Source organism: Limnoglobus sp. (genome assembly GCF_059499385.1).
This window is the reverse complement of record NZ_JCABYM010000063.1, coordinates 1-43,501: the sequence shown is the minus strand read 5'-3', so window position 1 is coordinate 43,501 and position 43,501 is coordinate 1. Positions and strand designations below refer to the sequence as shown.

Annotated in this window: 32 protein-coding genes; 21 read left to right on the top strand and 11 right to left on the bottom strand. The window is 70.0% G+C overall.

All coding sequences use genetic code 11. The features are described from left to right. The first annotated feature begins 265 nt into the window (after positions 1–265). From AC5JJ2_RS11675 to AC5JJ2_RS11665, 3 genes are read left to right on the top strand one after another with little or no spacing between them, the layout of a single operon-like run. Positions 266–1,558 carry a Gfo/Idh/MocA family protein gene (locus tag AC5JJ2_RS11675; protein ID WP_495858164.1) on the top strand — a complete coding sequence of 431 codons (1,293 nt, stop codon included), beginning with the start codon at positions 266–268 and terminating at the stop codon, positions 1,556–1,558. A 47-nt stretch (positions 1,559–1,605) separates the two neighbouring features. Next, positions 1,606–2,343, top strand: coding sequence for a DUF4058 family protein (locus tag AC5JJ2_RS11670; protein WP_495858163.1), 738 nt, complete (start codon positions 1,606–1,608; stop codon positions 2,341–2,343). A 40-nt stretch (positions 2,344–2,383) separates the two neighbouring features. Further along, positions 2,384–2,863 carry a hypothetical protein gene (locus AC5JJ2_RS11665; RefSeq protein ID WP_495858162.1) on the top strand — a complete coding sequence of 160 codons (480 nt, stop codon included), beginning with the start codon at positions 2,384–2,386 and terminating at the stop codon, positions 2,861–2,863. A gap of 15 nt (positions 2,864–2,878) precedes the next feature. Here AC5JJ2_RS11665 and crtI read toward each other — a convergent pair whose 3' ends face one another. Beyond that, the gene (gene crtI, locus AC5JJ2_RS11660) at positions 2,879–4,429 is read right to left on the bottom strand and encodes a phytoene desaturase family protein (protein ID WP_495858161.1); all 1,551 of its coding nucleotides are present in this window, start codon (positions 4,427–4,429) and stop codon (positions 2,879–2,881) included. Positions 4,430–4,660: 231 nt separating this feature from the next. Between crtI and AC5JJ2_RS11655 the strand changes: the two genes are divergently transcribed. The 6 genes from AC5JJ2_RS11655 (at position 4,661) to AC5JJ2_RS11630 (ending at position 17,461) form a co-directional block, all read left to right on the top strand. Beyond that, positions 4,661–5,683, top strand: a complete 1,023-nt coding sequence (locus tag AC5JJ2_RS11655) for a 1-aminocyclopropane-1-carboxylate deaminase/D-cysteine desulfhydrase (RefSeq protein ID WP_495858160.1) — start codon at positions 4,661–4,663, stop codon at positions 5,681–5,683. A gap of 213 nt (positions 5,684–5,896) precedes the next feature. Next, a complete protein-coding gene (locus AC5JJ2_RS11650; protein ID WP_495858159.1) occupies positions 5,897–6,820 on the top strand; it encodes a DUF6666 family protein in 924 nt (307 codons plus the stop codon). Between the two features lie 205 nt (positions 6,821–7,025). Continuing rightward, positions 7,026–10,451: a protein kinase domain-containing protein gene (locus tag AC5JJ2_RS11645; RefSeq protein WP_495858158.1), complete on the top strand. Its 3,426-nt coding sequence runs from the start codon at positions 7,026–7,028 to the stop codon at positions 10,449–10,451. 245 nt (positions 10,452–10,696) lie between these two features. Beyond that, a complete protein-coding gene (locus AC5JJ2_RS11640; RefSeq protein WP_495858157.1) occupies positions 10,697–11,719 on the top strand; it encodes a carbohydrate-binding family 9-like protein in 1,023 nt (340 codons plus the stop codon). Between the two features lie 8 nt (positions 11,720–11,727). Continuing rightward, positions 11,728–12,780 (top strand): Ldh family oxidoreductase, encoded by a 1,053-nt coding sequence (locus AC5JJ2_RS11635; RefSeq protein WP_495858156.1) that lies wholly within the window; start codon positions 11,728–11,730, stop codon positions 12,778–12,780. A 151-nt stretch (positions 12,781–12,931) separates the two neighbouring features. Next, positions 12,932–17,461, top strand: coding sequence for a 3-keto-alpha-glucoside-1,2-lyase-like domain-containing protein (locus AC5JJ2_RS11630; protein WP_495858155.1), 4,530 nt, complete (start codon positions 12,932–12,934; stop codon positions 17,459–17,461). 81 nt (positions 17,462–17,542) lie between these two features. On the opposite strand, the gene AC5JJ2_RS11625 is transcribed toward AC5JJ2_RS11630, so the two are convergent. Beyond that, positions 17,543–17,806: a hypothetical protein gene (locus tag AC5JJ2_RS11625; protein ID WP_495858154.1), complete on the bottom strand. Its 264-nt coding sequence runs from the start codon at positions 17,804–17,806 to the stop codon at positions 17,543–17,545. Between the two features lie 177 nt (positions 17,807–17,983). Then, on the bottom strand, positions 17,984–18,628 hold the full coding sequence (locus AC5JJ2_RS11620; RefSeq protein WP_495858153.1) for a VWA domain-containing protein: 645 nt from the start codon (positions 18,626–18,628) through the stop codon (positions 17,984–17,986). A gap of 228 nt (positions 18,629–18,856) precedes the next feature. Between AC5JJ2_RS11620 and AC5JJ2_RS11615 the strand changes: the two genes are divergently transcribed. Both AC5JJ2_RS11615 and AC5JJ2_RS11610 read left to right on the top strand, forming a co-directional pair. Further along, entirely contained in the window at positions 18,857–19,798 is a 942-nt protein-coding gene (locus AC5JJ2_RS11615; protein WP_495858152.1) for a DUF1559 domain-containing protein, read from the top strand. Positions 19,799–19,964: 166 nt separating this feature from the next. Next, entirely contained in the window at positions 19,965–21,128 is a 1,164-nt protein-coding gene (locus tag AC5JJ2_RS11610) for a cytochrome-c peroxidase (protein WP_495858151.1), read from the top strand. A gap of 1 nt (position 21,129) precedes the next feature. On the opposite strand, the gene AC5JJ2_RS11605 is transcribed toward AC5JJ2_RS11610, so the two are convergent. Then, complete coding sequence (locus AC5JJ2_RS11605) at positions 21,130–21,669, bottom strand: RNA polymerase sigma factor (RefSeq protein ID WP_495858150.1); 540 nt, start codon at positions 21,667–21,669, stop codon at positions 21,130–21,132. Between the two features lie 152 nt (positions 21,670–21,821). Between AC5JJ2_RS11605 and AC5JJ2_RS11600 the strand changes: the two genes are divergently transcribed. The 8 genes from AC5JJ2_RS11600 (at position 21,822) to AC5JJ2_RS11565 (ending at position 35,297) form a co-directional block, all read left to right on the top strand. After that, positions 21,822–24,467 carry a S1C family serine protease gene (locus AC5JJ2_RS11600; RefSeq protein WP_495858149.1) on the top strand — a complete coding sequence of 882 codons (2,646 nt, stop codon included), beginning with the start codon at positions 21,822–21,824 and terminating at the stop codon, positions 24,465–24,467. Positions 24,468–24,546: 79 nt separating this feature from the next. After that, on the top strand, positions 24,547–25,872 hold the full coding sequence (locus AC5JJ2_RS11595; protein WP_495858148.1) for an outer membrane protein assembly factor BamB family protein: 1,326 nt from the start codon (positions 24,547–24,549) through the stop codon (positions 25,870–25,872). Between the two features lie 179 nt (positions 25,873–26,051). Further along, positions 26,052–28,694 carry a hypothetical protein gene (locus AC5JJ2_RS11590; RefSeq protein WP_495858147.1) on the top strand — a complete coding sequence of 881 codons (2,643 nt, stop codon included), beginning with the start codon at positions 26,052–26,054 and terminating at the stop codon, positions 28,692–28,694. After that, complete coding sequence (locus AC5JJ2_RS11585) at positions 28,657–30,591, top strand: hypothetical protein (RefSeq protein ID WP_495858146.1); 1,935 nt, start codon at positions 28,657–28,659, stop codon at positions 30,589–30,591. Before AC5JJ2_RS11590 ends, AC5JJ2_RS11585 begins: the two co-directional genes overlap by 38 nt. Positions 30,592–30,745: 154 nt before the next feature. After that, on the top strand, positions 30,746–31,465 hold the full coding sequence (locus tag AC5JJ2_RS11580; protein ID WP_495858145.1) for an ABC transporter ATP-binding protein: 720 nt from the start codon (positions 30,746–30,748) through the stop codon (positions 31,463–31,465). Positions 31,466–31,592: 127 nt separating this feature from the next. Beyond that, a complete protein-coding gene (locus AC5JJ2_RS11575) occupies positions 31,593–33,017 on the top strand; it encodes an ABC transporter permease (protein WP_495858144.1) in 1,425 nt (474 codons plus the stop codon). Positions 33,018–33,113: 96 nt separating this feature from the next. Then, positions 33,114–34,166 (top strand): CobW family GTP-binding protein, encoded by a 1,053-nt coding sequence (locus AC5JJ2_RS11570; protein WP_495858143.1) that lies wholly within the window; start codon positions 33,114–33,116, stop codon positions 34,164–34,166. A 105-nt stretch (positions 34,167–34,271) separates the two neighbouring features. After that, complete coding sequence (locus AC5JJ2_RS11565; protein WP_495858142.1) at positions 34,272–35,297, top strand: WD40 repeat domain-containing protein; 1,026 nt, start codon at positions 34,272–34,274, stop codon at positions 35,295–35,297. A 248-nt stretch (positions 35,298–35,545) separates the two neighbouring features. On the opposite strand, the gene AC5JJ2_RS11560 is transcribed toward AC5JJ2_RS11565, so the two are convergent. From AC5JJ2_RS11560 to AC5JJ2_RS11550, 3 genes are read right to left on the bottom strand one after another with little or no spacing between them, the layout of a single operon-like run. Next, entirely contained in the window at positions 35,546–36,313 is a 768-nt protein-coding gene (locus tag AC5JJ2_RS11560) for a DNA alkylation repair protein (RefSeq protein WP_495858141.1), read from the bottom strand. A gap of 19 nt (positions 36,314–36,332) precedes the next feature. Next, the gene (locus AC5JJ2_RS11555) at positions 36,333–37,055 is read right to left on the bottom strand and encodes a DUF4058 domain-containing protein (protein ID WP_495858140.1); all 723 of its coding nucleotides are present in this window, start codon (positions 37,053–37,055) and stop codon (positions 36,333–36,335) included. A gap of 13 nt (positions 37,056–37,068) precedes the next feature. After that, positions 37,069–38,226, bottom strand: coding sequence for an acetyl-CoA C-acyltransferase (locus AC5JJ2_RS11550; RefSeq protein ID WP_495858139.1), 1,158 nt, complete (start codon positions 38,224–38,226; stop codon positions 37,069–37,071). A gap of 181 nt (positions 38,227–38,407) precedes the next feature. On the opposite strand from AC5JJ2_RS11550, the gene AC5JJ2_RS11545 reads away from it, so the two are divergent. Both AC5JJ2_RS11545 and AC5JJ2_RS11540 read left to right on the top strand, forming a co-directional pair. After that, complete coding sequence (locus tag AC5JJ2_RS11545; protein WP_495858138.1) at positions 38,408–39,274, top strand: ABC transporter ATP-binding protein; 867 nt, start codon at positions 38,408–38,410, stop codon at positions 39,272–39,274. A gap of 90 nt (positions 39,275–39,364) precedes the next feature. Beyond that, entirely contained in the window at positions 39,365–40,342 is a 978-nt protein-coding gene (locus AC5JJ2_RS11540; protein WP_495858137.1) for an ABC transporter permease subunit, read from the top strand. A 131-nt stretch (positions 40,343–40,473) separates the two neighbouring features. On the opposite strand, the gene AC5JJ2_RS11535 is transcribed toward AC5JJ2_RS11540, so the two are convergent. Genes AC5JJ2_RS11535 through AC5JJ2_RS11520 form a run of 4 tightly spaced genes read right to left on the bottom strand, consistent with a single transcriptional unit; the run spans position 40,474 to position 43,380 of the window. Then, the gene (locus AC5JJ2_RS11535) at positions 40,474–40,989 is read right to left on the bottom strand and encodes a chemotaxis protein CheX (RefSeq protein ID WP_495858136.1); all 516 of its coding nucleotides are present in this window, start codon (positions 40,987–40,989) and stop codon (positions 40,474–40,476) included. Further along, positions 40,986–41,900, bottom strand: a complete 915-nt coding sequence (locus AC5JJ2_RS11530) for a CheR family methyltransferase (RefSeq protein WP_495858135.1) — start codon at positions 41,898–41,900, stop codon at positions 40,986–40,988. Before AC5JJ2_RS11530 ends, AC5JJ2_RS11535 begins: the two co-directional genes overlap by 4 nt. 1 nt (position 41,901) lies before the next feature. Next, complete coding sequence (locus AC5JJ2_RS11525) at positions 41,902–43,002, bottom strand: protein-glutamate methylesterase/protein-glutamine glutaminase (protein ID WP_495858134.1); 1,101 nt, start codon at positions 43,000–43,002, stop codon at positions 41,902–41,904. Between the two features lie 6 nt (positions 43,003–43,008). Then, on the bottom strand, positions 43,009–43,380 hold the full coding sequence (locus AC5JJ2_RS11520; protein ID WP_495858133.1) for a response regulator: 372 nt from the start codon (positions 43,378–43,380) through the stop codon (positions 43,009–43,011). Between the last annotated feature and the right edge of the window lie 121 nt (positions 43,381–43,501).

The following is a 43,501-nucleotide window of genomic DNA, read 5'->3' as shown; positions in this document are numbered from 1 at the left end:
CCCCTTGGGGGGGAGGGCTAGGGAGGGGGTAACCTCCCTTTCACAGGGGCGATGCTCCCTGGGAGGGACGCGCTCACCCCCTCCCTAACCCTCCCCCCCAAGGGGGGAGGGAACAAAACCGGTCGCGGGTCCGCTAAATGGGCCAACGCCAAAGCGCACGCGCCCCGTCGCTGCCGCTCCAGGTTCCACATTCGTCTTCTCGATTTCCGCCCGCGGGTCGGGTACGATACCGGCCTCACCCCACCTTCCCCGAAAGGCTCCTCCCATGCTCTCTCGCCGCTCGTTCCTCGCCGCGTCCGCGGCCGCCCCGCTCGTCCTCTCCTCCCGCGCGCTGGCCGCCAACGGCAGGCTCACCCTCGGCTTCATCGGCATGGGCACGATGGGCCGCGGACACCTCGGCGGGTTCCTGAACCGCAAGGAGGTCGAGGTCGTCGCCGTGTGCGATTGCGTCAAGGAGCGGCTCGACAACGCCGTCGGCATGGTCGAGAAGAAGTACGCCGACCGCAAGAAGGACGCCTCCTGGAAGGGCGTGAAGGCCGTCACCGACTTCCGCCAGCTGCTCGACGACAAGACCATCGACGCCGTCGTGATCGCCACGCCGGACCACTGGCACGCGAACATGGCCGTCCTCGCCGCGCGGGCCGGCAAGCACATCTATTGCGAGAAGCCGCTGACGCACAACATCGCCGAGGGCCGGTGGCTGGTCGAGGAGGTCAAGAAGGCGAAGGTCACGTTCCAGGTCGGCAGCCAGCAACGGAGCGAGTTCCAGAACCGGTTCCGCGCGGCCGTCGAGATGATCTGGAACGGCTGGGTCGGCGACGTGAAGACCGTCCGCATCGGCGTCGGCGACCCGAACAAGCCGTGCGACCTGCCGACGCAGGACATCCCGGCGGGGACGGACTGGGACATGTGGCAAGGCCCGGCCCCGGAGCGGGGGTACAACGAGGTGCTCTGCCCGAAGGGCGTCCACACGCACTTCCCGCAGTGGCGGGCGTACCGCGAGTACGCCGGCGGCCTCGTCGCGGACATGGGGGCGCACCACTTCGACATCGCCCAGTGGGCGCTCAAGATGGACGACAGCGGCCCGGTCGAGGTCATCCCGCCGGCCGACAAGAAGGCGACCCGCGGGCTGACGTTCGTGTACGTCAACGGCGTGCGGATGATCCACAACGAGTTCGAGAAAACGAAGGAGGGCCGCGAACTGAAGGCCGACTGCGTCTTCGAGGGGACGGAGGGGACGATCCTCGTCGGCCGGTCGCAGTTGGAGGTGATCTTCAAGAGCGGGTCGAAAGCGGGCTTCCCGGAGGCGGCGAAGCGGGTGCAGCCGTCGGGCGACCACAAGTCGAACTGGCTGGACGCGATCAAGGCCGGCAAGACGGACTGCATCTGCCCGCCGGAGGTCGGCCACCGCACGGCGACGGTCTGCCACCTCGGCAACCTCGGCTACCAACTCCGGCGGCCGCTGAAGTGGGACCCGGCGAAGGAGGAGTTCGCGAACGACGACGCGGCGAACAAGCTCCGCGGCCGCGAGCCGCGGGCGAAGTGGAAGGTGGCGTAACGTTCTGCCGCGGCGCGGTAAAATCATCTTGACTGTGAGGACCGAGTATGCCGCTCCGCGACCACTTCCGTTCGCCGGTTGACGACCGCCACGCTTGGACGGGTTTGCACGGCTGGTGGCCTTTGAAAATGATTGAATCCATCCTCGACAGGCTCCCGCCCGAATTTTTGGCCGAACCGACCACGCACTTGGGCAGCGGGGTCGAGATCGATGTCGGCACGTTCCGGCAAGCGCTCGACCCCAGCCCGGAGTTACTTTCACACGGCTCCTCCAACGGCACGGCCACCGCGACCTTGACGGAGAGCGAACCCACGCTGAGCGTCGAAACCGAGCTGCGCGACGTGGACGATTACGAAGTACAAATCTTCGACCTATCCCGCGCCCGGCAGCTCGTCGCGGCCATCGAGATCGTCAGCCCGTCGAACAAGGACCGGCCCGAAACGCGGCAGGCGTTCGTGACGAAGTGTGCCGCGCTACTCCAGCAGAACGTGTGCGTCACGATCGTGGACGTGGTGACGACCCGCCAGGCGAACCTCTACGCGGAACTCCTCGGTTTCTACAACCGCCGCGACCCGACGGTCGCGACCCCGCCGTCGTGTACCTACGCCGTGACGTGCCGAGGGCGGGTGCCGAGGACGAACTGGGTCCTCGACGCATGGCACCGGCCGTTGGTCGTCGGCCAACCGCTTCCCCGGCTGCCGATCTGGCTCACGCCGGAACTGGTCATCACCCTCGACCTGGAAGTGAGTTACGAGGAGACGTGCCGAGTGCTGCGGATCGCGTAGTATCGTACCGAGTCTCTGAGGCCCACCGGAGGGCTTGCAGGTGGTGAAGCTAGTTCAGTTGCCCGACCTACCGTCCGCGGAGCCATGGTTCGTCGAGTTCGGGTACGAGTGGGCCGAACTCTGCCGAATGTGGCGGATGATCCTGGCGATGGCCGTCCGGGACGGGGCGGCATCCGTCCACTACCACCCGTGGCGGGCCGACGGGCACTTGTCATACCTCGTTGCTGGGGTCCGGTACGAGTTAATCCCGCCGCCGCCCTGGATCGCCCGTCGTGTGTCCGCGGCGGCCGGTACGATTATCTGCGGGAATCGGGTCGGTGCGGCATCGCGGCGGTGGCTCGGTTGGCCGCTCCAGGCCGCCGGCCAGGTCCGGCTGGCCGTGGGTTCGGACGTATCCGAGTGGACCGGGGTGGTATGGTCGGTTGGGTCGCTCACCGGGGTGGAGTGGTATCGCCTTACCAACGCTCCCCAGCCGGACCAACCGCGAGAGCAGTTACCGGCCGCATCAGCGAGTTCGTGACCCGCGGCTCTTCCGTTAAACCAGGGCACTTTGCGGGCGTTCCACCTCGTCCAGCCAGCCCGCGTCCAGATTCAGGTCGTTCAGCAGCAGCCGCGTCGTGATGCGGGCCGACTCGTAGATGACGGGCAGCCCGCTGCCGGGGTGCGTGCCGCCGCCGACGAGGTACACATTCCCCAAGTCCTCGAACCGGTTCCGCGGGCGGAAGTGCAGCATCTGCGTCAGATTGTGCGCCAGATTGAACGTCGCCCCCCGGTAGACCGCGTACTCGTCTTGCCACGTTCGGGGCGTCACCACCTTCTCGAAGCGGATGCGATTCTCCACGTCCGTGACGCCGATCTTGGGAAGTTGCTTCAGCACCGTCTCGCGGAACTTCGCCTTCTCTTCACTCCAGTTCACGTTGTCGTGCAGGTGCGTCACCGGCGCGAGGACGTACAGCGTGCTCGTCCCCGGCGGCGCGAGCGTCGGGTCCGTCACGCCGGCGTTCTGCACGTAGAACGACGTGTCGGCCGTCAGCCGGCGGTTCGTCTCGATGTCCGCCAGGTTCCCGACGTAGTCCTTCGCCGTGTAGATCGTGTGGTGCGGCACGTCGTCGTACCGGCCGTCGATGCCGAGGTACAGCATGAACGTGCTGCACGAGAACTTCTTCCGCGCGATCCGTTCGTCCGTCCACCGGCGGCGGAGGCGGTTCGGCACGAGCGTCGTCATCGCGTGCGCGAAGTCCGCGTTCACCACCACCGCGTCCGCCAGGTACGTGTCACGATCCGTCTTCACGCCCACGCACGTCTTGCCGTCGAACAGCATCTCCGTGACCGGTTCGTCCAGGTAGAACTCGACGCCCAGCTCGGCGGCGACGCGGGCCATCCCCTCGCTGACGGCGGCGCACCCGCCGGTGGGGTGCCACACGCCGAAGTCGTACTCGAGGTACGACAGGATGCTGAACAGGCTCGGGCAGTTGAACGGCGACATGCCGAGGTACTTCGACTGGAACGTGAACGCCAGCCGCACCCGCGGGTCGCGGAAGTACCGGCTCAGCTCGCTCTCGACCGACCGCCACGGCTTCAGCACCGGGAGCAGCTTCAGGAGCGACAGCTTGAACAGGTCGCGCCAGCCGAGGAACGGGCTTTCCAGGCACGGCCGGAAGAGTTCGAGCTTGACCCGGTTGTCCGCGATGAACCGCTCGACGTTCCCGGCGTCGTCCGCGGACAGCTTCCGCACCTCGGCGGCCATCTTCTCCAGGTCCGGCGTGCAGAGCAGGTCGCCGCCGCCGCCGAACACGAGCCGGTACTGCGGGTCGAGCCGGGTCATCGGGATTTCGGTTCGCAGGTCGCGGCCGATCAGCCGGAAGATGCGTTCGAGGACTTGCGGGTAGAGGAAGAACGTCGGGCCGAGGTCGAACCGGAAGCCCTGCTCTTCGACGGCGGAGCAGCGGCCGCCGACGCGGGGCAGCCGTTCGACGACGCGGACGCGGACGCCGGCCTTCGCGAGCAACAGGGCGGCGGCGAGGCCGCCCGGCCCGGCACCGACGATGAGGACGGACTTCGGGGCGGCGGGTTCGCGGTTCGGCATGGTGGCTGGGATACGAAGACCGGCGGGCGGTGGCACGACGACATGATAGACCGCGGGGCGGGACGGAATTCAACCCCGAATCGCGCCGAAAATGGAATGTGAACAAATAGACATTATAGGTGTCGCGTCAACCCAGGTGGCGATTCCGCCACGGGGGCCACCCGTGGCGGTGGCGGCGGTGGCGGTGGCGCCGGCCGGGATGGCAGGCGGCGGGCCGATACAATCGCTTCCATGACACCCACGCTTTCGCCCGCCGACCTGCTCGCCGCCGCCGACCGCCTGCCGCGGGCGCGGCTCGCCCACCTGCCGACGCCGCTCGAAGAAGTTCCCCGATTCGCGCAGCGGATCGGTGACGCCCGCGTCTTCGTCAAGCGGGACGACTGCACCGGCCTGCTCCTCGGCGGGAACAAGGCCCGGCACAACGAGTTCCTCCTCGGCGACGCCGTGGCACAAGGGTGCGACACGGTCGTGTGGGGCGCGGGCGTGCAGTCGAACAACTGCCGGCAGACGGCCGCCGGGTGCGCCAAGCTCGGCCTCGACTGCTACTTGTTCCTCAGCCGCGGGCACTACGCGACGGAGCCGCAGGGGAACCTGCTGCTCGACTACCTCGTCGGCGCGACGGTCGAGTTCACGGACGCGACGATCGGCCCGGAGCTGGACCAGCTCCTCGCGGCGAAGGCCGCGGAGTTCCGCGCGAAGGGGCGGACGGTGTACTTCTGGCACCGGCCACGCGTCGTGCCGCTGGCGGCGATCAGCTACGCCGTGTGCGTCGCCGAGGTCGTGCAACAACTCGCCGCGATGAATTTGAAGCCGGACGCGATCTATGTGTCGTCGTCCGGCGCGACCGGGGCGGGCGTCGCGCTCGGGGCGAAGGCGCTCGGGCTGACGTGCCCGGTGCGGCTGATCTGCCCGATGCACTGGCCGTGGCACATCCCGACGGCGCTGGCCGACGACGCGAACGCCGCGGCGGAAATGTTGGGGCTTCCCCACCGGCTGACGGCCGCGGACATCGACGCGGACGAGGCGTTCGTCGCCCCCGGTTACGGGAAGCCGTCGCCGGCCGGGCAAGAGGCGATGCGGCTGCTCGCCACGACGGAAGCGATCCTCACGGACCCGGTCTATTCCGCGAAGGCGCTCGCCGGCTTGGTCGCCGACGTGCGGGCGAAGCGGTACGCGAAGGACGCGGTAGTCGTGTTCGTCCACACCGGCGGCGTCCCGGCCATCTTCGCGAACCCGCGGGAGGTCCTCTCGTAGGGCGGGTCAAGGCTTTGCGCCGACCCGCCGCGCCCCCAGCCACCTCTTCATTTCTCCCGTGTGGTTGCGGTCCCCCGGCGGGTCGGCGCAAAGCCTTGACCCGCCCTACAAACCCGCCGCCGCGTATGTGGGACTTTGCCTCAACTGCCCAGCCGTCACGACCGATAGAACCAGAACGGGAGTTCTCGTTATCGTCACGAAGAAGGTCGAGTGATGCCCGCCCTGCGATGGCTACCGACGGTCGCCCTCACGATGCTCTTCGCGGCGTCGGCGTCCGCGCAGGACTTGTTCCCGGAGTCGGAGAAGCCGCCCCTTCCACTGTCCCAACACGACGGCGGCGAGTCGCTACTCGACAACTTCTCCATCTTCAGCGGGATCGAGGCGTCGCGGCAGCCGCAGGACCTCGGCATCAACGCGAACTTCGGCGGCAACTTCTCCGCCAACCTCGGCGTCCCGCTCGTCAAGGAGTGGGGCCTCGGCGCGCAAATCGGCATGGGCGTCAACCTGTCGAAGGCCGGCGTCAAGGTGCTGCGGGTCGTCGAGGGGACGCAGGACCGGCAGCAGTGGTTCACGACCGTCGGGCTGTTCAAGCGGTCCGACGGGTGGTACGCCGGCGTCGGGTACGACTTCCAGGTGTCGCGGTACTACGACCGCATCCACGCCGGGCAGGTCCGGGCCGAGACCGGCGTGGCCGTCGGCGAACAGAACGAGGTCGGCCTCTGGGGCACGCTCGCCGCCGGCGGCGACCGGGTGCGGGTGCTGGGGTCGGACTTCCGCATCCGGCCGATCTCGCAGGTCAACCTGTTCTGGAACCACAAGTGGGAGACCGGGGCGGAGACCCGCCTCTGGATCGGCGTCGCCGGGCAGCACGGCACGGACATCGTGCTGCTGCCGGACACGCACCGGTCGGACCCGGCGATCGCGTTCGGGTTGCAGGTGTTCGTGCCGCTGAACGACCGGTTCGCGCTGTTCGGGCAGGGGAACTTCGTCACGCCGTCGGACACCGGGACGCTCGACGCGTACCTGGGGTTCGCGTACTTCTTCGGCGGGTCGCGGCAGCACCGGACGAACCGGTACGCCCCGGTGCTGCCGGTGGCGAATAACCCGACGTTCGCGCTCGATTTGCGTAGGCCGTAACCCACTTCGCTGAGCCGCGAGTACCTGACTACCGAAGTCCGGCTTCGACTTCGGAAGTCGAGCGGGACCAGCACCCACGGGATGGAGGAACGCCTCGGCGCGGGATCGACTTCCGAAGTCGAAGCCGGACTTCGGAAGTCACGTCTAACGGTCACCGCGCGTCGGCTATCATGTCCCTGTCCGTCTTCCCCACGACCCGATGGCCATGCTCGAACCCGCCACGCAGTTCGGCGACTTCGTCGTCGCCGCCCCCGCCGGGGCGGGGCCGGCCGGACCGATCTTTTCCACCGCCGACGGCCTCGAACTCCGCACCCTCGGCCGGGCGCAGGAAAACCCGCGGGTGTGGGCCGCGCTCACCCGCCGGCTCGCGCTCCTGAAGCTGCTCGACCACCCGGCCGCGCTCAAGCCGGTCCACGCCGACCTCCGGCACGACCCGCCGTTCCTCGTCGTCCCCACGTCGCGACCGCTCGACGGCACGCTGCCGAACAGTCTGGCCGGGATCGTCCTCCCGGATTTCACGGCGTTCCTCGCGGCGGCGCACCGCGTCGGCCTCACGCTCGGCAGCCCGCACCGCACCACCATCCGCGTCACCGCCGACGGCCGCATGGCGTTCGACGCGACCGGCACGGCCGACGGCTGCACGCCGGCCGACCTCATGGCCGAGTCCGACCCGGCGGCGGACGTGGCGTGGCTGGGGAAGAAGCTGGAGGGCCTGTTCGGCGCGGCCGCGTTCGACCGCGAGGGGAAGGCCGTGCTCGCGAAGATGCAGGCCACGCTCGTCGAGGACCGGCCCCTGGCGGAGGAGGTCGCGGCGAAGTTCCGGCCCATCGACCCGAGCATGACGATGGAAACGGAAGCGGGCAACGCCGTGCCGGATGCCGTGGACCTCGCGGCGACCAGCGACGCCGGGAACGTTGTCGCGCCGGAGGCCACCCCGCCCCCGGCCGTCGGCGACACGCTCGGCCGGTTCGTGCTGCTGGAGAAGATCGGCGAGGGCGGCGTCGGCGTCGTGTTCCGCGCCGAGGACCCGGTGGACGGCGCGGTCGTCGCGGTCAAGGTGCTGCGGAACGCCGTCCGCGCGTCCGACACGGCCCGCCGCCGGTTCGTGAAGGAGGCCCGGCTGCTCGGCTCGCTGGACACGCCGTTCGTCACCCGGCTGGTGGAGGCGAACGCGGCCCGCGGGCACTGCTACATGGCGCTGGAGTTCGTCGCCGGGCAGTCGGTCGGCGACCTGCTCAAGGGCGTCGGCCGGCTCGACGAGCCGACGGCCCTCGGGATGATCGCGGACGCCGCCCGCGGGTTGGCCGCGGCGCACGCGGTCGGCATCGTCCACCGCGACATGAAGCCGGACAACTTGCTCGTCTCGCAGCACGGGGCCGGGCGGCGGGTGAAGGTCGGCGACTTCGGCCTCGCCCGGCCGGTCGTGCAGTCCGAGTCGTTGGAGGTGACGCAGGCCGGGGCCGTCCTCGGCACGCCGCTGTACATGGCCCCGGAGCAGTTCGGCAAGGCGACCGTCGGCCCGCAGGCGGACGTGTACTCGCTCGGCGCGACGCTCTTCCACATGCTCGCCGGGCGGCCGCCGTTCCCGGCGGACAGCCTGCCGGCGCTGGCGCGGGCGGTCGCGTCCGAGGCCCCGCCGCCGCTGGAGCGGGTCGCCCCGGACGCGAGCACGGCCGTCGCCGCGCTCGTCGCCCGATGTTTGAGCAAGGAGCCGGGCCAGCGGCCGCCGGACGCGGATGCGTTCCTCCGTGAGGTCGAGCGGCTCATCAGCGGCGCGCCGTCCGACCTCGCGACGCACCCGCGGCTGCCGGCCGGTTCCCGTAACGTCCGCGAGTACGTCCACACGTGGGAACTGGCCGCGTCGCCCGCGCAGCTGTGGCCCTACGTCTCGAACACCGAACGCCTCAACCGCGCCGCCGGGCTGCCGTCGGTCAGCTACGAAATCCGCCGCGACCCGCAGCTCGGCACGCGGCGGTTCGCTTCGGCCCGCGTCGGCGGGATGAAGATGGAGTGGGAGGAGCACCCGTTCGAGTGGGTCGAGGGCCGGCGGATGGGCGTCCTCCGCGAGTTCAGCCGCGGGCCGTTCGTCTGGTTCGTCAGCGTCGTCGACTTGGACCCGCTGCCCGGCGGCGGCACGCGGCTACGGCAGACGCTTCGGGCGGAGCCACGGAACCTGCTCGGCAAGATCGCGGCGCGGGTCGAACTCGGCGCGAAGTCGGCCCGCAACCTCGGCCGCGTCTACCGCCGCATCGACGAGGTTCTCACGGCGAAGAAGGCCGGCGCGGTGGAGGACGCCTTCGAGGTTCCGACGCGGCTGACCGGCCCGCGGCAGCGGCTGCTCCGCGACCGCGTGGCCAAGCTCGTCGAGCGCGGCGTGCCGCCGGACGCGGCCGACCTGCTCGGCCTGTACGTGTCGAACGCCCCGGAGCAGGAGGCGGCTCGCATCCGCCCGATCGCCCTGGCCCGGCGGTTCAACCTGGACGAGGCCGCCATCACGGACGCCTGCCTGCGGGCCGTCGGCGAGGGGCTGCTCGAACTGAAATGGGACCTGATCTGCCCGCTGTGCCGCATCCCGGCCGGGCGGAAGGACACGCTCCGCGAGCTGAAGGACCACGAGAACTGCACCGCGTGCGACAAGTCGTTCGCGGCCGACTTCGCCGGGGCGGTCGAGGCCGTGTTCCGCGTTCATCCGGACGTCCGCCGCGCCGAGCCGGGGACGTACTGCGCCGGCGGCCCGGCCCACTCGCCGCACGTCGTGGCGCAGACCCGCGTGGCCCCCGGCGAGCGGGTCGAGTTGGAACTGCCGCTGTCCGAGGGCGTGTACCAACTCCGCGGCCCGCAGCTGGCGCAGAAGGTGGAACTACGCATCGAGGCCGGCGCGGCCGTCCGCCGGTGGGAGTTGGACCTCGCGGCGCTCGGCGTGGACCCGCCGCCGCGGCTGGCCGCCGGCGGGATCGTGCTGTCGCTCCGCAACGGCAGCCCGCACGAGATCATCGCGAGGATCGAGCGGGCCGTCCCGCGGGACGACGTGCTGACGGCGGCGCGGGCCGTGTCGCTGCCGGCGTTCCGCGAGCTGTTCCCCGGCGAGTTGCTCGCCCCCGGCCAGTTGGCCCCGGCGTCCGTCGTGACGCTCTTGCTCGCCGAGATCGACGGCGGCGAGGCGCTGTTCGACACGCTCGGCGAGAGTGAGGCGTTCCAGACGTTGCAGGCCGCGTTCCGGGCGATGGAGGAGCGGGTGAAGGCCGAAGGCGGCGTGGTGCTGAAGACGGTCGGCGCGGGCGTGGTGGCGGCGTTCGCCGACGCGGACGCCGGGGCGCGGACGGCGTTCCTGCTGCCGGACGCGCTGGCGAACAACCCGCTGACGCGAAGTTTGAAACTGAAGGCGGCGCTGCACCGCGGCCTGGCCTACGTGGTGACGATGAACGACCGCCTCGACTACTTCGGCCAGACGCCGCTGGTGGCCGCGCGGCTGCTGCGGTCGGCCCGCGGGAACGAGGTGGCGGTCAGCCCGGCCGCGGCCGACGACCCGGCCGTCGAGCGGCTGCTCCGCGGCCGGCCGACCCGCCTCGCGGAATTGCGGCCCGGCGACCGGCGGATGCTGGTGCGGTACGTGGCGCTGCGGGCGGAATGAGCGAGGTTGCCGTGGCAACGGCGAGCGTCACGGCGTAAGCGTCACGTGTCTCGTCCCGCGCGACGGCCGAATGCCGTTGTAAGTAGAACCCTGAGCGGAAGCGACGGGGTGTCGAGGCTGTCTCCACACCCCGTCGCTTCCGCTCAGGGTTCTACAAGATCGGTCGTTGCCGTTCGGAGACACGTCACGCTTACGCCGTGACGCTCGCCGTTGATACGGGTAGTCGTTCCTCGAAGGTTCCAACCATGTCTCTTCGCCTCGTACCCCTGCTTCCCCTCCTCGCCCTCGTGCCGCTCGTCGCCGCTGACCCGCCGGCCGCCGCGCCGAAGGGCTACGTCTGCCTCACGGCCGAGAAGCCGCCGGCCATCGACGGCAAGCTCGACGACCCGGCGTGGGCCGCGGCCGCGTGGAGCGACGACTTCACGGACATCGAGGGCGACAAGAAGCCGAAGCCGCGCCACCGCACGCGGATGAAGATGACGTGGGACGACACCGCCCTCTACATCGCCGCCGAAATGGAGGAGCCGCACCTGTGGGCGACGCTCACCAAGCACGATTCGGTCATCTTCCACGACCCGGACTTCGAAGTCTTCCTCGACCCGGACGGCGACAACCACCTGTACGGCGAACTCGAACTCAACGCGCTCAACACGACCTGGGACCTGCTCCTGCCGAAGCCGTACAAGGACGGCGGCCGCGCGGTCAACGGGTGGGAGGTCATCGGCCTGAAGACGGCCGTGCAGCTGACGGGCACGCTCAACGACGCCCGCGACGCGGACACCGGCTGGACGGTCGAGATCGCGTGGCCGTGGGAGGGGTGCAAGGAACTCACGCCCGTCGCCGCCCCGCCGAAGGACGGCGACCGATGGCGGATCAACTTCTCCCGCGTCGAGTGGGACACGACGGTCGAGAACGGCAAGTACGTCAAGGCGAAGGGGAAGCCGGAGCACAACTGGGTCTGGTCGCCGCAGGGCGTCATCGACATGCACCGGCCGGAGCGGTGGGGGTACGTCCAGTTCAGCACGAAGGTCGGCGGGAAGGTGGACTACACGCCCGACCCGGCCCAGGGGACGAAGGACCTGCTGCACGCGGTCTACTACGCCCAGCGGGAGTATCACAAGAAGAACGGGAAGTACGCCGCGGCCGTCGGCGACCTCGGCCTGGCCGGCGCGACGATCGAACTCACGCCCCGCGGGTTCGAGGCGATCGTCACGGCCGGAACGAAGCGGTGGGGCCTCTCGCACGACGCCCTCCTCTGGAGCAAGTAGGAACCGTCATGGACGTTCGATACCGCCCCGCTGATTTGACCGACTACGCGGCGAAGCTGTTCGCCGCCGCCGGGTGCGACGGGGACAAGCCGACCGTCATCGCGGCCGGGCTGGTCGAAGCCGACCTGCTCGGCCACACCACGCACGGGCTGCAACTCGCCCCGGCGTACCTGAACGAGCTGGCCGCGGGCAAGATGCTCGCCGTCGGCGAACCGGAAGTCGTCGCGGACCGCGGCGCGACGGTCACGTGGGACGGCCGCACCCTCCCCGGCGTCTGGCTCGCGGCGAAGGCGGTCGATCTCGCCGTCGAACGCGCCCCGACTTACGGCGTCGTCACCGTCGCGATCCGGCGGAGCCATCACATCGGCTGCCTGGCCGTCTTCCTGGAACGCGCCACGGCCCGCGGGCTGATGGTGACGGTCGCGAGTTCCGACCCGGCGGCGGCGAGCGTCGCCCCGTTCGGCGGGCGGACGCCGGTGCTGACCCCGGACCCGCTCGCCGTCGGCATCCCCACGGACGGCGACCCGATCCTGATCGACGTGAGCGCGTCCATCACGACGAACGGCCTGGCCACGCGGCTGCGGCGGGAGGGGAAGCGGTTCCCCGGCCCGTGGGCGCTGGATTCCTCCGGGCAGCCGACCGACGACCCGACGGTGCTGTTCGCCGACCCGCCCGGCACGCTGCTCCCGGCCGGCGGCACGGACCACGGGCACAAGGGGTTCGCGCTGGCGCTACTGGTGGAAGCGCTCACGCAAGGGTTGGGCGGCCACGGCCGCGCGGAGAAGCCCGGCGGCTGGGGCGCGTCCGTGTTCGTGCAGGTGTTCGACCCCGCGGCGTTCGGGGGCGCGGAGGCGTTCCGCCGTCAGACCGGCCACCTGGCCGCGGCGTGTCGCGCGTCGCCCCCGGTCCCCGGCGGGGACGCGGTGCGGCTGCCCGGCGAGCGCGGCCTGGCCCGCAAGCGGCGGGCGCTCGCCGACGGCGTGGCGCTCTATCCGGGCGTGATGGACGCGCTGACCCCGTTCGCGGCGAACTTCGGCGTGCCGGTGCCGCCGATCTTGTAGGGCGGGTCAAGGCTCTGCGCCGACCCGCCGGGGCTGCCGGGCGCGACGGCGGGTCGGCGCAGAGCCTTGACCCGCCCTACAAATTCCGTCCCTCCCGCGCCGACGAGTTACAATATCCTTTCCGTCCTCCGTCCCCAGCGCGAGACGTGCCATGCCGATCACCATCCAGTGCCCGAACCCGGCGTGCGGGGCGTCCGCCAACGTGGCCGACACGGTCGCCGGCCGCGGCGTCAAGTGCAAGAAGTGCGGCACCCCGTTCAAGGCCGTCCCCACCCTCGACGGCCAACGGTCCGACACCCGCCCGACTTCTACCGGCGGCGACCCGTTCCCGTCCCTCCCCGCCGAGTTCGGCCGCTACCGCGTCGTGAAACTGCTCGGCAAGGGCGGCATGGGGGCCGTCTACCTCGCGGAGGACACGCAACTCGGCCGGCCGGTCGCGCTCAAGCTGCCGAGCTTCGACGCGAACGAGAAGAAGCGGGTCGAGCGGTTCGTCCGCGAGGCCCGCGCCGCGGCCGGGTTGCTGCACCCGTACATCTGCCCCGTCTACGACGCCGGGCAGATCAACGGCCGGCCGTTCATGACGATGGCGTACATCCGCGGCGATTCGCTGGAGAAGGCCATCGACCCGGATTCGCCGATGGACCAGCGGCGGGCCGCGGAGGTCGCCCGGAACGTCGCCCTCGCGATCCAGGAGGCGCACGAGAAGGGGATCGTCCACCGCGACCTGAAGCCGGCGAACGTCATGCTCAACGCGAAGGGCGAGCCGGTCGTCATGGACTTCGGCCTCGCGAAGCGGATCAGCGAGACCGACCCGAACGAGGCGAAGCTGACGCAGCAGGGCGCGGTGATGGGCACGCCCAGCTACATGGCCCCGGAGCAGGTGAAGGGTGAGATCGACAAGATCGGCCCGGCCACGGACGTGTACGCCCTCGGCGTCATGCTGTTCGAGATGCTCACCGGCCAGACGCCGTACCAGGGGTCGCTCGGCATGGTCATGGGCCAAATTCTCACGGCCGCCGTCCCGCCGGTCGAGGAGTTCCGCAAGGACGCCGACCCGCGGCTGGCGGCCGTCTGCCGGCGGGCGATGGCGAAGGACCCGGCCGCCCGGTTCCCGTCGATGGCCGCCGTCGCGGAGGCGCTGACCGAGTACCTGACGCCGACGGCCGTGTCCGTGTCGCTCGTGCAGCTGCCGCCCGCGGCCCCGTCGCCACCGCCGCCACCGCCAACGGTGACCGAGACGGTGAACGAGTTCGCCGCCATCGACGTGACGGGCGAGGTCGAAGCGGCCCGCCCCGCCCCGCGGAAGCCGAAGAAGGCGAAGAAGAGGCCCAAGAAGTCGAACCCCGCGGCCTGGATCGCGGCGGCCGCGGCCGCCGTGCTGGCCGTGATCGCCGTCGTGGTCGTGACGGTCCGGACGCCGCACGGCGACGTGACGATCGAGCTGAGCGACCCGGCCGCGGCCGTCGAAGTGAAGGTGGACGGCAACCGGATCGAGCTGGCGAACCTCGACAAGCCGCTGACGCTGACCGCCGGCGAGCACGGGCTGACCGTGACCGGCGCGGACTTCGAGACGACGACCCAGCAGTTCACGGTGAAGAAGGGCGACAAGCAGGCGGTGAAGGTGACGCTCAAGGCGAAGGCGAAACCCGCCCCGCAACCGGTGACGCCCGACGGGGGGGGCTCGGCCGCGGGCCTCGCCTCGCCGATCTTCAACGGCAAGGACCTGACCGGGTGGAAGGGGCTGACGAACCTCTGGTCGGTGAAGGACGGGATGATCGTCGGCTCGACGACCCCGGACGGGATCAAGTTCAACACCTGCCTGTTTAGCGAGCGGGAGTACGGCGACTTCGAGCTGAAGTGCAAGGTCAAACTCGTCGGGGCGGCGAACCCGAACGCCGGCATCCAGGTGCGGAGCAAGGTCATCGACGCGGCCCAGTTCGCCGTCGCCGGCCCGCAGGCGGACCTCGGGGGCGGGTACTGGGGCAGCCTGTACGGGGAGAAGAGCGGCGGGATGATGCAGGCCGCCAACGCCGCCGCCGTGAACGTGAAGCCGGCCGACTTCAACGAGGTCCTCGTCCGGTGCGTCGGCAAGCGGGTGACGATCGTGCTGAACGGCGGAACGACCGTGGACCGCGAGTTCGCGACCCTGCCGGACCGCGGCATCGTCGGATTCCAGTTGCACTCCGGCAACGGGTTGGAGGTCACGGTCAAGGACATCGAGTTCAAGGAACTGCCCGCCGAGGCCGCCGCGGAGACCGGGTTCGTGTCCATCTTCAACGGCACGGACCTGACCGGGTGGCGGGAGACCGGCACGGCCGGCGGGTACTCGGTTAAGGACGGCGAGTTGACCGTCCGCGCGCCGAAGAGCGACGGCCCACGGGAGCACGGCTGGCTGATGACCGAGAAGGCGTACTCGGACTTCCGGCTCGAGTTCGAGTACGCGATGGAAGCCGGCACGGATACCGGCATCGGGTTCCGGTGCGACCCGGCCGTCGAGCCGCAGGCGGAAGTGACGTTCGCCGACATGACCGACCCCGAGATCGCCAAGGTCGTCGGCAACAACCCGACCCTGCGGACGGGCGGGCTGGCGCAGTGCGTGTCCGACGCCGCCGCCCCGGTCCGGCGGCTGGGGGAATGGAACCAGGTCAGTATCGAGTTGCTCGACCGGGCGCTGACCGTGACGGTGAACGGGACCGTGACCACCCGGACGACGCTGGACCAGCATGCCGCAAAGGTGAACCGCCCCGGACTGACCCGCGCCGCCGGGCCGATCGGGATTCAGAAGCGGTGGGGCGTCTCACGGTTCCGCAGCGTCCGCGTCAAGGAGCTGACGCCGCCCCCGGCGGACGGGTTCGTGTCGATCTTCAACGGCACGGACCTGACCGGGTGGGTCGCCGAGAGCAACGACACCGCGAAATGGAAGGTCGAGAACGGGGCCATCGCCGTGACCGTCACCGAGGCGAGCGGCGTTGAGAGCTGGCTGCTCTCGGAGAAGAGCTACAAGGACTTCGTCGCGAAGTTCGAGTTCAAAGCCGAGGGCGGCACGACGAACAGCGGGTTCGGGTTCCGGTGCGTGCCGAACGAGCGGCCGGTTCTCGATGGGTCCGGCGTCCCAACCCCATCCCCCTCGCACCTCCAGATCGCACTCTGCGGTGCGCCGAAGGACGGCAATCAGTTGTGGGCGACCGGCGCGCTGTTGGTTTCCTGGACCCCCCAGCGGTCGTTCATCGAGAAGGCCGACTCGTTCGGCAAACAGAAGCCGGACGGCGAGTGGAACGAGATGGAAGTCGAGTCGCGCGGCCAGAGCCTGAAAGTCCGACTGAACGGCAATCTCATCTATGACAGCAAACTGGAAAACCACGCGAAGCGGCCGGGCGTGTACCCCGGCCTGAAGCGGGCCGAGGGGCGGATCGGGTTCAAACGGGGGGGCGGCGCGGCCGGCTTCCGCAACGTCCGCGTCAAGGAACTGCCCACCGCCGCGGCCGCGGCGGAGGTCGGGTTCACGTCGCTGTTCAACGGCAAGGACCTGGCCGGGTGGGTGAACCAGGGCCGGGCGCGGGTCGTCGGCGACGCCATCGAGATCGTCCCCGGCGGCCGGCTCGGCCCGGCGAACAACCCCAAGACGACCGGCGATTACGGCCCGGACTTCCAACTGAAGTGCGAGTTCTGGCTGCCGCTGGAGGCGAACAAGCAGGGCCAGCAGCGGGCGAACAGCGGCATCTACCTGCTCGACCGGTACGAGATCCAAATCCTGGACTCGAAGGGGAAGGGCATCCCGCCCCAGTTCGCGTGCGGCGCGCTGTACGGCGACCTCGCCCCGTCCTCGGAAGCCGCATTGCCGCCCGAACAGTGGCAGACGCTCGACATCACGTTCCGCGCCCCGCTGCCGACCCGCAAGGGGGAGCTTACCGTCGTCCTCAACGGCGTCACGGTCATCGACCGCGGGACGGTCGAGAAGACGAGCGGCGGGGCCGTGGACGCCCGACTCGTCCCCCGCGGCCCGATCGCGCTGCAGGACCACGGCAGCCCGGTCCGGTTCCGCAACCTCCGGGTCAAGGAACTGACCGCGGCCGCGGCCGCACCCGCGAACGACTTCGTCCCGCTACTCAACGGCAAGGACCTGAAGGGGTGGACGACGGCGGGGCCGCCCGCGTGGGAGTGGAAGGCCGGCCGCGTCGTCGGCAGCCCGGCGGCGAACGCCGGCGCGGGCGCGGGCGTGCTGATGACCGAGGCGGAGTACGACGACTTCGAGTTGGAGTTGCAGTACAAGCACGCCGCCGGGATCGGCAGCGGGCTGTTCCTCCGCGCCGACCCGGCCGCCCCCGTGGCCGGCGGGCAGCACCTGGAGGTGCAGATCATCGACGACGCGTTCCCCCAGTGGGCACAGCTCCCGCCGATCCAGAAGACCGGGTCGGCGTACAACGTGTTCGAGCGGAAGGTCGATCCGCCGGTCAAGAAGGACGACTGGAACGCGATGCGGGTCCGGCTCGTGAGGCGGCAGCTGCAGGTGTGGGTGAACGACGTGCAGACGATCGACGCCGATCTGGACTCGGCCGCGGCCATCGCGAAGTACGACCAGAACCCCGGCCTGAAGCGCTCGACCGGCCGCATCGGGTTGCAGCAGAACCAGCGGGTTCCGGTCGAGTTCCGCAACGTCCGCGTGAAGCGGGTGACGCCGTGACGCTCGCCGTTGCACCGGCAACCTGCGAAAAAAAGCCGCCGGGGTCACTCCCGGCGGCGTTCGCGTTTCTCACCCACGCCGTCACCCGACGAACACGCCGCCGAGCGGGTTGAAGTTCGCGTCGAACGACCGGAACACCGGCGGCCGGCCGGCTACGATGTCCGCCCGGCCGTCGCCGTCCAGTTCGAGCGCCGCCACCGGCACGCCCTGCCGCTGGTTCACGTCCCCGGCAAAGAAGTTCGCCTCGAACGTCAGCAGCGCCCCGCCGGGAACGACACCGTCGCCCTCGGGTAGCTCCGCGACCCGGCGGACGTGGGCGTCGCCGGCGGGGCCGATTCGTTCCAACCGGACGCGGACCCGGCCGTCGCCGCGCCGGCGGCGACGCTGTGGGACTTCGACGAGAATGACGGGGACGTGCTGATCTAGTGTCGTTCCCCGCGGGTGGGTGTACCGGGTACCGGGTACTCAGTACCCGGTACCCGGTGCGTGTGAAAACGGCAGTAGTAACTGCAGGTCCCAGGCTCAGCGCTCCGTCGTCCCTTCCATCGCCTTCTTCTCCTCGGCCGTGTACTGGTTCACGACGCGCATGTTCAGCCGGGCGGCCTCCCGCATCCGGCCCGTGTGGGCGCTCGCCGCCGCCCACGCCGCCTGGTGCGTCTGGTTCGTGATGTTCGCCGCCGCCCCGGCGATGCCCAGCGACCCGGCCTCCGCGAACGCGTCCTGGTTCGCCCCGAGGTACGTGAACTGCCACTTGTACACGTCCTGCTGGTGCGAAATCATCTCCCGCACCCTCGCCAGGCTGAACTCCCGGCTGGAGTTCTCCTGCCCGTCCGTCAGGATGACGAACGCGACCAGCCCCGGCCGGTCCTTCTCCGGCGTCTTCGCCAGCCGCTCGCCGGTCTCGACGATGGCGCGGCCGACGGCGTCCAGGAGGGCCGTGTTCCCCCGCGGCACGAGCGGGCAGTGCGGCACGTCGCGGATGGGCACGGCCCGGTGGACGAACTCGTACTCGGTGTCGAACTGCACGAGCGTGAACACGGCCGCGCCGGGCAGCTTCTTCTGGTCGGCGATGAACCGGTTGAGGCCGCCCTCGGAGTCGGACTGGCAGGCGTGCATGGACCCGCTGCGGTCGAGAACTACGGTGATGTCGGTCAAATCCTGGCGCACGGGCAGGCTCCCACGAGAGGTGAAGGGCGTCGCGAAATGTGACGGGACCCGCCCGATTATACCGGCGACCGGCGTGGCCGTTCGCAAAAATGAAGCTATCATGAGCGGCTGAGTGAGTCCTCATCTCGGCGATCTCCCCCGAGATTCGTTCTCGTCCGGGACGCGGCGTCTCCTGCCGCTCACCTTCCGAACGCTCACGACCCCGACCCCCTCGCCGGAGCCGTCGCCATGCGCCGCCGTGCCGCGTTTACGCTCATTGAATTGCTCGTCGTCATCGCCATCATCGCCATCCTCATCGGCCTGCTGCTGCCGGCCGTCCAGAAGGTCCGCGAGGCCGCCGCCCGCGCGAAGTGCCTGAACAACCTCAAGCAGCTCGGGCTGGCGATGCACAACTTCGAGTCGGCCCGCGGCGGGTTCCCGTGCGCCCAGGAGGAGCGGACGTTCGGGACGAACAGCTTCGTCAGCTACTGGGGCGTGCAGTTGTTGCCGCACGTCGAGCAGGAGAACGTCCGCACCCAGTACAAGTTCGACCAGCGGTACAACCACTCGTCGAACAAGGCCGTGCTGGCGACGCCGCTGCAACTGATGGTCTGCCCGTCCACCCCGAACCCCGGCCGGACGGGGTCCACGAACTCGTTCGACGAGTCCGGCGTGAAGTACCCGACGGCCCCGGCCGACTACGGCGGGCACTACGGCCCGAACGGCGCGCTGTACGTGACGCGGGCGAACGGCAACCCCGGCCTCGGGTTCATCCCCGGCCAGGCCCCGGCCGAGACGGAGGGGGTGTTCGGGGCCGGGAAGAACCGGTTCGTCAAGGTGACGGAAGTGACCGACGGCACGTCGAACACGCTCGCGCTCGTCGAGTCCGCGGGCCGGCCGGACTTCTGGAAGGCCGGCGTCCTCGACCCGGCGAGCCAGCCGACGGCCGCGAACTGCGCGTGGGCCGTCCCGAACATGTTCGTCGTCGGCGGCTACCAGCCGAACGGCGTCGGCAACGGGCCGTGCATGGTGAACTGCAGCAACAACAACGGCATCTACGCGTTCCACACCGGCCTAGCGAACGTCCTGGCGGCCGACGGGTCGGTCCGGGCGCTGCAGAAGGCCAGCCCGTCGCAGCTGGTCGCCGGGCTGCTCACCCGCATGGGCGGCGAAGTGCTGACGGAGAACTAGCGGCCGACCGGGCGGGCCTTCGGCGGTCTTGTAGGGCGGGTCAAGGCTTTGCGCCGACCCGCCGGGGCCGCGACCACACGGGAGAAATGACGAGGTGGCTGGAGGCGTGGCGGGTCGGCGCAAAGCCTTGACCCGCCCTACAAGACCGGCATCCATCGGAGAACGAATGACGCGCGCGACCTTTTTCCTCGCCCTCCTCCTCGCCGCCCCGGCCGCCGCGCAGGACGAGCCGGCGAAGCGGCTGCCCGCCCGCCCGGAACTCACGGCCGAGAAGTACGCGGCACTCGCGGCGGACCTCCGCCCGCGGTACGCGAAGCCGCCGAAGGAGTGGCCGACGCCGACGCTCGACGCCGGCGTCGAGCACCGCGAACTCGGCCCGCTGCCGGCGGTGACGCACCCGAAGGACAACCCCTACTCGAAGGACAAGGCCGACCTCGGCAAGGCGCTGTTCTTCGACGGCCGGCTGTCCGGCACGGGGCAAGCGGCGTGCGCCAGTTGCCACGACCCGGACCTGGCGTGGGCCGACGGCCGCACCACGTCGTTCGGCCACGACCGCAAGCAGCTCAAGCGGAACGCCCCGAGCGTGCTCAACGCCGCATTCTTCCCGTCGCTGTTCTGGGACGGCCGGGCCGCCACGCTGGAGGACCAGGCGAAGGCCGTCCTCGCGAACAAGGACGAGATGCGGGCCGACGAGAAGACGCTCGTTGCCCGCCTCGAACAGCGGGCCGGCTACCCGGAGCTGTTCGCGAAGGCGTTCGGCGACAAGGCCGTGACGCTCGACCGCACGGCCCAGGCGATCGCGTGCTTCGAGCGCACCCTCGTCGGCGGCAAGAGCCGGTTCGACGCGTTCCTGTCCGGGAAGGCCGAGTCGCTGACGGATTCGGAAGTCCGCGGGCTGCACCTGTTCCGCACGGACGCCCGGTGCTTGAACTGCCACAACGGGCCGACGTTCTCGGACGGGAAGTTCCACGAGGTCGGGCTGAGCTACTACGGCCGGGAGCTGGAAGACCTCGGCCGGTTCCGGGCGACGAAGGCGGCGAAGGACGTGGGGGCGTTCCGGACGCCGTCGCTGCGGAACGTCGGCCGGACCGCGCCGTACATGCACAACGGGCTGTTCGAGCTGGTCGGCGTGCTGCGGATGTACACCGCCGGGATGCCGACGGTCCGGCGGAAGGCGGACCAGAAGGACGACCCGAACTTCCCGGCGAAGTCGCCGCTGCTGAAGTCGCTCGGGCTGAACAAGCAGGACCTGGCCGACCTGGAGGCGTTCCTGCACGCGCTCGACGAGCCGATCCGCCGCGTCCGGCCGCCGGCGATCAGCGCGCCGTGAGTCAGTCGATCAGCCCGGCCGCCTCGGCGCGGAGCCGCTTCAGCACCCGCGACTTCGCCTGGAGCACGGCCGCCTCGGACACGCCGCACGCCTCCGCCACCCGCGCCGCCGGGTGGCCGTCCACCGCGAACCGGCGGAACAGCTCCCACGTCCCGGCCGCGAAGTCCGGCCGCACCACCTGTAACAGCCGCTCGAAGACGTGCCGGTCGTGGTCGCGGTCCCACTGCCGCGTCAGGTCGCTGTTCGGGTCTTCGAGTTGGTCTGGCGCGTCGTCGGCCGCGGCCGGCCGCTTCCGCCGCCAGTTCCGGACCTGGTTGACGGCCAACTGCCGCAGCCACGCCCGGAACGCGCCGTCCCGGTGCCGCTCGAACGCCGGCAGCTTCCGGAGGACGACGACCCAGACCTCTTGCGTGAGGTCGTCGGCGTCGGCGGCCGGCACGCCGAGCTTGCCGAGCCAATGGCGGACGAGCGGGACGTAGATGTCGTGCAACTGCCGCCAGTCCGCGTCCGGCGGGCCGGGCCGCTTCAACCGCTCCAACAAACTCGGCGACGTGGTGGCGACGGCAGGCCCCCGGTGACGGTACGATCATGGTAGGGCCGGGACCGGCGGCCATTTCTGCTGACGGCCGCGGAGCGGGCCGTTATGCTAATGTGTCTCCCGGTTCACCTTCCTCCCCGTTGCCAGGACGCCCCATGTTCCGCCTTTGGATGCCCGCCGCCCTCGCCCTCGCCGCGGCGACCGCGGCCCACGCCCAGCCGGGCGGGCTGCCGGCGGACAGGTTGAAGGCGCTGAAGGCCGCGACCGTGTTCGTGAAGGTCGGCGTGAACGGGTACAACAGCTCCGGGTCCGGGTTCGTCGTCCACGCCGGCAAGGGGTACGGCCTGGTCGTGACGAACGACCACGTCGTCACCCCGCCGGCGTCGCTCGCCGTCAACCGGTCGCCGTTCTCCGTCAACCCGTTCCCCCGAGACACGCCCCCGGTCATCCGGGTGGTGTTCCACAGCGGCACGGCGGCGGAGTGGGCGGCCGACGCGGAGGTCGTGTACAAGGACTGGGAGGCGGACCTGGCGCTGCTGAGGGTGACGGCCGCCAAGCCGATCCCGGACCCGCTCCCGCTGGCCGGGGCGGACCGCGTCCCGGAAACGACGCCGGTGTTCGTGTGCGGGTTCCCGTTCGGCGAGGCGCTGGCGGAAGGGGCGAAGAACCCGGAGCTGTCGATCGGGGCGGCGAGCGTGTCCAGCAACCGGACCGACGACAAGGGCGAGGTCGCGACGGTGCAGCTGAACGGCGCGGTGAACCCCGGCAACAGCGGCGGCCCGGTCGTCACCCAGGACGGCAAGCTCGTCGGCGTCGCCGTCAGCGCCATCCGCGGGGCCGGCCTCGGGTTCGCCGTCCCGGCCGCGAAGGTCCGGGCCGTCGTGAAGGACGTTCACGCCACGCCGCCGGCCGTCACCGTCGAGGGCACGCCCCCGAAACTCCGCGTGGCGTTCACCGTGACCGACGCGCACGACTTGTTGAAGGTCCTGGAGGTCCAAGTCGCCGCCGCCCCGGACCGGCAGCCGCCCGAGCGGGTGTACGAGCTGCCGAAGGCCGTGTGGGTCAAGCCGACCGCCGCGGGGGACGGCAAGTACACGGCCGCCCTGCCGGTCCCGGACGGGTCGCACTTCTGGTACCAGCTCCGGATGACGTTCGCCGACGGCAAGTCGTACCTGCTGCCCGCGGTCCGGGTCGCCCGGCGGGCCGCGGAGGGCGGGCACACGGTCTTCTCCGCCCTCGGCCGGGACCGCGGGCACGACGGGCTGACCGGGAACCTGAACGAGGAGCTGCCGCCGGTGGCCACGCTGCTCGGCCCGCCGCCGGCCGGCGTCGCGGACGTGGCCGACCTGGACCGGCGGGCGGCGGAGGTCGTGGGCAAGGAGTTCACGACGGACATCCTGTCCGTCGGCGTGGACAAGTGGCACCACGTGCGGGACGGGGCGTTGTTGACCGCCTTCGACGGGGACGGGGGCGGGTTGGCGAAGTTGCAGTTCGTGCTCGACCATGCGGTGCGGTCGAAGCTCGACGCGGCCGGCGTGAAGCAGTGCCGGCTCGCGTTCCGGGCGCGGGGGAAGGTGCGGTACGGCGGCGACGCCAACCGGCTACAGTTCGTCGTCGAGGACCTGAGCCTGCTCGACCTGACGGGCAAGCCGGTGACGACGTTCAGGCGGGAGGCGGCGGCCAAGGAGTACGCGGCCCCACTGCCGGGCCAGAAGTCCCCGGTGGACGTGGCGGCGGAGCGGAACTTCTACAAGTCGCTGCTCGACTCCCCCCACGACCGGGTCAACGGGCGGGTCGAGTACACGCTCCTCGTCACCGAGGTCCGCGACGAGACCGTGTCGGTCGGCGGGAAGCCCGTGCCGCTCAAGCGGCTGGTGGCCAAGAACCTGCTCGGCGAGCCGCTCGATGCGTTGAAGCTGTACGTCCGGCCGGAGACGGGGGCCAAGATCGCGAAGGTATTGCCGGCGGGCGGGCCGGGGCTGAGCGCGCGGCTCAAGTACCGGATGGTCCGGTACGAGCGGAAGGCGTTCCTGTGTTCCGTGACCGAGTTCCGGTCGGACGACGGGTTGTTCGGGGACGACGGCCCGGAGCTGCTCCCGCCGGGGGCGAAGTACGACTCGCGGGCCCAGGAGCAGGCCGACCGGGAGGCCGACGCCCAGGCCGAGAACTTGCGGATGCTGCGGACCGACCCGGCCGGGCGGATCGGCATGACCACGACGTTCCGCCTGGTCGTCACCGGCCTGACGGACGTGGTACTCAAGACCGGAAAATGGGACCAGACGTTCCCCATGCTGTCGGTGGCGGACGCGGACGGCGTGCCGATCACGGACCTGAAGTTCTACCTGCGGCCGGAGCACGGCCAACGGCTGCGGGACTTCCTCAGGGACGTGGGCAAGGACCGCCACCTGATGAAGGTGACGTTCGCCGCCCGGCGGATCGACCCCGCAACTAAGGCGGTCGAGTGCGCCGTGTCCGGCCTCGCCGCGGTGGACGAAACCCGGTTCGTTGCGTGGATCGCCAACGACCACAGATCGCCCGACCTGTCCGGGTACGAGCGGGATGAGGAGGAAAAGAAAAAGGCCCTCATCCCGCTGGTCATCGAACAACCCCTGCCGGAGCGGGACACGACCACCCGCGACGCGGTCATGTGGGCCATCGTGGCGGCGATCTTGGCCGGCTGCGGCGCGCTCGCGTGGTTCGGGCTGCGGACCCCGGCGAAGCGGCCGACGAAGCGCGGCCGCGGCCGCGCCGTCGCCCGCCGCGACCTCGACGACGACGAGCGGCCCCGCCGCCGACGGTAGCGGGCCGCCGGGAGGCGGGGCTGGACGCCGGCTGGTGCGGCCGCCTACTGATGGAACGCCCTCTCGTTCGGAGCCGCCGATGCGCCGTGCCCTCCCGCTGGTGGTCGTCTTCCTCGCCGCCGCCGACTACCCGCAGTTCCGCGGGCCGGCCGGCACCGGCGTCGCGCCGGCCGCCGACCCGCCGCTGTCCTGGTCCGACAAAGAGAACCTCGCCTGGACGGCGAAGCTCCCCGGCACCGGGTGGGCGCAGCCGGTCGTCGTCGGGAACACGGTGTTCGTCACCGCCGCCGTCGGCGAGAAGTTGGCGCGGCCGAAGGACATGGAGGCCGGCGTCCGGGACCCCGGCAGCATCCCGCTCCCGTTCCTCGGGTCGAAGCCGCCGGACACGACGGTGAAGTGGCAGCTCCTCGCCTACGCCGCGGACACCGGCAAACCCCTGTGGGCGAAGACCGTCGTGGAGGGGAAGCCGAAGTTCGCCATCCACCCCTCGAACACCTACGCGACGGAGACGCCGTGCGCCGACGCCGACCGGGTGTACGCGTACTTCGGCGCGACCGGCACGCTCGCCGCCTACGACCACGCCGGCAACCAGAAGTGGAAGGTCGAACTCGGCGCGTACCCCTACGCCAACGGGTTCGGCAGCGGCAGCTCGCCGGCGCTGTTCGACGGCCTCGTGTACGTGGCCTGCTTCAACGAGAAGAAGGCGTTCCTGGCGGCGTTCGACGCGACGACCGGGGACGAGCGGTGGCGGCAGCCGCGGGAGAAGCCGGGGTCCGCGTGGGCGTCCCCGCTGGTGTGGCGGAACTCGAAGCGGACGGAAATCATCGCGGCCGGGGACAAGCTGGTGACCGCCCACGACCCGAAGACCGGGAGCGAGCTGTGGCGGGTCGGCGGGATCGACACGGCGTTCGCCCCGTCCCCGGCGGCCGACGGCGACCGGCTCTTGCTCGGGGCCAGCTCGCCGTTCAGCGCGTCCCCGCTGTTCGCCGTCACGGCCGGGGCGAATGGGGACATCACGCTCAAGAAGGGCGAGACGGCCAACGCGTTCGTCGCGTGGTCCCGGAACAAGGGCGGCGTCGGCATGTCGTCCCCGCTGGCGGCCGGCGGCTACCTGTACATCCCCGGCGAGGGGACGGTCGTGTGCGTGGACGCGGCGACCGGCAAGGAGAAGTACAAGGAGCGGCTGTCGAAGGGGAAGATGGTGACGGCCTCCCCGGTGCTGGTCGGGGACAAGATTCTCATCCTGGACGAAGCCGGGAAGGCGACGTGGTTGAAGGCCGGCCCGGCCTTCGAGGTCGTCGGGACGGGCGAGCTGAAGGACACGTTCTGGGCGTCCCCGGCGGTGGCCGGCGACCGCGTCTACCTCCGCGGCGTGGACGCCCTGTACTGCGTCAAAAAGCCGTGACCGAGGATAGATCGGACACGCGGTCGGGGGCGTACCCGCTTTTTCCGGCCCGATAGTTTGTCAACCCCGTTACGAAATCCCGACGCGCCCCGCGAAATCCGGTTCAAGCTGGGCAAGCTGTTCCGCCGATAACGGGAGAACCGATTGGTGCGCCTCCCTATTCGTGCTTCGGGGTCGTCATGCCCGGATTGGCTCAAGGTCGTTCCCGTCCGCGGTGGGTCCGCCGCCTCCTGCTCGCCGGCCTCGTCGCCGCCCTCGGCGGCTGCACCCGCCAGCACTTCCGCGAGCGGGCGGACAAGGACGTGGCCGGCGTCCTCACCCAGAAGAACGTCTTCCCGGACTGGAAGATCGAGAACTGGTTCGTCTACCCGCACCCGAAATCCCGCGCCGCCCTCCCGGCCTGCCCGGACCACCCGCCGTACCCGCCGGACGACTACGCCGCCCACCTGCTCTCCCCGAACCCGCAGAAGCCCCAGAAGAAGTACGGGGCCGGCCGGACCGAGGGGCAGGAGTACCTCAAGCAGATCGAACTCTGGGACGCCGAGAACCGGTCGGCCACCCCGGAGGAACCGCAAACGCCGGTCGTGGACCGGTACGCCCCGGACAAGGGGGCCGACGCCGCGCGGGGGGCCGCCGTCGGCGGGTTCGCCGCCGCGCCGTCCGGCGACGCGGCCGTCAAACCCGTCGGCGGGTTCGACTTCGCGTTCAAGACGGAGGAGCGGCCGTACCGCCTGACGCTCGAGCAGGCGGTCGAGCTGGCCCTGTTCAACAGCCGCGAGTTCCAGGACCGGCGGGAGGACCTGTACCTCAGCGCGCTGCCGGTCACGGCGGAGCGGTTCAGCTTCGCCGCCCAGGCGTTCGCGTCCGAAACGGCCGTCCGCGAGTTCGCCGGCCGGGAGCGGGGCGACGCCGGCAACCGGTGGCGGCTCGCCACCGAGGCCGGCATCTCCAAGCTCTTCCCGACCGGGGCGACGCTCCTGTTCCGGTTCGCCAACCAGGTCGTCCTCGACCTCACCAGCCCGCGGCCGGACATCGCCATCTCGAACCTGTCGCTGACGTTCATCCAGCCGCTGCTCCGCGGCGGCGGGTTCGCCGTCACCCTCGAAGCGCTGACGCAGGCCGAGCGGACGCTCCTGTACGCGATCCGGTCCTACGCCCGGTTCCGCAAGGTGTTCTACGTCGCCATCGCCGGGACCGGGGATTACACGAACAACCCCTACGGCCTCCAGGGCCTCGCGGCCAACCTCGGCCGGGCCATCGGCAACAACCTGACCGCCCCCACGTCCGGCTTCCAACCGGTCATCCTCCGGGCCGCCACGCTGGAGAACGAGAAGAAGAACCTCGCCGCCCTCGACCAGATTTTGAAGCTCTACCTGAACCTGAAGGAGGGCGGCGTCGTCTCGGACCTGCAAGTCGTCCGCGTCGAGTTGCAGTACCTCCAGAGCCAGTCGCGGCTCCTGGACAGCAACCGCCAGTACCTCGACCAGCTCGACAACTTCAAGCTCCAGCTCGGCGTGCCGACGAACCTGCCGATCGAACTCGACGACGGCCCGCTGCGGCCGATGAAGAATCAGGTGAGGCGGATCGAGCAGGTGTACGACCAGCTCCTCCAGGTCCAGGCCGAGGCCGGAAAGTACGACCCGGCGGAACAACCGGCGCGATACCGGCAACGGTGGAACGCGCTCCTCACGGAATCCGCGCTCGTCAAGGACAAGCCGTTCGCCAAGAAGTTCCCGGAGCGGATGGCGGAACTCGCCAAGCTGGCCGATGACAACTTGAAAAAGTGGATCGACGAGCTGGTCGAGAAGCGGCGGAAGCTGCTCGACGAGCGGGCCGACCGGCAGAAGAACCGGCAGCCCGAGCCGGCCGAGACGGAGGCCGTCCTGACCGGGATCGACGACGCCATCGACTACGCCCGGTTCGAGCAGGCGCTGCGGCGGTTCGAGGCCGAGCCGTGGCTGCGGCTGCCGATGGACCGGCAGGCCGGGCTGCGGGCGGCGCTGTTCCGGTCCGCCCTGGACGCCGGCACGCTCGTCGCCCTGACCGCCCGGAACCAGCGGCTGGACGAGATCCGCGAGGCGTGGCCGGCGCTACCGCCGATCGTCGTGGACGACGCCGATCTCATGAAGCTCTCATTGGACGAGGCTAGCACTAAGGTAGCCCAGACGGCGCTGAACAACCGGCTCGACCTGATGAACGCCCGCGCCCAGGTGGTCGATTCGTACCGCCAGATCGCGGTCCGGGCGAACGCCCTGCAGGGGTTCCTGGACGTGCAGTACGACCTGAACACGGCCACCCCGACCGGGGACAACGAGGCGTTCGCGTTCGCCGGCAGCCGCACCCGCCACGCCCTGACGCTGCGGGCCGAGCCGCCGTTCGTCCGCCGGGTCGAGCGGAACAACTACCGGGCGTCGCTGATCTCCTACCAGCGGCAGCGGCGGACGCTCATGGCGTTCGAGGACAACATCATAAACGACTGCCGGGCGGACTTGCGGCAGTTGCGTTCCCTGGCGGAGACGTATAAAGTTCAACAACGCTCCGTCGAACTCGCGTTCGCCCAGGTGGACAACGCCCGGTCCACCCTGCTGGCCCCCCCCGACCCGACGGCCCGCGAGGCGGCCGGCAGTTCGGCCGCCCTCACCGAGCAACTGCTGCAAGCCCAGAACCAACTGCTGCAGGCCCAGACGGCCCTGTACACCGGGTGGATCAACTACCTGAACACCCGGATGAACCTGTACCTCGACCTAGAGCTGCTCCCACTCGACACCCGAGGGTTATGGACTGATGACCTCCCCCAACCCCAGCCCCCGGCCGCCCCGTAGCCCGTCCCGCCCCCGGTCCGCCCGGTGGACCACGCTCCTGCTCGTCCTGCCGCTCGTCGTCGGCCTCGCCGGGGCCGGGTACGTGTTCATGTTCATGAAGGGGTCCGCCGGCAGCCGCCCGGACCTCATCCTCCACAAGGTCAAGCTCGAACCGCTCCCGGTGTCCGTCGTCGGCAAGGGGGCGCTCGAGTCCGCCGACAACCGCGACATCATCTGCAAGGTCAAGGCCGGGTCGAAGGGGACGTTCTCCAGCACCATCCGGTGGGTCATCGACGACGGGTCGCTCGTCGCGAAGGGGCAACTCCTCCTCGAGCTGGACGACTCCGCCCTGGAGGAGTCCCGCAAGCTCCAGAGCATCGCCGTCGAGAAGGCCCGCGCCGAGTGGGTGAAGGCGGACAAGGACTACCTGATCCAGTTGAAGGACAACGAGTCCTTGATCGTCGCCGCCCAGGCCGCGCTGCGGGTCGCCGAGCTGGACCTCGACAAGTTCATCGGCCTGCGGATGGAGCCGTCGCTCAACCCGTTCGGCGCGCTCGCCGGGGCGCAGGCCACGGTCATGGAGAAGGGCGAGTACCGGCAGAAGCTCGACGACGTGTCCGCCCGGCGGAAGGCGGCCGAGTCCGACCTGGAGGCGTACCGCGAGCGGTCCGCGTGGGCCGACCGCAGCGCCAAGCTCGGCTACCTGACGCAGAGCCAGTCGAAGGTCGAGCAGGCCAAGCTGAGCGGGGCGGAAGACGCGTTCGAGAAGCTCCAGAAGGAGCAGTACATCCTGGAGAACTTCCTCCGGGAGAAGGACCTGACGGACCTGAAGTCCAAGTGGGACGTGGCGAAGATCAACCTGGAGAAGGCGCTCCAGACGGCCGACGCGAAGACCGCCCAGGCCGAGTCCGAGCGGCGGACGAAGCTGTCCGTGTACAACCGGGAGGAGGACCGGCTGACGGAGATCGAGGAGCAGGTCCGGGAGTGCAAGATTTACGCCCCGCAGGACGGCATGGTCGTCTACTACAAGGCCGAGCAGGGGCGGAGCAGCAGCGGCCAGCAGCTCATCGCCGTCGGCGAGCAGGTGCGGGAAGGCCAGAAGCTGATGCGGATCCCGGACCTCCGCCGGATGCAGGTGAACACCCGCGTCCACGAGGCGCAGGTCGGCCGCATCCGCGGGGACGACCGCCAGCCGACGCACATGCTCGACTTCCTCCGGATCGGCATGATGACCGGCCCGGACCCGCTCGCCCGGCTGTTCGGCCAGTCCGAGCAGTCCCTCGGCATGGTCCGGGAGCAGGTCCGGGACAAGGAGTACGAGATCCGGCGGGAGGGCCACCGGGCGACCGTCCGGGTGGACGCGTTCCCGGACCGGGTGTTCGCCGCGCGGGTGCGGACGGTGGCGGCCGTGGCCCAGCAGGCGGACTGGTTCAGCAGCGACGTGAAGCTGTACCCGACGCAGGTGCTGATTACCGAGAGCGTGGTCGGGCTAAAGCCGGACATGAACGCGGAGGTGACGATCCACATCGACGACGCGATCGAGCCGGTGCTGGCGGTTCCGCTGCAGGCGGTCGTGGGCGGGGCGGAGAGCGGGCCGAAGCGGACGGTGTACGTGATGACGGCGGCCGGCCCGGTCGAGCGGGAGGTGAAGCTCGGCAAGTTCAACGACGCGATGATCGAGGTCCAGTCCGGCGTGGCCGAGGGCGAGGAAGTGATCGTGAACCCGAAGGCCGTGGCCGGCGACAAGGCGAAGACGGCCGAGGTCGGGAACGGCAACGGCGCTCGCCCGAAGGGCGAGGGCGGCGCGCCCGGCGAGGGCAAGAAGGGCGGCGGCGAGGGCAAGAAGAAGGGCGGCGGCATGCCCGGCGGCCCGCCGGGCGGCGGGATGCCGAAGGGACCGCCGGGGCCGCAGACGTGACGCCCCGACTTCCGAAGTCCGGCTTCGACTTCGGAAGTCGATCCCGCGCGGGAACCTTCACCCGTACCTGCAACCGCCCTTCTTCCCCCTCGACTTCCGAAGTCGAAGCCGGACTTCGGAAGTCAGGTTGCTCGATCCACACCCCGGACGCACCATGCCCGCCATCGTCGAAGTCGTGGACCTCTACAAGGACTACTTCCTCGAAGGACACGTCCCGGTCCACGTCCTGAAGGGGCTGAACCTCGCGTTCGACGAGGGCGACTTCGTCGCCCTCATGGGGCCGTCCGGGTCCGGCAAGTCCACCCTCATGAACATCCTCGGCTGCCTCGACCGGCCGACCGACGGCCGCTACCTGCTCAACGGCGAGGACGTGGCCCGCATGTCCGACGACCAGCTGTCGGAAATCCGCAGCACGTACCTCGGGTTCATCTTCCAGGCGTACAACCTCTTGCCGCAGTACACGGTCGTCGAGAACGTCGAGCTGCCGCTCGTCTACCAGGGGGTGAAGCTCGACCAGAAGACGAAGGACCGGTGCATCGCCCTCGCGGAGATGGTCGGCCTCGGCGAGCGGCTCGACCACCGGCCGCTGCAACTGTCCGGCGGCCAGCAGCAGCGGGTGGCCATCGCCCGGAGTTTGGTGAACGACCCGCACGTCATCCTGGCCGACGAGCCGACCGGGAACCTGGACAGCCGGACGAGCGTGGAGATCATGCAGATGCTCCAGGAGCTGAACCGGGCCGGCAAGACGATCATCATGGTGACGCACGAGAACGACATCGCCGCGTGGGCGCGGCGGGTGGTCCGCCTCCGCGACGGCGTCGTCGAGTCCGACGTGCGGAACGACGAGTCGCCGGTCCTGGTGGCGGCGCACTGATCGAACAGCCGCCCTATATAGCCGCCGGCTTGCCGGCGGGGTTTCGGGGGTCGTGAAACCCCGCCGGCAAGCCGGCGGCTATATGAAAAACGAATCGCCGGGTACTGTTTTCTTTGGTCCGCGAATCATGAACATCAACGACATCCCCCCGGCCCCCGTCCCGGTCCGCGGCGGCGGCAGCGGGTTCGGCGTCTTCAAGCTCGCCCGCGCCGTGGCCCTCGCCGTCCGCAGCCTCTGGCTGCACAAGCTCCGGTCGCTGTTGTCCGTCCTCGGCATCGTCATCGGGACCAGCTCCGTCATCGCGCTCATGGCGTTCGGCGAAGGCTCCATGAAGGACGCCCTCGACGACATCAAGCGGCAGGGGGCGACGAACATCGTCGTCCGCAGCGTCAAGCCGCCGGACGACTCGTCCACCACGAACACCCGGTCGTTCGTCGCCGCCTACGGCCTCGACTCCCGCGACGTGGCCCGGTTCCAGACGTTCGGCAAGACGATCTCCGTGATGATCCCGATGCGGGTGTTCCCGAGCGAGGTCCGCTACCTCGAGCGGATGCACAACGCCCGGCTCGTGGCCACGACCCCGCCCTACGCGGACGTGAACAAGCTCCCGATCGCCCGCGGCCGGTTCCTGACGCAGGACGACGAGGACAACCGGATCAACAACACCGTCCTCGGGTCGGCGACGGCCGACAAGCTGTTCCCGTTCGAGGACCCGATGGGCAAGACCGTCTTCTGCCGCGGGGACAAGTACCTCGTCGTCGGCGTCGCCGCCGAGCGGATGCCGACCGGCGGGACCGGCGGGAGCCAGGCGGCCGAGGATTACAACCACGACATGTACATCCCGCTGAGCACGTGCAACCAGTACATCGGCGGGAAGATTTCGATCCGCTCGGCCGGCAGCCGGTCGGCGGAGGCGGTCGAGATCAGCCAGGTGACGATGACCGTGGACGCGGAGGTGGACACCCCCGCCGGCCGGAAGACGGTCAAGGCCATCGGCGACCAGATCAAGCGGCTGTTGGAGAAGCACCACGAGAAGAAGGACTGGGCCGTCACCGTCCCGCTCGACCGGCTGGAGGACGCGGAGCGGCAGCAGGAGCGGTTCACGTCGTTGCTCGTGCTGATCGCGTCGATCTCGCTGCTCGTCGGCGGGATCGGGATCATGAACATCATGCTGGCGACGGTGACGGAGCGGACCCGCGAGATCGGCATCCGCCGCGCGCTCGGCGCGAAGCAGCGGGACATCACGGCGCAATTCCTGGTCGAGGCGACGGTGCAAACGACCGTCGGCGGGCTGATCGGCGTCCTCGTCGGGCTGTTCCTGGTGTTCGTCGTCCCGGTCGCGCCCGGCGGCCTGGCCTGGGTGGCCGACAAGGCGACGCTTGCCGAGTGGGCGGCGTACCTGCGGTCGGTGAAGCTGCCGGCCCAGGTGAACGTGCCGTCCGTGTTCCTGGCCGTCGGCGTGTCCGTCGGCGTCGGCGTGCTGTTCGGCTGGTATCCCGCGAGGCGGGCGGCGAAGCTCGACCCGATCGAGGCGCTTCGGCACACAGCCTAAGGCGAACGGCACAGCGTAAGCGTGCCGGTGTAGGGGGCGGGGGCACACACCGGCACGCTTACGCCGTGCCGTTCGCCGGTCGCTACAATTCCCTCCATGGCCACCACCGCACAAAAGACCGTCCCCGTCACCGTCCTCACCGGGTTCCTCGGGGCCGGGAAGACGACGCTCCTCAACCACATCCTCACCGCCAACCACGGCAAGAAGATCGCCGTCATCGAGAACGAGTTCGGCGAGGTCGGCGTGGACCAGGACCTCGTGATCTCCTCCGACGAGGAAATCTTCGAGATGAACAACGGGTGCATCTGCTGCACCGTCCGCGGCGACCTCATCCGCATCCTCGGCAACCTGATGAAGCGGCGGGACAAGTTCGACTACGTGCTGGTCGAGACGACCGGCCTCGCCGACCCCGGCCCGGTCGCGCAGACGTTCTTCGCCGACGACGAGGTCCGGGCGAGCACCCGGCTGGACGGCATCGTCACCGTCGTGGACGCGAAGCACGCGAGCCAGCAGCTCGGCCGCTCGAAGGAGGTGACGGAGCAGATCGCGTTCGCCGACGTGATCCTGCTGAACAAGACCGACCTCGTGACGCCGGCGGAGCTGGACAAACTTGAGCATCGGATTCATCACATGAACGCGGTGGCGAAGGTCTACCGCACCAGCCGCGGCGTCATCGACATGGACAAGATTCTGAACGTCGGCGGGTTCAACCTCGACCGCGTGCTGGAGTTCGAGCCGGACTTTTTGAAGGACGAGAAGCACGAGCATCACCATCACGAACACGGCGAGCACTGCGGCGAAGACTGCGGCCACGAGCATCACCATCACCACGAGGAGCCGCGGCACGACGAGGAGGTGTCGTCCGTCGGGATCGTGGTGGAGGGGAACTTGCAGATCAAGAAGTTCAACGAGTGGATTTCAACGCTGCTCCAGACGAAGGGGCAAGACATCTACCGGATGAAGGGCATCCTGAGCATCAAGGGCGACCCGAACCGGCACGTCTTCCAGGGCGTCCACATGCAGCTCGACGCGGAGCCGAGCAAGCCGTGGGCGGCGAACGAGCCGCGGGTGAACAAGCTCGTGTTCATCGGCAAGAACCTGAACCGTGAGGAGCTGACCGGCGGGTTCAAGGGGTGTTTGGCTTCATAGTAGTAGGCACACTCCGTGTGCCGTCTGCCGAGCGTCGCAGCGGCTCCCACGAACTCACCGATACGCCGAGGAGACGGCACACGGAGTGTGCCTACTACTATTTAGATGCCCCCGAAACCCGCCGACAACCGCCTCCGCCGGGCCTGGCTCGCCAGCGTGCCGGACCACGTCGTCGGCCTCGCGTGGTCGCCGACCGGCCGCCACCTCGCCGCCGCCGCCGTCAGCGGGCCGGTCCACGTCTTCGACACCGCCACCGGCAAGCTCGCCGTCGCCCTGACCGGCCACGCCTTCGGCACGATGGCCGTCGCGTGGAAGCCGACCGGCGAACTCCTCGCCACCGCCGGGCAGGACGGCAAGGTCCGCGTCTGGGACGCGACCCTCTGGCAGGAGCGGGCCGCCCTCGACGGCGGGGCCGCGTGGGTCGAGCGGCTCGCGTTCTCGCCGGACGGCGCGTTCCTCGCGGCCGCGGCCGGAAAGAAGGTCCGCGTCTGGGACGCGGCCGGGGACCTCGTCCGCGAGTTCGCCAACCACCAGTCCACCGTCTCGGACCTCGCGTGGCGGGGGTCGCAACTGTCCGTCGCGGCCTACGGCGGCGTGCGGCTGTACGACCTCGCCGACGGCGAAACGAAGCTCGAATTCGCGTGGAAGGGGTCGCCGCTCGCGATCGCGTGGTCGCCGAACGGGGCGATGCTCGCGCACGGCAACCAGGACGCGACGATCCACTTCTGGTACACGGCCCGGCCGACGCAGCCCCTTCAAATGAGCGGGTACGCCACGAAGGTCCGCGAGCTGTCGTGGGACTACTCGTCGCGGTATCTCGCGTGCGGCGGCAGCCCGGCGGCGTGCGTGTGGGACTGCGGCGGGGCCGGGCCGGAGGGGTCGAAGCCGGCGATGCTGAAGGGGCACGACGGCCCGCTGACGGCCGTGGCGTGGCAGCGGCGGGGCTTCCTGCTGGCGTCCGCCGGCCCGGAGGGTCTGGTCAACCTGTGGCAGCCGGCGAACAAGAAGGGCCAACTCGTCGGCGGCGACATGGGGGCGGCGGCCGCGTCCGCGGCCGCGTGGTCGCCGGACGACAAGCTCCTCGCCGCCGGCGGCGACGACGGCACGGTGCGGGTGTTGAAGGTGAGCTGAGAAGGACAAACGCTGACATCGGAGGGCGCGGGATGAGAATCTATGTCCGTGCTTTCGCTGGGTTTATCGTCTTGGCGGGCTTCGGGCTACTCGTTGCCAGCTACTTGAATGGGGACCGGGTCCTCCTCTGGATCGGTGTCGCGTGTCTGTTGCCTGCCGTCATTCTTGACGAAAGTGGGTGGTGGGGTTTGAACCTCGTCAAGAATCGAGAAGCGGTCGAGCGACGTTGAACTTTCCGTGCCACCGCATCACAGGCTTCGCGTCGCCCGCTTGCAGATGCGATCCGTCGCCGGGTGGTTGTTCGCGTCCTTCCGCCAGCGGGCGACCAGCTCCCTGACCCACGCCGGCTGGCCCTTCGCCGCGTCGTTCAGCCAGTTCGCCACCGAGTCCTGCACGTACTTCTCCGGGTCGGCCTTCAGCGGCTCGAGCAGCGGCAGCCCGAGCGCCGGGTTCTGCTTCATCTGCTCCAAGTGCGCCGACCAGACGCCGCGGGGCCGGGTCGATTCGACCGCGAACCGCCGTAGGAACGGCGACGCCTCGGCCGTCCACGGCCCGAGCGCGGCGACGGCGTGCGAGACGTTCATGCGGAAGTGCGGCCGCAGCGGCAGCCACGCCCACTCGCGGACGCCGAAGTGCGGGTCGTCGGCCAGCGGGCGGACGAGGTCGAGCCGCCGCTTCAGCTTCAACTTCGGGGCGAGGCCGATCGCGAAGCACGCCCACCCGCGGACGGTGTCCGACGGGTGCGCGACGAATCGCTCCAACCCGTCGAGGCCGAACTGCTCGAGGAGGATCGCGCCAGCCGTCTCCATCCGCCGGGTGACGCCGAGGTCGGCCGCGCCCTGCATGATCGCGTGCAGTTCGTCCGGCAACTCCGGCACGGCGGCGCGGAGCAGTTGCGCGTAGTCGATGGCCAGCCCCTCCGCGAGGGTGGCCGTTTCGAGCGTGCCGGCGTTGAGTTGGGCGAGCACGTCGGCCGGGATGCCGGCACGGGTGGCGGAACCTTTTCGGGTGGGCATGGGGTCGGTTGAGTATGTGTCATGCGGCCGGGGGGACGAGTCGCTGCTCGGAACACGTTCGCTCGTACGTGGCTTGCAGTTCGACCGGCAGGCAGAGGCCGCCGCGGAGCCACAGGGGCATCGTCGGTAGCGGCCGGCCGACGGCCAACACTTCCTGCCACACGTCGAGCGACGGCGTGCCGTCCCGGTCCACCGGCCGGTACGCGGCCGAGTACAGGTTGGCCGGCCGCGGCGGTTCTGTCGAACCGAGCCGGGCCAAGAGGTCGGCGTGCAGGTCGGCCGCGCGCTCGGTGACTACGTCCACGATCACCACCCCGACCCCGGCTTGCAGGTAGGCGGCGCACTTCGACACGAACGCCTCGCGGTTGGCCGGCCGGTCCTTGTTCGCCGGGCTGACCAGCTCGACGGCCCCTGCCAACGTCGGCCCGCCGCTACGGCTGAAGATGCCGACCTCCACGACCGGCCCGGCCAGGGTCACGGGCACGGTCCGGGTCGGCGGCGGCGGAACCCAGTTCAACCCGACGGGCGTGACCGGAGCGCCGTCGGCGAACGCGGCCACATCGATCTCGATGCCGAACTGGACGTTCGCCTCCGCGAAGTACCCGTCCGGCAGCCGGGCGTTGAGCTGCGAGGAGATGTACGTCGCCCACGAGTTGTGGAACGCGTGCCAGTGCCGGCGGTCGCTCAGCGGCGGGCGGAAGTGGTCGAGCAAGGACATCGGCGGCTCCGGGGGTGGTGTCACGATATCACACTCCTCAAGTGCGCTCCACCAGCACGGCGACGGCGTTGCCGCCGCCGAGGCAGAGCGCCGCCACGCCGTACCGCACCTGCCGGGCGTGCAGCGCATGCACCAGCGTCGTCAGCACCCGCGCCCCACTCGCGCCGATCGGGTGGCCGAGCGCGATCGCCCCGCCGTTCACGTTCACCCGCCCCTCGTCGATCCCCAGCCCCTTCGCGCAGCCGAGCATCTGCGAGGCGAACGCCTCGTTCAGCTCGAACAGGTCGATCTCCGCCAGCGGGACCACGGCCGCGAGCTTCTTCACGGCCGCCACCGGCGCGAGGAAGATGTCCCTCGGCGCGACGCCGCTCGTCGCCGTCGCGAGGATTTTCGCCAGCGGCTTCAGCTGAAACTTCCGCACGGCCGCGTCGCCCGCCACGACGACGGCCGCCGCCCCGTCGGAGAGCTGCGAGGCGTTCCCGGCCGTCACCGTGCCGTCCGGCTTGAACGCCGGCTTCAGCTTCGCCAGGCTCTCGACCGTCGAATCGGGACGGACGCCTTCGTCCTTGTTGATCGTCGCCTTCGCCGCTTGGACCGGCAGCACCTCGGCCGCGAACGCGCCGCTCGCCCACGCCGCGGCGGCCCGCCGGTGGCTCTGCGCGGAGAAGCGGTCCTGTTCGGCTCGTGTGAGGCCGCAGGCCGCGGCCGTGTGCTCGGCGGCGTTGCCCATCGGCCAGTTCTCGAACGCGCACCAGAGGCCGTCGCGGACGAGCGCGTCCACCGCCGTTTGGTCGCCGTACTTGTACCCGCCGCGGACGTTTGGTAGCAGGAACGGCGCGCGGCTCATGCTCTCCATCCCGCCCGCGATCACGACCTGCGCGTCGCCGCAACGAATGGCTTGATCGGCGAGCATGACGGCCTTCAGTCCGGACCCGCAGACCATGTTCGTGGTGTGCGCGTTGATCGTGTCCGGCAGCCCGGCCGCGAGCGCAGCTTGTCGCGCCGGGTTCTGCCCGCACCCGGCCTGGACGACGTGGCCCAGGATGACTTCATCGACGGCGGCCGGCGACACGTTCGCGCGGCTCATCGCTTCCTTCACGACGAGGCCGCCGAGCTGAGGGGCGGGGAACTCCGCGAGGCCGCCGAGGAACTTGCCGATCGGCGTGCGGACGGCGGACACGATGAACGAATTCATGGCTGCACCCGCGGGAACGGACGGGGGAGTTGGCCTACACTAATTCTATCCCGGCACGCCGGTCGCCGACCCATAGTAGTAGGCACACTCCGTGTGCCGTTTGCTGCCGGTCGCAGCGGCCCGGACGAACGCCCCGCGACCGACAGGAGACGGCACACGGAGTGTGCCTACTAGTATTGTCATGGCACTGCTCGTCACGGAAGCCCTCACGAAAGACTACGGCCGCTTCCGCGCCCTCGACGGGCTGGACCTCCGCATCGCGCCGGGCGAGGTCGTCGGCCTCCTCGGGCCGAACGGGTCCGGCAAATCGACCGCCCTCCGCATGGTCCTCGGGTTCATGCGGCCCACCGCCGGCCGCGCGACCGTCGCCGACTTCGACTGCTGGTCGCAGTCGGTGGAAGTCCGCAAGCGGATCGCGTACCTGCCCGGCGAGCTGCGGCTGTACGAGAACATGACCGGCCGGCAGCTCGTCACGTTCCTCGGCAAGCTCCGCGGCGAGTTGCCAGGGCTGGAAGTCGATCAACTCGCGAAGCGGCTGGACATCGACGTGGACAAGCCGCTCACGCAAATGTCCAGCGGCATGAAGCGGAAGGTCGCGCTGTTGGCCGTGCTCGTGCCGAAGGTTCCGCTCATCATTTTGGACGAGCCGACGAACACCCTCGACCCGACGATGCGGGACGAACTGCTGGAGCAACTGCGGATCGCGAAGGAGCAGGGGAAGGCGGTGTTGTTCTCGTCGCACGTTCTGCAAGAGGTGGAAGCCGTGTGCGACCGCGTCGTCATCCTGCGGAAGGGCCGCCTCGTCCACGAGCAGTGCATGACCGACCTCCGCGACGGCCGCCACGTCACGGCGGCCCTGACCGGCCCGCCGCCGGCCGCCGGCCCGGACGGGGCGGCGATGGTCGTGGCCGACGGCACGCTCGACCTGGAGTACCGCGGGCCGCTGCCGGTGCTGCTGGAGTGGCTGGCGAAGCAGCCGCTGGCGAACCTGAAGGTCGAGCCGATGGGCTTGGGGCCGATCTACCACAAGTACCACGGGAACGGGTGACCCCCTATATAGCCGCCGGCTTGCCGGCGGAGTTTTTCGCACCCCCAAGCCCCGCCGGCAAGCCGGCGGCTATATGAAGAAAGGCCACGCATGACGCTCACGCTCGTTCGGAAGCTGCTCCGCGACGTTCGCTGGCCTCTCCTCGTCGTCGCGCTGTTGCTGTTCGGGTTCTCGCTGCTCTGGGTGAAGGTCGCCCAGCGGGTGACGACCGAGATCGCGCCGTTCTTCAACGGCCTCGCGATGGTCAGCAAGATCAACCCGAAGCTGTTCGAGGAGGTCGTGTTCAAGGGGCCGGGCAAGGTGTCGCAGTCCGTCCTCGGCGGCGGGGACATCAAGTTCGAGCGGCCCACCGACTTCCTGTCCGTCGAGCTGATGCACCCGGTGGTACTGATGCTCGTGTCCATCTGGGCCGTCGGCCGGGCGGCCGGGGCGGTCGCCGGGGAACTCGACCGCGGCACGATGGAACTGCTGCTGTCGCAGCCGGTCCCGCGGAACCGGCTGATCCTCGCGCACCTGATCGCCGACGCCGTCGTCATCCCGGTCCTGTGCGTCAGCATCTGGGCCGGCACGCAGGCCGGGCTGGCGGTGGTCGGGCCGTTCGCCGTGGACTACTCGATCCTGGACAAGCTGCCGAAGGGGCCGGGCGGCCTCGCGCTGCCGAGGGGGCCGGACGAACTCGACGTGGACGTGGCCCGGCAGCCGCACGCGATCCTGAACCTGGCGGCGCTCGCGTTCGCCGTCAGCGGGTTGACGCTGGCCGTGTCCGCGATGAACCGCAGCCGGTGGCGGGCGATCGGCATCGCCGTGGTGGTCGTGATGACGATGTTCATCGTGAACGTGCTCGGCCAGCTGTGGGAGGGGGCCGCGTTCCTCCGCCCGGCGAGCGTCTTCTTCTACTACCAACCGCAGCGGGTGTGGCTGCGGGAGGACTGGCTCGTGAACCTCGGCGAGGTGTGGGACGGCGGGCCGAACGTGCCGATGCTCGCGGTGCTGGCCGGCGTCGGGGCGGTCGGGTACTTGGTGGCGCTGCGGGTGTTCACGCGAAGGGATTTGCCCGCGCCGCTGTGAGCGGACGCCAATGCTTGTGGAACCCGGAGCGGAAGCGACGGGGTGTTGCGCAACACCCCGTCGCTTCCGCTCCGGGTTCCACAAAAACCGGCCGTCGCGACGCTCGGCACGTTCCTCAATAATGGGCCGTCTTACGACGCCGCGGACACGATCCGCGGGGAGGCCACGCCGGTCGCGCCGCACGTCAGCCGGGCGCGGCCCTCGTCGGCCCGTTCCACGATCGTCACGCTGAACACGCCGTCCGCCGTCGCGAACGCCACGTCCGCCAGCGCCCGGCCGCCGACCACGTTCATCTCCACGTCCCGGCCGGTCGTGACCATCGGCAGCGACAGGTAGCACGGCGGCTTGAACAGCGCCTTCAGGTTCCCGCCGATCATGTTCACCAGCTCGCCGATCGCGTCGTACAGGTGCGTCGGGGTGACGGCCGCCGGGTCGATCGAGAACATCGTCGCCGTCGCGCGGGCGGCGACCGCGGACGGGAGCACGAGCATGACCGCCCCCCGCCACGCGCCGGTGATGTGGACGGAACTCGTGAACGGGTTCGCGTCGCCCGGCCCGCGGTCGGCCGTCGGCGTCGCCGCCTGGCCCAACACGAGCGACCAAATTTCTTGCGTGAACTGCACCACGTCGCTCACGTCCACACTCATGATCGCCCCCCGCCGGTCGGCAGAATGATCTGGGACGGCCTGGCCCCCAGCGCCACGTACTTGCTCCCGGCCGAAGCCGCGGCCCGCGGCCGGTACGTCACCGTCGGGCCGGTCGGGACGCGGTCGTACCCGTTGTCGATGTTCATCGTCGTCTCCGCCCCGCCGAGGAACAGGTAGCCGTCCGGCCGCAGCACCCGCCGCACTTTATCGAGGATCGCCCGCTTCGTGTCCAGGTCGAAGTAGATCAGCACGTTCCGCATCAGCACCACGTCGCACGGCGGGATCGCGGCGAACGGGTCGAGCAGGTTGAACGGCCGGAACTCCACCATCGCCTTGATGTCGTCGCGCACGGCCCACCCGACGCCGTGCGGCTTGAAGTACTTCCGCAGGTACTCCGGCGGCAACCCGCGGTGGACCTCCCAGGGGGTGTAGAGGCCGGCCCGCGCTTGGTCGAGAACTTGCGTGGAAATGTCCGTGGCCAAGAGCCGCACCGTCCACCCGGCCAGCTGCGGGGCGAAGTGCTCCTTGAGCAGCATCGCCAGCGAGTACGGCTCCTGCCCGGCGGCCGCGGCGGCACACCAGACCGTCAGCCGCCGCTCGACCGCCCGCTTCCGCAGCAGGTCCGGGACGACCACGGCCCGGACGCCGTCGAACGGGTGCTGGTCGCGGAAGAACGACGTTTCGTTCGTCGTCAGCGCCTCGACGACCTTCTCGTGATACCGACTCTTGCCCGGCGTGCCCTTCATCTCGGTGAGGATCTGCGAGCAGTCGGTCAGCCCTTCTTTCTTCGCCAGGGCCGCGAGCCGGGCGTCGATGAGGTAGCCCTTCGCCTCCTCCAGCACGATGCCGGAAGTCTGGTGGACGACGGACCGGACGAGGTCGTGGTCGAGCTTGCTCAGCGGGCCGGCCATGTCACGCGCCCCCCGTGACGGCGGGCTGCCTCACCCGGCCGACGGCGACGGCGGCGACCACCGCGTCCGCCATCCGGTGCAGCGGTAGCACGCGGTGGGCCAGCCCGGCGTTCGCCACGAAACCGGGCATTCCCCAGACGACGCTCGTTTCCTCGTCCTGCGCGAACACGACGCCGCGGGCGGCGTGGAGCGCTTCCGCCCCGCGGAGGCCGTCCTTCCCCATCCCCGTCAGCACGATCCCGAGCGCCTCGCCGGGGTACGCCTCGGCCAGCGAGCGGAACATGACATCGACCGACGGCCGGCAGCAGTTCTCCGGCGGCTGCCGGGTCAGCCGGACCGTCACGCCGAAGCGGGTGCGGGCGAACGTCAGGTGGTGGTCGCCAGGGGCGATCAGCACGACGCCGGGTTCGAGCGGGTCGCCGGTCGCGGCCTCGAACACCGGGTAGCCCGTGCGGGCCGCCAGCCCCTCGGCGAGCAGCCGGGTGAACGTCGGCGGCATGTGCTGCGTCACGACGATGGGGACCGGCAGTTCGAGCGGCAACGTGGCGAGCAGCTCCGTGAGCGCCGCCGGGCCGCCGGTCGAGGCCCCGATGCCGACGACCCCGATCCGCCGGGCCGCGGCTTCTCGCTGAATCCGCAACACCGACCGGGCCGACCGCGGCTTCGGGGCGACGAGGCCGGCCGTCGCCTCCGGCCGGCGGGCGAAGATTTTGATCCGCGGCAGCAGTTCGTCCCGGACGTGCTGCATGGCGGCGGCCACGTTCGCCACGCTCGTCGGCTTCGTCACGTAGTCGTTCGCCCCGCGGTTGAGGGCGTCGAGCGTCGTCGCCGCCCCGCGCTCGGTCTGCGAGCTGAACATGATGACCGGCAGCTTCGGGTGCGTGCGGCGGAGTTCGGTGAGCGCCGCCAGCCCGTCCATGTCCGGCATCTCGACGTCCAGGACGACGACGTCCGGGTTCAGTTGCGCGACGCGGCTGAGGCCGACGCGGCCGTTCGCCGCGACGCCGACGACCTCCAGCATCGGGTCGCCGCCGACGGCGTCGCCGACCAGCTTGCGGACCACGACCGAGTCGTCGCAGATGAGGACGCGAATCTTGCTCATGGCCCGTTACCGCGCCACCGGGGTGAGGTGTTCGAGCTTGGCCAGCAGCGTTTCCTTGCTGAACGGCTTCATGACGTAGGCGTTCGCCCCGGCCTGCATGGCGGTGGCGACCTGCGCGATCTCGATCTCGGTCGTGACCATCATGATGGCGACGTTCGCGAACGCCGGATTCGCCCGGACCTTCTGGACGAACTCCAGGCCGTTCATGACCGGCATGTTCCAGTCCACGGCCACGAGGTCGAAGTCCGGCGTCGCGGCGAGCTTCTCGTAGGCGTCCAGCCCGTGGCCGGCCTCGGCCGTCTCGTGGCCGAGCTGCTTGAAGATGTTCGCGACGATGCTCCGCATCGCCCGCGAGTCGTCCACGATGAGCACTTTCATCCGGTCCCTCCCGTCGGTTGTCGGTCGAATGTCGTTCGTGTAGGTCGGGTCGAGGCTTTCCGAGGCCCGACTCTTGTTCCCTCCCCCCTTGGGGGGGAGGGAATAAAGCCATGAGCCGCAA

Excerpts from the sequence above, each read along its gene's own strand:
- AC5JJ2_RS11645 (WP_495858158.1), top strand. The coding sequence starts at position 7,026 with ATGCTCGAACCCGCCACGCAGTTCGGCGACTTCGTCGTCGCCGCCCCC.
- AC5JJ2_RS11635 (WP_495858156.1), top strand. The coding sequence starts at position 11,728 with ATGGACGTTCGATACCGCCCCGCTGATTTGACCGACTACGCGGCGAAG.
- AC5JJ2_RS11520 (WP_495858133.1), bottom strand. The coding sequence starts at position 43,380 with ATGAAAGTGCTCATCGTGGACGACTCGCGGGCGATGCGGAGCATCGTC.
- AC5JJ2_RS11585 (WP_495858146.1), top strand. The coding sequence starts at position 28,657 with ATGACCTCCCCCAACCCCAGCCCCCGGCCGCCCCGTAGCCCGTCCCGC.
- AC5JJ2_RS11530 (WP_495858135.1), bottom strand. The coding sequence starts at position 41,900 with ATGGCCGGCCCGCTGAGCAAGCTCGACCACGACCTCGTCCGGTCCGTC.
- AC5JJ2_RS11535 (WP_495858136.1), bottom strand. The coding sequence starts at position 40,989 with ATGAGTGTGGACGTGAGCGACGTGGTGCAGTTCACGCAAGAAATTTGG.
- AC5JJ2_RS11675 (WP_495858164.1), top strand. The coding sequence starts at position 266 with ATGCTCTCTCGCCGCTCGTTCCTCGCCGCGTCCGCGGCCGCCCCGCTC.
- AC5JJ2_RS11550 (WP_495858139.1), bottom strand. The coding sequence starts at position 38,226 with ATGAATTCGTTCATCGTGTCCGCCGTCCGCACGCCGATCGGCAAGTTC.
- crtI (WP_495858161.1), bottom strand. The coding sequence starts at position 4,429 with ATGCCGAACCGCGAACCCGCCGCCCCGAAGTCCGTCCTCATCGTCGGT.
- AC5JJ2_RS11640 (WP_495858157.1), top strand. The coding sequence starts at position 10,697 with ATGTCTCTTCGCCTCGTACCCCTGCTTCCCCTCCTCGCCCTCGTGCCG.
- AC5JJ2_RS11575 (WP_495858144.1), top strand. The coding sequence starts at position 31,593 with ATGAACATCAACGACATCCCCCCGGCCCCCGTCCCGGTCCGCGGCGGC.
- AC5JJ2_RS11630 (WP_495858155.1), top strand. The coding sequence starts at position 12,932 with ATGCCGATCACCATCCAGTGCCCGAACCCGGCGTGCGGGGCGTCCGCC.
- AC5JJ2_RS11545 (WP_495858138.1), top strand. The coding sequence starts at position 38,408 with ATGGCACTGCTCGTCACGGAAGCCCTCACGAAAGACTACGGCCGCTTC.
- AC5JJ2_RS11600 (WP_495858149.1), top strand. The coding sequence starts at position 21,822 with ATGTTCCGCCTTTGGATGCCCGCCGCCCTCGCCCTCGCCGCGGCGACC.
- AC5JJ2_RS11590 (WP_495858147.1), top strand. The coding sequence starts at position 26,052 with ATGCCCGGATTGGCTCAAGGTCGTTCCCGTCCGCGGTGGGTCCGCCGC.
- AC5JJ2_RS11655 (WP_495858160.1), top strand. The coding sequence starts at position 4,661 with ATGACACCCACGCTTTCGCCCGCCGACCTGCTCGCCGCCGCCGACCGC.
- AC5JJ2_RS11525 (WP_495858134.1), bottom strand. The coding sequence starts at position 43,002 with ATGAGCAAGATTCGCGTCCTCATCTGCGACGACTCGGTCGTGGTCCGC.
- AC5JJ2_RS11670 (WP_495858163.1), top strand. The coding sequence starts at position 1,606 with ATGCCGCTCCGCGACCACTTCCGTTCGCCGGTTGACGACCGCCACGCT.
- AC5JJ2_RS11595 (WP_495858148.1), top strand. The coding sequence starts at position 24,547 with ATGCGCCGTGCCCTCCCGCTGGTGGTCGTCTTCCTCGCCGCCGCCGAC.
- AC5JJ2_RS11570 (WP_495858143.1), top strand. The coding sequence starts at position 33,114 with ATGGCCACCACCGCACAAAAGACCGTCCCCGTCACCGTCCTCACCGGG.
- AC5JJ2_RS11565 (WP_495858142.1), top strand. The coding sequence starts at position 34,272 with ATGCCCCCGAAACCCGCCGACAACCGCCTCCGCCGGGCCTGGCTCGCC.
- AC5JJ2_RS11615 (WP_495858152.1), top strand. The coding sequence starts at position 18,857 with ATGCGCCGCCGTGCCGCGTTTACGCTCATTGAATTGCTCGTCGTCATC.
- AC5JJ2_RS11650 (WP_495858159.1), top strand. The coding sequence starts at position 5,897 with ATGCCCGCCCTGCGATGGCTACCGACGGTCGCCCTCACGATGCTCTTC.
- AC5JJ2_RS11540 (WP_495858137.1), top strand. The coding sequence starts at position 39,365 with ATGACGCTCACGCTCGTTCGGAAGCTGCTCCGCGACGTTCGCTGGCCT.
- AC5JJ2_RS11610 (WP_495858151.1), top strand. The coding sequence starts at position 19,965 with ATGACGCGCGCGACCTTTTTCCTCGCCCTCCTCCTCGCCGCCCCGGCC.
- AC5JJ2_RS11580 (WP_495858145.1), top strand. The coding sequence starts at position 30,746 with ATGCCCGCCATCGTCGAAGTCGTGGACCTCTACAAGGACTACTTCCTC.
- AC5JJ2_RS11560 (WP_495858141.1), bottom strand. The coding sequence starts at position 36,313 with ATGCCCACCCGAAAAGGTTCCGCCACCCGTGCCGGCATCCCGGCCGAC.